General features: G+C 35.8%; 46 protein-coding genes (1 of these 46 running past the window's edge). 5 read left to right on the forward strand and 41 right to left on the reverse strand.

What is annotated here, in order from left to right; genetic code table 11:
- Nucleotides 1-239 precede the first annotated feature (239 nt).
- The 7 genes from NJT12_RS09525 to NJT12_RS09555 all read right to left on the reverse strand — a co-directional run bounded on the left by NJT12_RS09525 (nucleotide 240) and on the right by NJT12_RS09555 (nucleotide 4,789).
- Entirely contained in the window at nucleotides 240-539 is a 300-nt protein-coding gene (locus NJT12_RS09525) for a PX domain-containing protein (RefSeq protein ID WP_271335664.1), read from the reverse strand.
- A 174-nt stretch (nucleotides 540-713) separates the two neighbouring features.
- A complete protein-coding gene (locus tag NJT12_RS09530; RefSeq protein WP_271335665.1) occupies nucleotides 714-1,019 on the reverse strand; it encodes a hypothetical protein in 306 nt (101 codons plus the stop codon).
- 199 nt (nucleotides 1,020-1,218) lie between these two features.
- Entirely contained in the window at nucleotides 1,219-1,638 is a 420-nt protein-coding gene (locus NJT12_RS09535; RefSeq protein ID WP_271335666.1) for a GNAT family N-acetyltransferase, read from the reverse strand.
- Nucleotides 1,639-1,676: 38 nt separating this feature from the next.
- Nucleotides 1,677-2,579 (reverse strand): PhzF family isomerase, encoded by a 903-nt coding sequence (locus NJT12_RS09540; RefSeq protein WP_271335667.1) that lies wholly within the window; start codon nucleotides 2,577-2,579, stop codon nucleotides 1,677-1,679.
- A 238-nt stretch (nucleotides 2,580-2,817) separates the two neighbouring features.
- Nucleotides 2,818-3,564 (reverse strand): DUF2314 domain-containing protein, encoded by a 747-nt coding sequence (locus NJT12_RS09545; RefSeq protein ID WP_271335668.1) that lies wholly within the window; start codon nucleotides 3,562-3,564, stop codon nucleotides 2,818-2,820.
- Nucleotides 3,565-3,745: 181 nt separating this feature from the next.
- Complete coding sequence (locus NJT12_RS09550) at nucleotides 3,746-4,255, reverse strand: TPM domain-containing protein (RefSeq protein ID WP_271335669.1); 510 nt, start codon at nucleotides 4,253-4,255, stop codon at nucleotides 3,746-3,748.
- A 177-nt stretch (nucleotides 4,256-4,432) separates the two neighbouring features.
- Nucleotides 4,433-4,789 (reverse strand): winged helix-turn-helix transcriptional regulator, encoded by a 357-nt coding sequence (locus NJT12_RS09555; RefSeq protein WP_271335670.1) that lies wholly within the window; start codon nucleotides 4,787-4,789, stop codon nucleotides 4,433-4,435.
- Nucleotides 4,790-4,899: 110 nt separating this feature from the next.
- On the opposite strand from NJT12_RS09555, the gene NJT12_RS09560 reads away from it, so the two are divergent.
- Nucleotides 4,900-6,039 (forward strand): MFS transporter, encoded by a 1,140-nt coding sequence (locus NJT12_RS09560; protein WP_271335671.1) that lies wholly within the window; start codon nucleotides 4,900-4,902, stop codon nucleotides 6,037-6,039.
- A gap of 152 nt (nucleotides 6,040-6,191) precedes the next feature.
- On the opposite strand, the gene lpdA is transcribed toward NJT12_RS09560, so the two are convergent.
- The 4 genes from lpdA to truA all read right to left on the reverse strand — a co-directional run bounded on the left by lpdA (nucleotide 6,192) and on the right by truA (nucleotide 11,295).
- Nucleotides 6,192-7,580, reverse strand: coding sequence for a dihydrolipoyl dehydrogenase (gene lpdA, locus NJT12_RS09565; protein ID WP_271335672.1), 1,389 nt, complete (start codon nucleotides 7,578-7,580; stop codon nucleotides 6,192-6,194).
- Nucleotides 7,581-7,923: 343 nt separating this feature from the next.
- The gene (locus tag NJT12_RS09570) at nucleotides 7,924-8,508 is read right to left on the reverse strand and encodes an NUMOD4 domain-containing protein (RefSeq protein WP_271335673.1); all 585 of its coding nucleotides are present in this window, start codon (nucleotides 8,506-8,508) and stop codon (nucleotides 7,924-7,926) included.
- Between the two features lie 142 nt (nucleotides 8,509-8,650).
- Nucleotides 8,651-10,405, reverse strand: a complete 1,755-nt coding sequence (locus NJT12_RS09575) for an ABC transporter ATP-binding protein (RefSeq protein ID WP_271335674.1) — start codon at nucleotides 10,403-10,405, stop codon at nucleotides 8,651-8,653.
- A gap of 149 nt (nucleotides 10,406-10,554) precedes the next feature.
- Nucleotides 10,555-11,295 carry a tRNA pseudouridine(38-40) synthase TruA gene (gene truA / locus NJT12_RS09580; protein ID WP_271335675.1) on the reverse strand — a complete coding sequence of 247 codons (741 nt, stop codon included), beginning with the start codon at nucleotides 11,293-11,295 and terminating at the stop codon, nucleotides 10,555-10,557.
- A gap of 239 nt (nucleotides 11,296-11,534) precedes the next feature.
- On the opposite strand from truA, the gene NJT12_RS09585 reads away from it, so the two are divergent.
- Complete coding sequence (locus NJT12_RS09585) at nucleotides 11,535-12,029, forward strand: metallophosphoesterase family protein (protein WP_271335676.1); 495 nt, start codon at nucleotides 11,535-11,537, stop codon at nucleotides 12,027-12,029.
- A 6-nt stretch (nucleotides 12,030-12,035) separates the two neighbouring features.
- On the opposite strand, the gene NJT12_RS09590 is transcribed toward NJT12_RS09585, so the two are convergent.
- The 3 genes from NJT12_RS09590 to NJT12_RS09600 all read right to left on the reverse strand — a co-directional run bounded on the left by NJT12_RS09590 (nucleotide 12,036) and on the right by NJT12_RS09600 (nucleotide 14,243).
- Complete coding sequence (locus NJT12_RS09590; RefSeq protein ID WP_271335677.1) at nucleotides 12,036-12,962, reverse strand: sensor histidine kinase; 927 nt, start codon at nucleotides 12,960-12,962, stop codon at nucleotides 12,036-12,038.
- Between the two features lie 37 nt (nucleotides 12,963-12,999).
- Nucleotides 13,000-13,662, reverse strand: coding sequence for a response regulator (locus NJT12_RS09595; RefSeq protein WP_271335678.1), 663 nt, complete (start codon nucleotides 13,660-13,662; stop codon nucleotides 13,000-13,002).
- Between the two features lie 167 nt (nucleotides 13,663-13,829).
- Nucleotides 13,830-14,243, reverse strand: a complete 414-nt coding sequence (locus NJT12_RS09600) for a DUF4293 domain-containing protein (protein ID WP_271335679.1) — start codon at nucleotides 14,241-14,243, stop codon at nucleotides 13,830-13,832.
- Between the two features lie 183 nt (nucleotides 14,244-14,426).
- Between NJT12_RS09600 and rho the strand changes: the two genes are divergently transcribed.
- Entirely contained in the window at nucleotides 14,427-16,337 is a 1,911-nt protein-coding gene (rho, locus tag NJT12_RS09605; protein WP_271335680.1) for a transcription termination factor Rho, read from the forward strand.
- A gap of 233 nt (nucleotides 16,338-16,570) precedes the next feature.
- Here rho and NJT12_RS09610 read toward each other — a convergent pair whose 3' ends face one another.
- The 5 genes from NJT12_RS09610 to NJT12_RS09630 form a co-directional block, all read right to left on the reverse strand.
- Nucleotides 16,571-17,587, reverse strand: a complete 1,017-nt coding sequence (locus NJT12_RS09610) for a M28 family peptidase (protein ID WP_271335681.1) — start codon at nucleotides 17,585-17,587, stop codon at nucleotides 16,571-16,573.
- A 6-nt stretch (nucleotides 17,588-17,593) separates the two neighbouring features.
- The gene (locus NJT12_RS09615; protein WP_271335682.1) at nucleotides 17,594-18,658 is read right to left on the reverse strand and encodes a DUF3667 domain-containing protein; all 1,065 of its coding nucleotides are present in this window, start codon (nucleotides 18,656-18,658) and stop codon (nucleotides 17,594-17,596) included.
- 172 nt (nucleotides 18,659-18,830) lie between these two features.
- Entirely contained in the window at nucleotides 18,831-19,604 is a 774-nt protein-coding gene (locus tag NJT12_RS09620) for a dienelactone hydrolase family protein (RefSeq protein ID WP_271335683.1), read from the reverse strand.
- A gap of 99 nt (nucleotides 19,605-19,703) precedes the next feature.
- Nucleotides 19,704-21,905 (reverse strand): penicillin acylase family protein, encoded by a 2,202-nt coding sequence (locus NJT12_RS09625; RefSeq protein ID WP_271335684.1) that lies wholly within the window; start codon nucleotides 21,903-21,905, stop codon nucleotides 19,704-19,706.
- Between the two features lie 15 nt (nucleotides 21,906-21,920).
- Entirely contained in the window at nucleotides 21,921-22,373 is a 453-nt protein-coding gene (locus tag NJT12_RS09630) for an Lrp/AsnC family transcriptional regulator (RefSeq protein WP_271335685.1), read from the reverse strand.
- 326 nt (nucleotides 22,374-22,699) lie between these two features.
- Here NJT12_RS09630 and rocD point away from each other — a divergent pair, with 326 nt between their 5' ends.
- Both rocD and NJT12_RS09640 read left to right on the forward strand, forming a co-directional pair.
- Complete coding sequence (gene rocD / locus NJT12_RS09635) at nucleotides 22,700-23,953, forward strand: ornithine--oxo-acid transaminase (RefSeq protein ID WP_271335686.1); 1,254 nt, start codon at nucleotides 22,700-22,702, stop codon at nucleotides 23,951-23,953.
- Nucleotides 23,954-24,283: 330 nt separating this feature from the next.
- On the forward strand, nucleotides 24,284-24,745 hold the full coding sequence (locus tag NJT12_RS09640; protein ID WP_271335687.1) for a DUF1810 domain-containing protein: 462 nt from the start codon (nucleotides 24,284-24,286) through the stop codon (nucleotides 24,743-24,745).
- Nucleotides 24,746-25,243: 498 nt separating this feature from the next.
- Here the strand turns inward: NJT12_RS09640 and NJT12_RS09645 are convergent, their stop codons facing one another.
- The 22 genes from NJT12_RS09645 to NJT12_RS09750 all read right to left on the reverse strand — a co-directional run.
- Nucleotides 25,244-27,178 carry a family 2A encapsulin nanocompartment cargo protein cysteine desulfurase gene (locus NJT12_RS09645; RefSeq protein WP_271335688.1) on the reverse strand — a complete coding sequence of 645 codons (1,935 nt, stop codon included), beginning with the start codon at nucleotides 27,176-27,178 and terminating at the stop codon, nucleotides 25,244-25,246.
- Nucleotides 27,162-28,082: a family 2A encapsulin nanocompartment shell protein gene (locus NJT12_RS09650; RefSeq protein ID WP_072960213.1), complete on the reverse strand. Its 921-nt coding sequence runs from the start codon at nucleotides 28,080-28,082 to the stop codon at nucleotides 27,162-27,164. Before NJT12_RS09650 ends, NJT12_RS09645 begins: the two co-directional genes overlap by 17 nt.
- Nucleotides 28,083-28,249: 167 nt before the next feature.
- The gene (gene cysK / locus NJT12_RS09655; RefSeq protein ID WP_271335689.1) at nucleotides 28,250-29,170 is read right to left on the reverse strand and encodes a cysteine synthase A; all 921 of its coding nucleotides are present in this window, start codon (nucleotides 29,168-29,170) and stop codon (nucleotides 28,250-28,252) included.
- A 532-nt stretch (nucleotides 29,171-29,702) separates the two neighbouring features.
- Complete coding sequence (locus tag NJT12_RS09660) at nucleotides 29,703-30,527, reverse strand: serine O-acetyltransferase (protein WP_271335690.1); 825 nt, start codon at nucleotides 30,525-30,527, stop codon at nucleotides 29,703-29,705.
- A 262-nt stretch (nucleotides 30,528-30,789) separates the two neighbouring features.
- On the reverse strand, nucleotides 30,790-32,223 hold the full coding sequence (locus NJT12_RS09665; RefSeq protein ID WP_271335691.1) for an APC family permease: 1,434 nt from the start codon (nucleotides 32,221-32,223) through the stop codon (nucleotides 30,790-30,792).
- A gap of 21 nt (nucleotides 32,224-32,244) precedes the next feature.
- Nucleotides 32,245-33,411, reverse strand: coding sequence for an LLM class flavin-dependent oxidoreductase (locus tag NJT12_RS09670; RefSeq protein ID WP_271335693.1), 1,167 nt, complete (start codon nucleotides 33,409-33,411; stop codon nucleotides 32,245-32,247).
- On the reverse strand, nucleotides 33,404-33,553 hold the full coding sequence (locus tag NJT12_RS09675; RefSeq protein WP_271335694.1) for a hypothetical protein: 150 nt from the start codon (nucleotides 33,551-33,553) through the stop codon (nucleotides 33,404-33,406). Before NJT12_RS09675 ends, NJT12_RS09670 begins: the two co-directional genes overlap by 8 nt.
- A 19-nt stretch (nucleotides 33,554-33,572) precedes the next feature.
- On the reverse strand, nucleotides 33,573-35,273 hold the full coding sequence (locus NJT12_RS09680; protein ID WP_271335695.1) for an amidohydrolase: 1,701 nt from the start codon (nucleotides 35,271-35,273) through the stop codon (nucleotides 33,573-33,575).
- A gap of 215 nt (nucleotides 35,274-35,488) precedes the next feature.
- Nucleotides 35,489-36,952, reverse strand: a complete 1,464-nt coding sequence (locus tag NJT12_RS09685) for a RagB/SusD family nutrient uptake outer membrane protein (protein ID WP_271335696.1) — start codon at nucleotides 36,950-36,952, stop codon at nucleotides 35,489-35,491.
- Nucleotides 36,953-36,982: 30 nt separating this feature from the next.
- Nucleotides 36,983-40,168: a SusC/RagA family TonB-linked outer membrane protein gene (locus NJT12_RS09690; protein WP_271335697.1), complete on the reverse strand. Its 3,186-nt coding sequence runs from the start codon at nucleotides 40,166-40,168 to the stop codon at nucleotides 36,983-36,985.
- A gap of 840 nt (nucleotides 40,169-41,008) precedes the next feature.
- The gene (locus tag NJT12_RS09695) at nucleotides 41,009-42,655 is read right to left on the reverse strand and encodes an arylsulfatase (RefSeq protein WP_271335698.1); all 1,647 of its coding nucleotides are present in this window, start codon (nucleotides 42,653-42,655) and stop codon (nucleotides 41,009-41,011) included.
- A 207-nt stretch (nucleotides 42,656-42,862) separates the two neighbouring features.
- On the reverse strand, nucleotides 42,863-44,125 hold the full coding sequence (locus tag NJT12_RS09700; RefSeq protein WP_271335699.1) for a YeiH family protein: 1,263 nt from the start codon (nucleotides 44,123-44,125) through the stop codon (nucleotides 42,863-42,865).
- 233 nt (nucleotides 44,126-44,358) lie between these two features.
- Nucleotides 44,359-45,975, reverse strand: a complete 1,617-nt coding sequence (locus NJT12_RS09705; protein ID WP_271335700.1) for a sulfatase-like hydrolase/transferase — start codon at nucleotides 45,973-45,975, stop codon at nucleotides 44,359-44,361.
- Nucleotides 45,976-46,160: 185 nt separating this feature from the next.
- Nucleotides 46,161-46,877, reverse strand: coding sequence for a thioredoxin domain-containing protein (locus NJT12_RS09710; protein ID WP_271335701.1), 717 nt, complete (start codon nucleotides 46,875-46,877; stop codon nucleotides 46,161-46,163).
- Nucleotides 46,878-46,888: 11 nt separating this feature from the next.
- Nucleotides 46,889-48,841: an alkyl/aryl-sulfatase gene (locus NJT12_RS09715; RefSeq protein WP_271335702.1), complete on the reverse strand. Its 1,953-nt coding sequence runs from the start codon at nucleotides 48,839-48,841 to the stop codon at nucleotides 46,889-46,891.
- Between the two features lie 7 nt (nucleotides 48,842-48,848).
- A complete protein-coding gene (locus NJT12_RS09720) occupies nucleotides 48,849-49,910 on the reverse strand; it encodes a sterol desaturase family protein (RefSeq protein WP_271335704.1) in 1,062 nt (353 codons plus the stop codon).
- A gap of 273 nt (nucleotides 49,911-50,183) precedes the next feature.
- Complete coding sequence (locus tag NJT12_RS09725; RefSeq protein ID WP_271335705.1) at nucleotides 50,184-50,780, reverse strand: DUF1214 domain-containing protein; 597 nt, start codon at nucleotides 50,778-50,780, stop codon at nucleotides 50,184-50,186.
- Nucleotides 50,781-51,089: 309 nt separating this feature from the next.
- Nucleotides 51,090-51,641 carry a DUF1254 domain-containing protein gene (locus NJT12_RS09730; protein WP_271335706.1) on the reverse strand — a complete coding sequence of 184 codons (552 nt, stop codon included), beginning with the start codon at nucleotides 51,639-51,641 and terminating at the stop codon, nucleotides 51,090-51,092.
- A gap of 69 nt (nucleotides 51,642-51,710) precedes the next feature.
- Complete coding sequence (locus tag NJT12_RS09735; protein ID WP_271335707.1) at nucleotides 51,711-53,636, reverse strand: arylsulfatase; 1,926 nt, start codon at nucleotides 53,634-53,636, stop codon at nucleotides 51,711-51,713.
- A 61-nt stretch (nucleotides 53,637-53,697) separates the two neighbouring features.
- Nucleotides 53,698-55,266 (reverse strand): arylsulfatase, encoded by a 1,569-nt coding sequence (locus tag NJT12_RS09740; protein WP_271335708.1) that lies wholly within the window; start codon nucleotides 55,264-55,266, stop codon nucleotides 53,698-53,700.
- Nucleotides 55,267-55,293: 27 nt separating this feature from the next.
- Nucleotides 55,294-56,766 (reverse strand): RagB/SusD family nutrient uptake outer membrane protein, encoded by a 1,473-nt coding sequence (locus NJT12_RS09745; RefSeq protein ID WP_271335709.1) that lies wholly within the window; start codon nucleotides 56,764-56,766, stop codon nucleotides 55,294-55,296.
- Nucleotides 56,767-56,782: 16 nt separating this feature from the next.
- Nucleotides 56,783-57,671: the 3' portion of a SusC/RagA family TonB-linked outer membrane protein gene (locus NJT12_RS09750; protein ID WP_271335710.1), read on the reverse strand. The gene runs 2,243 nt beyond the window's last position; only the last 889 of its 3,132 coding nucleotides appear in the window; the start codon falls outside the window, past its right edge; the stop codon is at nucleotides 56,783-56,785.

A 57,671-nucleotide genomic window follows, 5' to 3' on the forward strand; every position in this document is an offset into this window, starting at 1 on the left:
GGGTTTAAAAATAGAAAAAAAGTTATTTCCGAAAAACATTTTGAGCTTTTAAATTTGCTCAAATATTTTTCAGAATAACTTTTCAACTTACACAGTTAGTGAGACACTACCTATAAAATATGTATCATGAACATTAATGTCTAATGTTTCGTCAGGATTAAATGTTCCGATCAATAAAACAATTATGGAAACAAACCAGAAAAGATGATAAACTTTTATTTTTTTTAAATTCATGTTTATTACTCAATTCTCTTCACAACATTATTTAAGTCCTTAACAACTGGTTTGAAAATAATTTTATTATCAGGAAAGTCTTTTTGCATATTTTTTCTTAGCTCGACAAAAGAACTGTAAGCAACTGGATCATATGAAATTGACTCATTGCAGGATATAGATATTTCGTAACTGTTATCGATTTTCTCTAAGTAGATGTATTTTGTAATAGAGTCATCAAAAAAAGTTTCTTTCGTAAAGGCCTTGGCAATTTTATTGACTTCGTTTTCATTGATATTAGTTTGGTAAACAATTTCGTGATTCATTGCTCCATACGTTTTTGTTGACTCCGAAATTCTTTCGTTTGCCGCTTCACTAAAAAAGGCAATGCCAAATATTACGCCTAAAGTTACGAGACACCCAATAAGAGATATACCTACTGTTCGCCACCAATTAAACTCTTGACCGCCATTTTGAATGTGTTGGACAATATTTTTCTCCTAATATGTTTTCGTCAGATAAGCTGCTATCCCCATATAAATAAATGGAAATACAATGTTAGGAATTTTAACGTCTTCAGGAATCATAAAAATCAAGCTGAAGATGACTATTGTCGAAAGAATTGTTATAATCCATGTATTTCTTACTTTATTATAATCGCCAAAAACTTTAAAGTTTTCAGCCATAAAATAACCCGCAACCAGCGGTCCTCCTAAAAAGGTCCCAACCCGAATTGCTTTTTCAGAATAAATTTTTTCTGTTGGTATTTCTTCGAATACTGATTTTTCAATTACTAATTCTTCCATGATTTATTACTAGTTTATTTACTGACGTTTTTTGGTCAGCAAAAGCATAAAATAAAGTAAGATATTTCGTTGAATTGGTACTTTTGCCAAGCCTAATTACATGGCTTAATTTTTCTATTGTTGGTGGTTTTAATTCTAGAGTATAATAAAGCGAATATTTCGTCTGGTTCGTTGTTCATTTATTTTATTAATGTAAAATTCATAGCAACTCAAACAAAATATAATCTCCATGTTCAGATGGACCTCTTTCTTTTTCTATGAATCCTTTTTGTTTATAAAAGGCAACGGCTTTGGTATTATTCTCAAGACATTTTAAAGTAATAGGAAAATTGGCTTTTTCAATTGCCGCTTTAAGTAATTGGGTTCCGATGCCTTTATCATGATATTTTTGATCGACATATAAATGATGAATAAAATTTTCGGGCAGCCAGACAGAGATAAAACCAACTACAACATTATCAAGAATAGCGACTAAAACTTCTTCGTCTTTAATTTCTGAATCAAAATCTTTCAAATGAAAACTAGAAGAATCAATCCACAAAAAAGTGGTTTGTCTTTCCTTTAAGAATAAGATTCTCAAAGCAGGAAGGTCGTTTTTTCTGATTTTAATTATTTCCATTATAGTTACTTGGTCTTGTAAAATGAATAAGTGCTTGTTTAGATTTCTATTTCGGCTCTAAAAACAACTACGGCATCACCTTTTATCTGAATCAATGCTGGTTTGTTGTCTTCTATACTAACTTTAACTTTTATAATTCCCAAACGGTCTATTTTTTCGCCTTGTCTTCCGTTGAACTCGAATTCATTATTTTTAAAATCAGCGATTTTGTTTTGTACCAAATAACCTCCTAAAGGTCCGTTTGCATTTCCGGTAACAGGATCTTCATTAATGCCAATTGCCGGGGCAAACATTCTGCCGTAGGTTAATATATCCTTATCGTTAGAATCGAAAGTAAAAACAAAATAACCATTACAGTTAATCTCTTTACTTAAATGTGCTAAGTCAGCATAATTGGGAGATAAGGAATTTAGTTTTGTTCTGCTTTTGATTCCTATCATTACTTTAGAATGTCCTGTTGAAGCAATCTGAATGGGACATTTTTCGTCGATATCTGATTTTTCAAGACCTAATGCTGTGATCATTTTTTGTGTTACATCAGCATCAAATGGTGGACTAAGTTCAAAACTTCCCTGAGTCATTATAATTTGATAGTCTTCGTTTTTCTTAATTATTTCAAACGGAAGAATACCCACTTTGGTTTTGAATCGTAGAATGCAGGAATCTAATTTTTCTTCGATTGCTTTTGCATACATGGCTGCAATTGTAGCATGTCCGCAAATTGGAACTTCGGTATTTGGGGTAAAGTATCGAATTACTCCATCGCAATCTGTACTGTCAGGAGGGAAAAGAAATGCAGTTTCGGAATTGTTTAATTCGCGCGCAATTTGTTGCATTTGATAATCATTCAGTCCATCTGCATTTACAACAACTCCGGCGGGATTTCCTTTGAATTTTTCTTTTGTGAAAGAATCAATTTGGTAGGTTATTAGTTTTTTCATTATGATTTTAAGCGGTATAAATAGTAATAAGATTTTTATTGATGTAATAACTGAATCATCAGCTTTTAGCCAAACGAAAATACAAATTATTATACGAAGTTTAGGTTTGGATATTATTGTTAATTGGTTCTTTTATCGTTATTGTTTTTTGCGTAATTGGGGCGATATCCTTTTGTGGCCCGGGAATACGCAAAAAAAATCCGACTTACTTTCATAAATCGGATTTTAAATAATGTCTTTATAATAATGGAACTAAATGATCCCATTTGAGTTCTTGAGCAAAATCTAAAGGTGTTTTATTGTTGTGCGTTTTCGCATTTTTATCAGCACCGGATTCTAATAGTACTTCGACAATTGTACTATTTCCTGCGATGGCTTCACGGTGCAAAAAAGTATATCCAAATTCATCCTGAGCAGTTAATTCATTAGGATTAGCTTTTATAAATTCAAGAAGACTTTCCTTCATATTCTTGCTCATAGGGTGTTCTGTAAGGTTTTCTGGCTTTTCTTTTTGTTCATAAGCAACCAGAATATCATCAAAATCCCCAAAATTTAATCCCCACGCTGCGTCATGGTCTTGTCTTTCGGTTTCGCTCATTTCTGAACGCATTGACTGTATCGTAAAACCTCCATAAGTTTTGTCTTGGGTTACAAATAACCAATCGCTAATTTGGTTTGCCGGAATCTCGACATATTCACCATTAGTAACATTAGTTAATTCGTCCGGATCATTTACCAGGATACCTTTGATTTTCTCGCCGTCAAAATTGATATCATTGATCCACATATGTTCTACCACTGTATTGCCATTTATTTCTTGTGTAAATGCCAGTTTTACGCAGGCAACGTCAAGTGCCGGAACGATTCTACGGTATTCCCAAGATAGTTCTCTCCAGAAATATTTAAAAGTTTCCTGTGCTTTTCTGAATGCGTCAATGATTTTTGGACTTTCTCCGTCGGCAAAGAATATTGGTGTATTTTCCATCACTTATATTTTTAGAATAATTATTTCTTTTTACGTAAATATAAATTTTTTGTCAGATAGTAAAAAGTGGACTTGTTGATTTTATGAATGTTTTAAGGAGTTGAGGTTTTATTTACAGCGTAAAAACAAAAAAATCCGATTTACAAAAGCAAATCGGATTCTATAAAGTAGTATTTTAATTCTATTCCAGTTTTTTTATGATCTGCGTTACTGCATTTTCTAAACCTTTATAATAATCGCCTTTTTTAAATTCGGGAATTGCAAAACTATTTATAATGCTTTTCGTTTCTTCCTCGGTTAGTTTATTGCGTGCCTCGTAGCTGCTCTGAATCTGGATTTGTCTTAACTCCTTGCTTAATACAATTAGAAATGTGGGATTCAATTTCAAATTATCGGATAGATAGTTTTTCAAATTAGAAGCATACTCCGGAACAGTTGTATAAGGTTGTATGGAAGAAATCGTGACTACAATAATTTTAGTTCCTGATTTTTTTTCAGAAGATTTTAGCGTTGTATTTAAAGTGGTAATTTGGGATGAGGTTAAGATTTTCTCGAAATCATTGAGATAATTATATGATTTTGAAAAAGTATTTTCTGTTACTGAATTTTGAAAAGTGCTTTTGTTTGACTGACCAAAAAAGGTACTTGGTAAAAGAAAAGAAATTGTAATAATGAAGAGTAGGTTTTTCATCTTAAAATAATTTTGGGTGCTGCAAAAATATCATTTTAATATTATAATCTTCTTTTGTTTTAGATCAAAAGAGGAATAATTTATTTGTCTTTTTATTGGTAATACAAATAAGTTAAATCTGATGTTTTATTAGTTTGTAAAAATGTATATTATTGTAAAAATATTCCCCAAAAGTATTTATTCTAAAGGCGGATATTCAATTCCTGCCTCTTTAATAAGTTTATATCCGTATTTCATAATTGTTTCAATTACAGGTATTGCTTTTTGTCCTTTTTCTGTTAATTTGTATTCTACTTTTGGAGGTACAGTGGGATAAACTTTTCTAGTAATTAGTCCTTTACTTTCAAGTTCTCTTAATTGGCTCGTAAGCATTTTGTCTGTAATATGCGGAATATCTTTTTTTAATTCGCTGAAACGTAAAATAGTGTTTTGTAATCTCCACAATATTGGCATTTTCCAAGTTCCGCCTATATGCGCTAAAGCAAATTCGATTGGAGTGTAATAGAGTTTTCTATCATAAAAAAAATCAGGCATTGTATAACTGTTTAAAAATCAGTTAACTTTCTTAAAAGTAAGTGTAGTACATAAAAGTAAGTAAAGTGTAAATGATTTATTACTTCTGCAAATTTGCAAAAAATAAATTTATGAAACGCACACTTTACATTTTAGCTTTAGGTACTTTCGGGATTGGAACCACAGAATTTGGAGTTATTGGAATTTTACCACAAATTGCTTCGGCTTTCTCTGTCACAATTGATAAAGCAGGATGGCTTTTAAGTTCATTTGCATTGACAGTGGCTATATTTGGCCCATTTGTAATGCTTCTGTTATCCTCAATTAATAAAAAGAAATTAATGTTGTTTGTATTGGGAATTTTTGCTATTTCAAACATTATGTCTGTATTTGCTAATAGCTTTTCGTTTTTATTAATAGCAAGAATATTGCCGGCATTTTTGCATCCGGTATTTTGGTCTATTGCTCTTGCCTTGGCAGCAAATACTTTACCTGATAATCAATCTTCAAAAGGAGTTGCCATTGTTTTTGGTGGATTTACTCTTGCCTGTGTTTTTGGGATTCCTCTGGCAACATTTATGGCAACATTATTTAATTGGCAATCGTCTTTTATACTATGTGCTATTATTAATGTTTTATCTTTTATTGGGGTATTACTTTTTTTACCATCAACTCTAATTGTTGAAAAACAAACGATTGGATCGCAAAGTAAAATTCTTAAAAAGCCTGTATTCTGGATAAATTTTATTTTATCATTTTTAATGATAGCCGCAATGTATTCTATATACGGCTATATGGCAGATTTTTTGGGTAAAATTACCGGAATGAATGGAATGCAGATTAGTTATACATTATTAATTTTTGGGATAAGCGGAGTTGGAGGTAATTGGCTGGCAGGAAGATTTTTGAGTAAAAATGTTTTGACGACTATTTTAGTCTTTATAATAGCGCTATTAATTGTTCATGTTTTGTTGTTTTTTTATGGATTTTACTATATTCCTATGTTATTGCTGGTAATGGTATGGGGTTTTGTACATACATCAGGATTTTTAATAAGCAATGTAAACCTGACTTCATCGGCGCCGGAATCTGCGGAATTTATTAATAGCATTTTTACCACATGCGGAAATTCTGCTGTAACGTTTGGTACGTTGTTAGGAGGATATTTTATATATCATTTTGAGATAAAGTATATTATTTGGTCAAGTGTTATTCTACTTGTAACTGCTTTAATTTTTTGGTTTTTAAAAAGGTTTAGTAGTTTTAAATAAAATCTTTTATAACGATCATTTGTGTTTATTAAGCGAAATAAAATTGGAAAAATGATTTGCAAACGCCTTTATAAACATAAAAAAATCCGACTTGCTTTCGCAAATCGGATTTTTAAATTGAAAATTATATATAACCGTAAAACGGTATGTTTTTACAAGTGAATTACTTCGCCGTAAGCATCAGCAACAGCCTCCATAACAGCCTCGCTCATTGTTGGGTGAGGGTGAATAGATTTAAGGATTTCATGACCTGTAGTTTCTAGTTTACGGGCTACAACTGCTTCAGCAATCATATCTGTAACACCAGCACCAATCATGTGGCATCCTAACCATTCTCCGTATTTTGCATCAAAGATTACTTTTACGAATCCGTCAGCAGCACCGGCAGCTTTTGCTTTTCCAGAAGCTGAGAATGGGAATTTACCAATTTTTAATTCGTATCCTTTTTCTTTAGCTTGTTTCTCTGTTAAACCTACAGAAGCGATTTCTGGAGTTGCATAAGTACAACCAGGAACGTTTCCGTAATCGATTGGGTCTACGTGTAAACCAGCAATTTTTTCAACACAGTTAATTCCTTCCGCCGAAGCTACGTGAGCTAAAGCTTGACCCGGAGTAACATCTCCAATTGCGTAGTATCCAGGAATATTAGTTTGGTTATAAGCGTTTACTAAGATTTTATCTCTGTCAACAGCGATTCCAACTTCTTCTAAACCTATGTTTTCAATGTTAGTTTTGATTCCAACTGCAGAAAGTACGATATCAGCTTCAAGGATTTCTTCTCCTTTAGCCGTTTTTACAGTTGCTTTTACTCCAGTTCCGGTAGTATCAATTTTCTCAACAGATGAGTTGGTCATGATTTTTACACCTGCTTTTTTCATAGAACGCTCCATTTGTTTAGAGATATCCTCGTCTTCAACAGGAACGATATTTGGCATAAATTCTACAATAGTAACATCAGTTCCCATAGAGTTGTAGAAATGTGCAAATTCAACTCCAATAGCTCCAGAACCTACAATGATCATAGATTTTGGTTGTGTTGGTAATGTCATTGCCTGACGGTAACCAATTACTTTTACACCATCTTGTGGTAAGTTTGGTAACTCACGAGAGCGAGCTCCGGTTGCGATGATAATGTGATCAGCGCTATATTCAGTAACTTTATTGTCTTTATCAGTAACGTCAAGTTTTTTTCCTGGTTTTAGTTTTCCAAAACCTTCGATAACGTCAATTTTATTCTTTTTCATTAAGAATTGAACCCCCTTGCTCATTCCGTCAGCAACGTCACGGCTGCGTTGCACTACTGCAGGGAAATCTTTATCAAATTCAGAAACCTTCAATCCGTAGTCAGAAGCGTGTTTTAAGTAATCAAAAACCTGAGCTGATTTTAGTAATGCTTTTGTTGGGATACAACCCCAGTTTAAACATACACCACCTAAGTTCTCTTTTTCAACTACAGCTACTTTAAAGCCTAATTGTGAAGCTCTAATAGCTGTTACATATCCGCCAGGACCACTTCCTAAAACAATAATGTCGTATTTCATTTTTTTGGTTTTTAGTATTTATTACCGAAAAATGAAGTTTATTCCGAAACTCATTTTTCGATTTATTCTTTTGTTATTTGTGATTGCGAATTTAAGGAATTATTTTAAAAAACACTTGAAATTTTATTTTTACCCACACTGATTTTGATCTTTTCACAGAGATAGGTCAGAATGTTAATTGTAAATTGTGAATTCTGAACTGAAAAAACAGATTTAGAAACGAAGTCTCAAATTAAATTGTTTGTCAAAATAAACAAAGTCGAAGTCTTTTCGTGTTGAAAAACTTCGACTTTGTTAAGTGTGATAGTAAGAGAATTAATAATTCACAATTTATAACTTATAATTAAACTTTAATATGTCCCCAGTTTTCACCACTGGCAATTCGTCTTATTTGCATTTCGCTCACGCCAAATTGTTTGGCGATCATTTTAAGACGTGTTTTTTGTTCAGGTCTGGCCAGGATTTTCTTGATTAACATTACTTTGGTAGTTGTTAATTTTCTTCCGTCGGCTTTTAAGTTGTGCTCGATCAGATTCTTTTTTGCCTGAATAACGCGCGGGCTTTTACGACTGTGCGCCATCATTTCGGCTTTTGTAGCCCAACGTAAATTATTTACATCATCATTACTTCGGTTGTAATCTAAATGAAGTACATAAGTTTGTTCTTCTGAAGCTTTTGGAATGAAATAATGGGCAACTAATTTGTATAAAAAAAGATATTTATTGACAATTTTGTCGTCATTTTTAACCTTAAATCTAAAGGTTGGATATCCATCACTTAGACCGCCTTTTAAAAGACGTCCGTTTTGAATTTCATCCGTAAAGCTTATAAGTCGGCCTTTGTTTGAAATTGCATATCTAAGTTGTAATGAGGCGTTTATTTCTATTTCTTTGAATTCTTCGTTTGGATAAAATCTATTTTGTGGCATTTTCTTTTGCATTTGAATTTTGTCTCTCAAAGATAAATAATTCAAAAACTATAACAATTACATAATTTCGCTCAGATATTACATTTATGATTCCTATAACGCTTATTTAACTTTTTTAAGAATTTTTTTAGCATTTCAAAATCTAATTAGCGACTGAAAATTGGGAGTCGTAGAGATTTTTGTAGTAACCATCGACTTTATTCAGTAATTCCTGATGTGTTCCTTGTTCTACAATTAAACCTTTATCCATTACTACAATTTTATCGGCGTTTACAATTGTTGCCAATCGATGTGCGATAATAATAGAAGTTCTTCCTTTAGTAATTGTCTCGGTCGCACGCTGAATCAATTCTTCAGAATATGTATCGATAGAGGAGGTTGCTTCATCTAAAATCAAAATACTCGGATTGCTTACATACGATCTCAAAAAGGCAATTAACTGGCGTTGTCCTGATGAAAGCATTACGCCACGCTCTTTTACATCAAAATCATAATTATCAGGCAAACTCATAATGAAATCGTGAACGCCAATTTTTTTGGCAGCATTAAGAACATGTTCACGGGTAATTTCCGGATTATGCAAAGTGATATTATTATATATGGTATCAGCAAACAAAAACACATCCTGCAAAACGACCGCGATTTGTTTTCTTAGCGAAGCCAAAGTATAGTTTTCGATATTATGACCGTCGATAAAAATAGTTCCGCTGTTGATTTCGTAAAAGCGATTCAGTAAATTAATGATGGTTGATTTTCCGGCACCTGTAGAACCTACAATTGCAATGGTTTGTCCGGCATCAACCGATAGGTCAATACCTTTTATCACTTCTTCTTCCGGAATATAACTAAAACGGACGTCTTTGAATTCAATACTTCCATTAAAAACAGGTGCTTCAAGCGTTCCTGTATCTTGTATATGATCTTGTGTATCTATAATATCAAATACACGATTGGCAGCAATCATTCCTAATTGCATCTCGTTGAACTTATCCGCAATCTGACGCAATGGGTTAAACAGCATCCCGATAAACATAGTGTAAGAGAATAGATCACCAAAAGTCGTAAAATGATCTCCGTTCAAAATTTTGAATCCCCCATACACCACAACTAATCCCAAAGTAATCGACGAAATAATATCAGCAATCGGGAAAAATATTGAGTTGTATAAAATCGTTTTTATCCAGGCAACCCTGTGTTTGTTGTTGATTTCCTTAAAATTATCAGCTTCGATTTTCTCACGGTTAAAAAGCTGAACAATCTTCATTCCCGTAACGCGCTCCTGTACAAACGAGTTCATATTGGCAATTTGCGTACGAACTTCCTCAAAAGCAACCTGCATTTTACGCTGGAATATTCGGGTAATGTAAACCAGAATTGGCATCGCAACGACCACAATCCAGGTCAGTTTCCAGTTCATGTAAAACATAAAAATCAGTACGACCAGCATCTTCATCAAGTCACTAATAATCATAAACAGACCCTGACTAAAAATACGAGCGATCGACTCAATGTCTGACACAGATCTGGTTACCAGTTGTCCTACCGGAACCAAATCAAAATACTTCATTCTAAAACTCAAAATATGCTTGAAAAGTTTTGTCCTGATATCTTTTACAATATCCTGTCCCAGCCAGTTGGCCCAATACACGAAGTAAAACTGTGAAAAAACTTCAAACAAAAGAACTACTCCCATTAAAACAATATACATCAGCAAACCTTCTTTGTCGTGCGTCTTGATATAGCCGTCCACCGTTTGTTTTAATAAATAGGGGCGAAGTGCAGCAAAAATCGATAATGAGACTGCAAAAATGATGACACCATAATAGCGCCATTTATAAGGTTTAGTATATTTTAAGATTCGTTTGAATAATCCGGTATCAAATGCTTTTGCTTTCATTATATTTTTTAGGAGCTATTCCTGCTTTCCGTTACAAGTTTTTCTCAAAAATATGTTTTTGTACTGTTTTTATAAAGCTTCCGCTGGTCGCTCCATAAAAACACAAAAACAATATTTTTTTTCAAAAAAGCTTTTGACTTCAATCAGGGCTATTTTATGATGTAATCGTAATCAATTTCGGTTAAATATAATCCGTGTGCCGGAACCGAAAAACCAGCTTTTTCTCTGCTTTTGCTGGCAATAATGTTTTCAAAATCGATGAGAGAAATTTTATGTAAACCAATGTTTACCAAAGTGCCTACAATGGCACGAACCATATTTCGTAAAAACCGATTGGCGGATATGGTAAAAACCAATTTGTTGTTTTCGCTTTTCCAATGGGCCTCAAAAATCGTGCAATCAAAAGTATTTACATCCGTATTTACTTTCGAGAAACATTGAAAATCCGTATGATTCAGCAAGATTTTCGCGGCTTCATTCATCAAAGCTACGTCTAATTTTTGATTAAAATACCAACTCAATTCCTCCGTAAACGGATTTTTAACAGTATTGATATGGTATTCATACGTTCTTTTTGTAGCGTCAAATCTGCAATGAGCCTCATCATGAACCGGGATAATATCAAAAACCGCAATGTCTTTTGGCAAATACGAATTTAGTTTATGCACTAAAGTTGGAACATCAAATAGAGTTTCATAATCAAAATGGCCATACATTTCCTGTGCATGAACACCGGTATCAGTTCTTCCGGCGCCCATTATATTAATCGGCGAATTTAATAAAACCGAAAAAGCTTTGTTTAAAGTTTCCTGAACAGAAGATGCGTTGGGCTGAAATTGCCAACCATGATAATGTGTTCCGTTATAAGCGAATTGAATAAAATATCTCAAAGTGAAGGTTCAAAGGTTCTGAATTGCAAAGGTACAAAGATTTTCTTTAAAGGTTCAAAGTAGCAAAGCAACAAAGGCTCTGAGGTTTTAATATTGTGCTTTGACATTATAATCGAATGTGTTTAAATTATAGGTCACATAAGAAAAACTTAGAATCTTAGCAACTCAGGCCCTTAACAACTATAAAGAAAAACCTTTGTACCTTTGCGCCTCTTAAACCTTTGTTTGCTTCAAAAAGAATGAAAAAAATACTTCTCCTCTCAGATACTCACAGTCATATTGATGATACTATTTTAAAATATGTAAATCAGGCAGATGAAGTTTGGCATGCAGGAGATATTGGAGATTTGAATGTTACGGATACGATAAAGAAGCTAAAACCTTTACGATGCGTTTACGGAAACATTGATGATGCACAAGCGAGATTAGAATTTCCGTTGCATAATAGGTTTTTATGCGAAAATGTTTCAGTTTGGATCACTCATATCGGTGGTTATCCCGGAAAATACAATCCGGCGATTAGAGAAGAAATGGCTCTGAATCCGCCTAAATTATTCATTTGCGGACATTCGCACATTTTAAAGGTAATGTTTGATAAGAAACATAATCTCTTGCACATGAATTCCGGTGCAGCCGGAAAAAGCGGTTTTCACCAAGTGCGTACTATGTTGCGATTTGTTATCGACGACGATAAAATTAAAGATTTAGAGATCATCGAGATCGGAAAGAAATAGTCTTGCTTAATGCGGTAACGGTATTCTGATTTTAATCGAAGTTCCTTCATTTTCTTTTGAGACAATTGCAAAACTTCCCTTATATTTTTTGATTCGTGCCCTGATTCGGTTCAGGCCAAAGCCTTCGACCTCATTTAATTTTTCGGGTTTAAAACCTTTTCCGTCATCATGAATGATAATGGTAAATTGACTATTACTTTCCTGCAATGAAATTTGAGCTTTTTTTGCGTCACTATGTTTTATAATGTTGCTGAATAATTCAGACACAATAAAATAAACCTTCATTTCAAACTTTTCCGTATACCTTTTATCAGTTGGGATTGCACTTGAAAATTCGAAATTAATACTCGAATTAGAGTTCCTTTCGCATAAGTCTTCCAATGCATAAATTAGTCCAAAACGAACCAAAAGGGTAGGGATCAGGTCATGAGACATATCACGCAAGAGATCGTGTGCTTCTTGAAGTATATTTTTTGCTTTCTGAATTTCGTCAGATTTTATATTGTTTTGTGCCGTAAAAGTATTCAGGTGCAAACCTACAGAAGACAATAATGAATTAATGTTGTCATGTAAAAAAGAAGCAATTTTTTTACTTTCGATTTCATGACTGTCAATTCCTGCGTTAATAATATTAAGGAGTATTTTTTGTTTGGTATCTTTCCGTTTAATTTTCTGTTTTAATTTATTATTCTGATAAAAGAAATAAAATAAAAAGAACAATATTATGACAAGAACAATAGATAAACTAACAATTTTTTTGTTTCTCAGTTTTTCAAATTTCCTTGCTTCGGGAAAAATATTTTTTTTAACGATTTCCTGACTTATACTATCGGATTGTGTTGGAGGTAGAGTTGACTTTTGCTGACTAAACAAAATAGTCCCACTTGTAGAAGTGAAAAAAAGCAATAGTATAAAAACTCTCAGTAACCCCATAAATAATTACGTAATAGATTTTGACTTTAAAATAAGACTAAGGATTTATTAAGTTGTTTTTTAGCGCATACTTTACAAGCCCGATAGTGTTTTTGGTTTGTAACTTTTTCATGATGTTTTTTCGATGGGTTTCTACCGTATTCACGCTAATAAAAAGTTGTTCGCTTATTTCTTTTCCACTATATTCAAGTGAGATCAACGTAATAATTTCGATTTCGCGAGCACTTAATATAGGATTCTCAATATAAAGCGGTTTGTTTAATTTTGGATTGTTATTTGCAAAACTATTAAAGATTTTCTCTCTTACAGCATCACAAAAGTATTCTTGTCCCTGATAAACACTTTGGATGGCTTCTATGATATTTTCACCGGCACATTTTTTTGTGAGATAACCTTTGGCGCCTAATTTCATTACTTCTTTTATGATTTTTAAGTCATCATAACTGGAGAGGATAATCACTTTGCATGGAAATCCTTTTTGGCTGAATTCTTTTAATACTTCGATCCCATCTTTTTTAGGCATACTAATATCTAAAACTAAAATATCGGCTTTGTTATTAATGACATCATCATAAACAGTAGTTCCGTCTAATGAATTACCTACAACTTCAAAGTTATTTACGGTTTGCAGCAAATTGGTAAGGCCATCAATAAGTACTTGATGATCATCGGCAAGATGTATCCTTATTTTGTATATCATGATTGTTTTTGGAACTAAAACGCAAATTTATGAAAAAAATATCTTACAAAGCTGTTTTCGGTCTTTGTTTAAGATGATATTGGGAGTGATTATAAAATTTAAGGCACAAAAAAACCCGAATTATAAAATTCGGGTTCTCTTCGCACAAAAAACTTAAGTTTATAGGTTTACCTCAAACGGTCTACAGATTTTACAAGATCTTCATCCTTCTTGATGGCCTTATTAGCTAAAACTAATAATACGATAGCAACAATTGGTAGAAACATCCCAATACCTTTCTCTGAAACAGCAACTGTTTCTCCAGATAGATTTAGAGAGCGATATACAAACAATCCTAATAAAATTAAATTTAATATTATGTTCAGTCTGCCCATGACAAACTGATTTTGTCTTTTTTTGTATGAAATGATACTGAAAACAGTTAAGACAGTACTTAAACCTAATAACACAGTATAAAACTGGTCCTGCATAAAGTAAAATGGTTTCCCATTATTTAATGTCCAAAGCGGAATAAAAAACAGTAATACACCTGTAATTATAAAGGTAAGAATTAAATATACGGTCTGAATTCGTTGTATCATGGTGTGAAATTGTTTTACAAAAATATATTTTCTTTTTTTAAAATACTATTGTATGATTAAATTTTATTCGTATTATTGCATCATAATACCGTAAGCACTTCATACTGCGGTCAATTGAAAACAATTATCTACCTATTCTTTTTACAGTATTTCCGTTAAAATAATTAAATTCATAGAACATTCATGTTTGATATTTCTGCATTAAAAGAAATGAAGCTTTCTGAGCTTCAAGAAATAGCTAAGTTAGCTAAAACTATAAAGTTTACCGGTGTCAAAAAAGAGACCTTAATTAGTCAGATTTTAGCACATCAGGAAATCACTGTAGCACCACCTGTTAGTGCTGTAACTGAAACGGAGAATATTGATGATAAGCCTAAAAGAGCAAGAATTGTTCCTGTAAAAAAAGCAGCCATCAGTAAAAATGCTCCAGTTTTAGAATTTGATAAAATAGAGGAAACTCCAGAAAAAATAGAAACTCCTGTAGTTGTAAAACAAACTCCGGCAGCAAAAATAACTCCTAAAGCAAAAGCTCCAATAGTTAAAGCAGTTGCAGAAATAAAGGAAGTTGCAGAAGTTAATGAAACTCCCGAAACTCCCGAAGTTAATGAAGCTCCTGAAGTTAAAGAAGCTGCAGAGAATGAAGTAACGGAGAAAAAAGGACCAAAAATCGTAAAATTTAATAAATCAGCTTACGAGAAAAAGGTCGCTTTGCAAAAAGAAAAAGAAGCCACAAAAGAAGCAATTCCGGAAGGCGAAGCTGTAGCAGAAACTTCGACTGCTGAAAAAACAGAAGCACCGCTTTTAGTTAAAAAGGTCAATCCGAACCAGATTAAAAATCCAAACCAGAGTCCCAGCCAAAACACTGCAGCTCCACAGAATCCAAATCAAAATGGAAACACAAACGGAAATGTTAGTAACGGGAATCAAAATCCAAATCATAAAAACAAAAAGAATAATTTCAGGGATTCAGACTTTGAGTTTGATGGAATTATCGAAAGTGAAGGTGTTCTTGAAATGATGCCGGATGGTTATGGTTTTTTACGTTCATCAGATTATAATTATTTAGCCTCTCCGGATGATATTTATTTATCAACTTCACAAATCAGATTATTTGGTCTTAAAACCGGAGATACTGTAAAAGGAGTGGTTCGTCCTCCAAAAGAAGGCGAGAAGTTTTTTCCATTAGTTCGTGTACTTAAAATCAATGGTCACGACCCGCAAGTTGTTCGCGACAGAGTTTCTTTTGAGCACCTTACGCCAGTTTTTCCTTCTGAAAAATTTAAATTAGCCGAAAAAGGCAGTTCAGTTTCAACCCGTATTATCGATTTATTTTCTCCTATCGGGAAAGGACAGCGTGGTATGATTGTAGCTCAGCCTAAAACGGGTAAAACAATGTTGCTAAAAGACATTGCAAACGCAATTGCAGCAAATCACCCAGAAGTGTATCTTATCGTTCTTTTGATTGATGAGCGTCCTGAAGAGGTTACAGATATGCAACGTAGTGTTCGTGGAGAAGTTATTGCTTCTACCTTTGACAGAGAACCACAAGAACACGTGAAAATTGCTAATATCGTCCTTGAAAAAGCAAAACGTTTAGTAGAATGTGGCCACGATGTAGTGATTCTTTTAGATTCGATTACACGTTTGGCAAGAGCTTATAATACAGTTCAGCCAGCGTCCGGAAAAGTATTAAGTGGTGGTGTTGATGCAAACGCATTACAAAAACCAAAACGTTTCTTTGGGGCGGCAAGAAATGTAGAAAATGGTGGTTCATTAAGTATCATCGCAACTGCATTGACTGAAACGGGTTCTAAAATGGATGAGGTGATCTTTGAGGAATTTAAAGGTACTGGTAACATGGAACTTCAATTGGATCGTAAAATCGCAAACAAACGTATTTTCCCCGCAATTGATCTTACTTCGTCAAGTACACGTCGTGATGATTTATTATTAGACGAAAAAACATTACAAAGAATGTGGATTATGCGTAAATATCTATCAGATATGAACCCAGTAGAATCGATGGATTTTGTAAACGAACGTTTCAAGAAAACAAGAAATAACGAAGAGTTTTTGATCTCTATGAATGACTAGTGGAAAGGCTCTAAGTTGCTGAGGTACTAAGTTCCTAAGGTTTTCTTAGAATATATAAATATAAAAAAGGGATGAGTTTTTTTAACTCATCCCTTTTTCTTGTCCAAACTTTATGTTTGTTATTTGTTTTGGATTCTGTTTTTTCTAAACCTGAAGATTCGCGACTTTTAACAAGACGTTCTGCTGCGCGTCTTTACTTTAAAAACTTAGAACCTTACTTAGTGCCTTAGAGGCTACTTTTTATCAACTACCGGTCTGTTTTCTCTATTGGCTAAATCCCAGGCGATAACGAATGCTAACTTCGTTCTTTTTGTTAAGGCGTCGTATTCGATTTTTTCTGGTTCGTCACCTTTTCCGTGATAGTCTTCATGAACTCCGTTGAAGAAGAAAACTGCAGGAATACCTAATTTTGCAAAGTTATAGTGATCAGAACGCTCGTAGAAATGATTAGGGTCTTTAGGATCATTAAACTTAAAGTCTAAATCTACTTTGGTGTATTTCTCATTTTGAGCCACGACAATATTATGTAGATCTGTTGATAATCTGTCAGCGCCAATTACATAAACATAGTTATTAGTTTTGGCATGTTCTACATCGCGACGTCCAATCATATCAATATTAATGTCGGCAATGGTATTGGCAATAGGGAATAAAGGATTTTCAGAGTAATAACGAGAACCGTGTAAACCATGTTCTTCTCCGGTTACGTGCAAGAAAAGGATAGAACGTTTTGGTCCGTGCCCGTTTTTCTTCGCTTTAGCAAATGCTTTTGCCATTTCTATTAATGCAACAGTTCCTGAACCATCATCGTCAGCACCATTATATACATCACCATTTTTTATGCCTACGTGATCATAATGAGCAGAGATTACTAAGACTTCATCCGGTTTTTCAGAACCTTCAATATATGCCCAGATGTTTTCAGAATCCGGTAAGTTTTCATTTCGTCTTGCATTCAAAAAAGCGGCAGGAATGTGCTGGTAAAAATCCGTGGCTCCTTTAGGAAACGAAACGCCGTTTTTCTTGTATTGTTCGATCATATAAACACCGGCTTTTTTCTGTCCTTTAGAGCCGGTTTCTCGACCTTCCATTTCGTCAGAAGCAATAACATACAGCATTTCTTTTAAGTCTTTCTCCTTGATGGCTTTTATGTATTTGCTTGGATCTGAATTGTCTTTTGATGCAGCCGACTGCATATTCTTGCATGAAAAGGCAGAACCAATTAATAATAGGAGTATGATTTTTTTCATTTGGTATTAGTGTAAATTGATAAATGTATAAAAGGCAAAGACAATGAGTAAAAATAAGATAAAAAATGAATTTATGATAAATAATACCATACTTTTAGTGAAAGACACAATTCTTGATTCGCCATAAAATCTATGATGAGCAGGAAAGAAATAATAAAATGCCCATGCTATTCCAATAAATGTAATGCAATTAATTATAAAATTTACAAAAGAAAGGTTTATCAAGGCGCCTAATTTTTCAATAGAAAAGAGCATTAAAAATATGAGTAATAAAAATGAAAAATAATGTAGTGTGAAAATTCCGTGGTCAAAATAGTACCAACGCTTTTTATTATGAAAAAGCCATAAAAAGAAAGCGAAAAAAGGCATGATAATAAATAAAACTTTAGGCAAATTATGTATAAAAGATTCTATGAATTTATCGAGAACTTCCCGACCACTATTTTTGTCTTTTATGAGCTGCACTTTTCTATTGATCCAATAACCAAAGTCAGAAAGCTTTTCAGATTTTGAACCGTATTTTTGAATGGAATCGATTTGCTCAACAGATTTATATCCTAAATTGATTAATTTGTCATCACTTTTTTTGGGGTTATCCAACAGATCCTGAATTGCTTTTTTGTTTTCTTCAGATATTGATTTAGAGTTTAGTAAAGTTTGTACATCCTTATCTTCATTTAATGAATTAGTAGGAGACGAAACTTTTTCTTTAACTTTTTCTAATTTAGAAGATTCATGGACAGTATCATTTACATGAACTGGAAACAGAGCAATTAAAAGAAAAGTAATAAAACTGATGAAGATATATAGACGCACAGGAGCTAAATACGACAATCGTTTTCCTGAAAGATATTCTTTAGTTAAAGAAGAAGGTTTAAATAAAAGGTTTTTAATGGTACGCCAAAAAGCATTTTCGTAATGCGTCAGATCTTCAAAGAAGTGAATAAATAAATGGTGAAATGTTTTTCGGGAATCGGTATTTTCCTGCCCGCAATTTGGACAAAATTTCTGCTCAACAACGTGCCTGCAATTCAAACAGGTTTTGTCTTTTCTAATCGGACTATGTGACATTTGATGTAAATTGGTTTGGTTTTGGTTGTTATTTTTTACCCACAGATTAGGCCGGTTTAAACGGGTTTAAGCTGGTTTCTTTTCGCCACAAATTTCACAAATTAGCACGAATTAATTTTTATAAAATCTGTGTAAACCCGTTTAATCTGCACCATCTGTGGGCTATAAAGTGCTATTTTTTGAATACTTCATTCAGGAAAAGCTGTAAATGCTCAAATGATCTCTTTGCAGCAACAGGATTGTATGCTGCACCTTTTGAGTTGTCACTTCCAGCTTCAGGATTGGTGAAAGAATGTACTGCGTTTGCATAATAAATCATTTGCCAATCGGCTTTTGAGTCGCGCATTTCTTGCTGAAAAGCAGTGATTTCTTCTTTTGATTCAAACGGATCATCAGCACCATGGCAAACTAGTACTTTAGTTGTTATTGGTTCAACTGGACGGCTTGCATCTTTGCCTAAACCTCCGTGAAATGAAGCAACGCCTTTTAAATTCAAATTTCCGCGGGCAGCTTCAAGAACTCCTGTTCCGCCAAAACAATATCCTATAGCAACTATATTATCTGCGTTTGCTCCTGATTTTACTAATTCTTTTAGGGCTGCATCAATACGTTTTTGATAGACTTCGTAATTTTTTTTGTAGTAACCGGCTTGTTTTCCAGCTTCGGCAGTATTTGTTGGGTAGTTTCCTTCGCCATATATGTCTGCGATGAAAACATTGTAACCTAATTTAGATAAATTTTCTGCGATATCTTTAGACGCTTTATCAATTCCAAGCCACGCCGGTAAAAGTAAAATACCTGGATTTTGAGTGCTTTTCTTTACAGATTTTACAAATAATCCATTTAACGCCTGAGAACCGTCTGTATATTTTACAGCTTTTAATTGTGCATTTATAGTGTTAGAAAACAAAATAGAAGCAAACAGAAGAAGAGACAGATTTTTCATAGTTTTGCAATTTTTAACAAATATCTGAAATATTATGTTACAAAAAAACCTCGAAAGGTATTTCTTCCGAGGTTTCTAAGTTAATTTTTAAGCTAAAAATCATTCGCCGGGATGATATGTTTTTTTAGCATTTTTAAGTACATCTTCTTTATAAAATAAAACATCTTTAAATTGTCCTTTTTGATACATTTCTGCCTGATCATCAAAATGTCTTGAATTGGGATCACTGCTGTTTCCTCCCGCCAATAATGATTTTGCCTTTATTTTTGGTCCAAATTCAACAGCACATACAAAACTGTTTCCGTTGTATCCGTAACGTTTCTTTGAGCTATTTTGATAACTGCTTTTAAAAGAGGGCAGACTTCCCCAGGAACCGGGACCAAAAGCAATTGGTAAACTTGGTCTCGAGTCGTCGTATTTTAAATCTATATCGCCGCTGGAACGCTGAAAACGGTTTATTTCACCCCAGGCAACTTGCCAGGTTCCCCATTTTGATTTTAAATCTTTTAGAACTTCTTGTAATTGAGGCAGGAGTTGTTTGACAGTCGCATTCTTTGCAAAATTTTTAGTATTCTCCACCTGATCTAATTCTCCTTCGTCAATGTATGCTTTTAAGATAATCGGATCCAATTTATACGCCCATTCGACCGCTAATGTTGTGGCTATTGAATTTTCTTTGGCATAATAATCCCAGTTCTTTAAAATGGTAATAGGTTCGATTAGTTCAGCATACTCCGGATCTGTAGGTTTAATATTTTTTTCGAAAACAGAAATCAAACTTGGAACCAGAATTTCAAAAATTGATAATTTAGTATCATATCCGTCCGAGATTACTTTGTCTAAAGTATAATGATCGCCTTTGGTGAAAATACGAACGGCATTTATTCCTCTAAAATTTTCTCCGTCCGGTGCCATATAAGGAAGGTAGTTTTCTTTTTTAGGGCTATTTTCTCCGGCAACAGAATAGGGTGTTGAATTACAATTTTGCAGCCACCCGTTTACCGGATTATAAATATGCACGGTTTCGTCTACTTCATGCAAACCCTTCCATTGTGTAGATGAAATAGATCCGTCAACGACTTTTGCCCAATTGAGATTTTTATCCCGTATTGGGATAAAGTTACCGTGCCAATAAGCAATATTTCCTTTACTGTCTGCATAAACGGTGTTGTTGGATGTATTGGCTTTCAAATTCATTGCCTTTTTGTACTCTTCGAAATTGGTCGATTTTGTTCTGACCCAACTCTGAATCAAACTTGTCATCGAACGATTGTTCGATTTTAAGCTAATCCATTTCCCGTCACGTTTTGCCATAACTGGACCATTGTTGGTAAAATAGGTTTTGAATTTTTTTGGGATTAGTTTACCGTTTTCACTATAATTGATTGTAATTTCTTTTTCGATAACAGGCAATAGTTTTTTATCGAATTCATAAAATAATTTACCGTTTTTATTGGTGATTTTCTCGGCATACATATCTGCAACATCTACGTTTGATGAAGTGTGCATCCAGCCGCAATTGTCATTAAAACCCTGATAGATAAAAAATTGTCCCCAGGTTACAGCTCCGTAAACATTTAAACCTTCTTCGCTTGTAATCTGAACCTCAGGTCTAAAGTAAAATGTAGTATGCGGATTAATGTACAAAATAGCATTTCCATCAACAGTTTTCGATGGCGAAAAAGCAAATCCATTGGAGCCGGTTTGCACATTTTTTTTTCTCTCAACATAAGCGACTTTATCATTGTTGCCGGAATAAAAGGCTTTTAGTTCTCCTGTCGAAAGATCAGCGGTACTAATGGCGCCAATACTTCCGTCTGTCCATAGCAAAGGAAACCACGGTTCAAAATGTGTTAAAAGAGCTGGTTTTATTTCAGGATGTTTGTATAAATAAAAGTTGATGGCATCAGCATAGCTGTTCAAAATTTTTTTAAGCCAAAGCGGTGCTTTTTTATAATCTGATTTTGCTTCTTCGGTATCAATCAAAAGACGGATTTCTAAATCATTGTATAAAACCGATTGGCCTTTTATCTCAGAAAGCCGACCCAGTTTTTCGATATAATTCATTTCGATACGTTTAAAATCATCTTCGCATTGCGCATATAATAACCCAAAAACCGCATCAGCATCTGTTCTTCCATAAACATGCGGAATTCCCCATTTGTCTCTGATGATAGAAACCTGTTGCGCTAATTTTTCCAGACGAATGACTTCTTTTGTATTATTTTTTTGTGCAGTAATCTGAAAATTGATGCAACAAAAAACAAAAAATAGTTTTAATATTTTTGGGTAATTGAACATGATTATTTACTATTGTTATAATGTAATATTTCGTTTAAAGGCGCAACCTAATTCTATAATAGAGTCAGTTTTGGCAATACCCGGAATATTGTCGATTTTTTCATAAAGAATTTTTCGCATATGCTCGTGATCCTTTGCAACGATTTTGATATAAAGCGTGAAAGAACCGGTTACATAATAACATTCTGTAATTTCGGGAATATCTTTTAATGCTTCAATAATGCGATCAGAATCAGAATCTTTATTTAAGGTGATTCCCGTAAACGAAGCCCAGTCATAACCAATTTTCTTTTCCTGAATAATAGGTTTTATTCCACCAATAACACCTTGCTCTATCATTCGATTAATGCGTTGGTGCACCATAGTGTTTGATATTTTCAAATTAGCAGCAATTGCAGAAAAAGCCATTCTTCCATCTTTTTCTAATTCTTTTATGATGCTAATGTCAAATTCGTCTAATATATCCATTCTTTAAATTGTAATGTAATTATCTACTGTTTTATTGTTGTGGTAAATATGTAGTTCCTACGGAACATTTTTACTGGTTTGTGATCTTCTTTTTCTACCAATATTTTATTCCTAACGGAATATATGCTGATTGTTCAGATTCATAAAAGTAATTGTTTTTTTTAATAAAAAGGAATAAAAGACTTTCATTAAATAAATAAAATTGATTTTTTATCGCCTTAAAAATGTTATTTTTGACTTAAATAATGAATTTTAAAAGTCAAAATAATGTTTATGCCTTGGTAATGAATAAATTTTAATACTTTTGTGCTTTAAATAAATAAATCATGATTCATACTGAAAAATCCCTTTCTTCAAAATCTGAGGTTTTGATTGAAAAAGAAAATAAATACGGAGCTCATAATTATCATCCACTTCCAGTTGTTTTAGAACGAGGAGAAGGTGTATATGTTTGGGATGTCGACGGTAAAAAATACTATGATTTTTTATCTGCTTATTCTGCGGTAAACCAAGGGCATTGCCATCCTAAAATTGTAAAAGCAATGGTAGATCAGGCACAGAAACTTACCTTGACTTCACGTGCTTTTTATAATGACAAATTAGGTGATTATGAAGAGTTTGTGACAAAATATTTTGGTTTTGATAAGGTTCTGCCAATGAATACTGGGGCAGAAGCTGTAGAAACAGCCCTTAAAGTATGTAGAAAATGGGCGTATGAAGTAAAAGGTATTCCGGAAAATCAGGCGCAGGTTATTGTTTGTGAAAACAATTTTCACGGAAGAACTACTACGATCATTTCATTTTCTAATGATGAAGGTGCCCGTAAAAACTTTGGACCCTTTACAGAAGGATTTATAAAAATTGAATACGATAATCTTGAAGCTCTTGAAAAAGTTCTGGAATCATCAAAAAATATAGCGGGATTTTTGGTTGAACCCATTCAGGGAGAAGCTGGAGTGTATGTACCTTCTGAAGGGTATTTATCGAAAGCTAAAGCATTGTGCGAGAAATATAATGTGTTGTTTATTGCAGATGAGGTTCAGACCGGAATTGCACGTACCGGAAAATTATTAGCGGTACATCATGAAAATGTGCAGCCTGATATTTTGATTTTAGGTAAAGCTATTTCTGGCGGAGTTTATCCTGTTTCGGCTGTTTTGTGTAATAACGAAATCATGAATGTAATTAAACCAGGTCAGCATGGATCTACTTTTGGAGGAAATCCTGTTGCAGCAGCAGTAGCAATCGCGGCACTTGAAGTAATTAAAGACGAAAATCTGGCTGAAAATGCAGAACGTTTAGGAATTATTCTAAGAAAAGGTTTAAACGAAATTGCAGAAAGAAATAACCTAATTACGCTTGTTCGTGGAAAAGGTTTGTTGAATGCTATCGTAATTAATTGTGGCGAAGATTCAGATCTTGCCTGGGAAATTTGCCTTAAATTTAGAGACAACGGATTATTGGCAAAACCAACTCACGGTAACAAAATTAGATTGGCACCACCATTAGTAATGACCGAAGCTCAGATTCACGAATGTCTTGAAATTATCGAGAAATCATTAAATGATTTTAGAGATTAAATATCTTTTAAATAATACAAACTAAAAAAGCTGTTCAGAGATGAGCAGCTTTTTTAGTTTAGTTTTTAGTCTCAGTCTCAGTCTGAGTTTTCAGTCTCGGTTAGAAACTGAAAACTGGAACTGAAAACTATTTTCCCACATTCTATAAATTATATAACAAAGGACATGAATTGTATAATCTTTTTTAGCGAGTTGAGAAGTAGTTTTGAATGTCTTTGAAACGGAATTAAAAACGAATCTCTAAAAAGGTTTTTGTTTAATTCTTAATAGAAAGAAAAAGGAAAGAACCAAAATGGTTTTACAAAAATTTATAAATACAATTCTATAATAATGGCTTACTCAAATAATGATATAACACGTTTTTTAGATGCGCAGAATAAACTTTATCTTACTGCTCTTTCCGAAATAAAAAAAGGAAAGAAAGAGACCCATTGGATGTGGTTTATTTTTCCGCAAATACAAGGACTAGGCACCAGTAATATATCAAAGTTTTATGCTATCACTGATCTTAAAGAAGCTAAAGAGTTTCTGGATCATCCTGTTTTAGCCAAACATCTTATAGAGATTTCAGAACTTTTGTTAACCTTTAAAAGAAAATCAGCCGAAGGTATCTTAGGAGATTTAGGTGCTCGTAAATTATTTTCGTCGATGACCTTGTTTTCTCAGGTAGAAGGTGCTCATCCTGTATTTCAGGAAATATTAGATACTTTTTTCTTAGGGTATTCAGATCAACTAACTTTATCAATAATTGATTCACAAGTAGTGTCGCCAGCTGTTGAAGCATTAATATAAATTACGCTCAAACGTAAAAAAAGAAAACCATTCCACTTAACGCGGGATGGTTTTTTGTTTTTAATCTGCTGTATCTGGTGTAGTTTTTTTTCGCCACGAATTCCAAGAATTTCTCGAATTATTTTTTGCCACTCTAAATGCCCATCGTGATGAAATGATTCTCAAAGCTTTGCGAACTTCATCTGAAAATTTTGAGCTTAGCTTAAAACTTCGCGAACTTTGCGTAAACCTTTGTGCTCTCTGCGGTTAAATTTTTTGCCACTCTAAATGCCCATCGGGATAAAATGATTCTCAAAGCTTTGCGAGCTTCGTCAGAAAATTTTCAGATCAGCTTAAAACTTCGAGAACTTTGCGGTTAAATTTTTTTCCACTCCAAATGCCATTCTAAATAAAAAAGCGACTGTTCAAGGAACAATCGCTTTTAGTTATAATTACTTAAAATATCAAAAAAAGTAATTATTTCATTAAGAAAATGCACAAGACACTTCTTTATATTATTTAAAATCTAACTTTTTTAAGTTCCCATAATGTTTTGATAAAAGTATCAACATCCTGAGTAGTATTATAAAAAGCCAATGATGGACGAACGGTAGTTTCAACACCCATTCTTCGCAAAATAGGCTGAGCACAATGATGTCCGGTTCGTACTGCAACACCTTCTTTATTCAAAGCTTGACCCACCTGATCGTTGGTATAACCTTGTAAATTAAAAGAAAGAACACTCGCCCTATTTTTCGCCGTCCCGATCAATCGAACACCCGGAATTTCTTTTAGCAGCTTTGTCGCATATTCCAGTAACTGATGTTCGTAGTGACCAATAGCGTCGATACCTAGTTTAGTAACATAATCTATTGCAGCGCCTAGACCAATGGCATCGGCGATATTTCCGGTTCCGGCTTCGAAACGATTCGGTGCTTTGTGGTATTTTATTTCCTCAAAAGTTACATCCTGAATCATGTTTCCGCCAGCTTGATACGGTTCCATTTCGTTTAGCAAATCTTCTTTTCCGTATAAAGCGCCAATTCCCGTTGGACCAAAAAGTTTATGACCGGAAAAAACCAGCCAATCCGGATTTAAATCCTGAACATCGACTTTCATGTGCGAGACCGATTGTGCGCCATCAATTAAAACTTTTGCACCAATGGCGTGTGCCATTTTTACAATTTCTTTAGCCGGAGTTACAGTTCCTAAAGCATTTGAAACTTGCGTAAAAGCAACCAAACGCGTTTTAGAATTCAGTAGTTTTGAATATTCATCCAATAAAATTTGTCCGTCGTCATCAACAGGAATTACACGAAGTTTTAGACCTTTTTTATCCGCCAGACGTTTCCACGGAACAATATTCGCATGATGTTCCAGATTACTCACAATGATTTCGTCTCCGGCAACCAGATTATGATCGCCCCAACTTTGAGCCACCAGATTAATTCCTTCTGTGGCACCGCGAACAAATACAATTTCGTTTACAGAATTTGCATTTAGAAATGTTTTTACTTTTTCACGGGCGGATTCATAAGCATCTGAGGCACGAGCCGCAAGTTCATGTGCTGCACGATGAATGTTTGAATTTTCATGCTCGTAGAAATAAGCAATACGATCAATAACCGATTGTGGTTTTTGGGTCGTAGCAGCATTATCAAACCAAACCAGAGGTTTTCCGTTTACAGTTTCTCTCAAAATGGGAAAATCTTTTTTAATGAGATTAGCATCAAAATGAGAGTCTGAGATAGTACCAAAATCTGGTTTTTCAAAAGTATTTCCAACAACCAAATTCGAATTTCTCTGATCAAAAGCAAACGGATTCTGATCTAAAAAATAATACGAATTGGGTATTTCATTTCCGTTTAACGGAAAATCAAGACGTTTTGTAAATTGTGTATCAACAAATGACAATGCCACTTTTAATTCCGTTTCAAAAGAAGAACTGTCGGTTTGAAAAGGCAGATAATCATGGTTCAAAAGCAATTTCGAAAAAGACAATTCTTCATTTGATTGCGCCGTTCCGCTATTCTTGAAATTAGCATCCTGAAAACCCGTTTGCGGATTGTTGACATTTACATTATTTCCGTGTGGAATCCCCGATGGAGAAACGCCACTTTGAGGATCAAATCCGGCTCCGGCGTTTGGATACAAAGCCGAAGCTCCTGAACCATAATTGGCAACAGTTGGCGAAACTCCAAAACCACTAAATGCAGGCGCACCAGAAGGTGGCGTTGCTACATCTTGTAATGGAAGAGTTGCATTATTACCGCGTAAGTTCCCTGAATTCAACAAAGTCTCTGCAATTTTTGTAGCACGAGGATGTTCACTACGATCAGGGCTCAACGAAATTTCCTTAGGAAACTCATTAGGCAATGACTTGAACAATTCGTTCGCTAAAAGCTGCAAATCCTCAATGTTGGGTAAACCGTCGTGGTTAGTATTTATACTCATGATACTTACCTATTTCTACATCTTCAAGAACTGCGATTGCATCGTCTACCAAAATTGCCAATGAGCAATAAAGAGATACCAAATACGAAGCAATTGCTTTTTCATTGATTCCCATAAAGCGAACCGATAATCCAGGTGATTGCTCGCCTTGTAATCCAGGTTGAATCAATCCGATAACGCCCTGACGGCTTTCGCCTGTACGCAATAAAATGATTTTAGATTTTCCGTTTACGATAGGTAATTTATCTGATGGAATAAGCGGAATGCCTCTCCATGTTAAAAATTGAGATCCAAACAAAGATGTAGTAGGAGGCGGAACACCACGACGAGTACATTCACGGCCAAAAGCAGCAATTGCTAAAGGGTGCAACAAGAAAAATCCCGGTTCTTTCCATACTTTTGTCAATAATTCGTCTAAATCGTCCGGAGTTGGTGCGCCGGTTCTGGTTTTGATAATTTGCGATTTTGCAACATTGCTTAACAAACCATAATCTTTGTTGTTGATTAATTCGCTTTCCTGACGTTCTTTGATCGTTTCAATTGCCAAACGAAGCTGCTCAGAAATTTGATTGTATGGTTTGCTGTACAAGTCAGAAACTCTTGTGTGCACATCTACAATCGTTTGTACTGCCGCTAGATTGTATTCTCTTGGATTATCGATATAATCGACAAAAGTGTTAGGTAAAACTCTTTCGTCACGTGCAGAACAATCGACTTCGATATGACTTCCGTCTTTTACTTTATTCAAACGAAAAACGCCTGATTCTACTGGTGTCCAATGCAAAAGATGCGTTAACCAGCGTGGCGAAATTGTCCCAATTTGGGGAACCGTACGTGTTGCAATTGCTAATTGTCTTGCTGCAACATCTCCTAATGCCGTCTGTTGTTGTTTTTGTTCAGCCATGGTGTAATGGTTTAAAGATTAATTTTATTTTTAATGTTTTTGTGAAATCTTCGCATAGAAAAACACATTTTTGTTCTATCAGTAAATTTATGTTAAAAACAGTAGCCTTTGATTTTATTACTGTTTAATTTACGGTATAATAACATGTAATTTGTTGTATCACAGAATTATGAAAGCGGGTCGAATAACTCGTCAACTGAAAGATATCGTTCTCCCGTATCATAATTAAAAGTCAGTACAACCGCATCTTTCGGGATTTTATTTATTTGTTTTGAAATTGCCGCCAAAGAAGCTCCCGTCGATATTCCGGCAAAAATTCCTTCTTCTTTTGGTAATTTTTTAGCAAAATAAAAAGCATCTTCTTTTTCTACCGGAATAATCAAATCGACATAATCCCGATTAAAAACTTCCGGAATAAATCCTGGTCCAATTCCCTGAATAGGATGTGGGGCAGGAGAACCACCGCTTAAAACCGGTGATAAGGCAGGTTCTACAGCATAAGTTTTAAGATTAGGAAAATGTTGTTTCAAAATTTTAGAAACTCCCGTAATATGTCCGCCCGTTCCAACTCCCGTGATGAGGTAATCAATTCCATCAGGGAAATCTTGTAGAATTTCCTGTGCCGTAGTTTTCTCATGAATTTCGACATTTGCAGGATTTGTAAACTGAAAAGGCAAAAACGAATTGGGAGTTGATAATGCTAGTTCCTTAGCTTTTTCTACCGCGCCCGAAGTTCCTTTTTCTCGTGGAGTCAGAACAAATTCCGCACCATAAGCATTCATGATTTTACGCCTTTCGATACTCATTGATTCCGGCATCACCAGAATAACGTTGTATCCTTTTACCGCAGCCACCAGCGAAAGCCCTATTCCGGTATTTCCTGAAGTGGGTTCTATAATGATCGAATCAGGATTTAAAAGCCCTTTTTCCTCTGCATCTTCAATCATTGCCAATGCAATCCTGTCTTTGATACTCGCACCCGGATTCGACTTTTCAATCTTAATCCAGACCTGATGCTCTGGAAAAATCTTGTTGAGTTTTACGTGAGGCGTGTTTCCTATGGTTTCTAGTATATTTTGATATTTCATGATGTTTTGTTTTTAAACCATATAAGTGATTATAAGTTCATTTTAGTTTAAATGCGTTGCGTTTTTTATTGACAACTTTTTCAAAGATTTATGCTCAATATTATTATGTTCATTTTTGTCATCCCAATTTCTAGGATAAAACCAAATCTTTTTTTCAGGAGCTAATCCCGCTATCCGTTTCAATCTTTTGTGGCGAACCCCGCCACAAAAGGATTTCCACTTCTATCGGGGCTATGGCGGTCATTTTCATAAGAATGTTTTCGTTTAGTATTTCATTTCTTACGCTCATTTTTTGTTCATTCCGAGGAACGAGGAATCTCCGCAAGAAACTCCGCATGCAAAATTGTCAATCTTTGTCGAGCTACTAACGGAGATTCCTCGTTCCTCGGGATGACAAGATTGCGGTTAGAGATTGTGTGGCTAAACACTTTGTCAAAGTTTCGAACTTTGACAAAGTTTGCAAGACCTTTTTTATATGCTCTTATATTCCTTATATGGTTCAAATATTACTTACATGGTTCAAAAAAACATTTTAAATCGAATAAAAAATAGGCTCCGGAAACGGATTATTGTCCTTCACTTTAATCTCATTTTTATGATACACAACTGAATTTGACGGAACCGTATACGTCAGCCAGACATTTCCTCCAATGATCGAATCTCTTCCTACCACGGTTTGTCCGCCCAGAATCGTACTATTCGAATAAATAATGACATTGTTCTCAATCGTGGGATGTCTTTTTATAAAGGCTTCCTCTTTTTTTACACTCAAAGCGCCTAACGTAACACCTTGATATATTTGTACATTATCGCCAATAATAGTCGTTTCGCCTATTACAATTCCGGTGCCGTGATCGATGGCAAAATCATTGCCGATTTGAGCGCCAGGATGAATTTCGATACTGGTTTTGATGTGTGCATATTCTGAAAAAGTTCTGGCTAAAAGCTTTAAATCCTGTTCCCAGATTTGATGCGAAAACCGATAAACGGCTATGGCGAAAAAACCGGGATAAGCGTATAAAACTTCTTCTATAGATTTAGCTGCAGGATCTTTCCTGAAAATGGTATCGGCATCATTTAGTGTTTTCTTGTACAGATGAGGCAATGCTTCAAAAAATATCTTAGTTTGCTCGAAACTGTCGTCTTTTTTGGATGCATAATCAATTACGATTTCATTAAATTGCTTTTCTAGAACTTCAAATTTGTTTTTGATAATGGATAAATCTCCAAAACGCTTTGAAGTATTCGAAAATAAAACAGAGAATAAATCCTCAATAAATTGATGGATTACCTTTTTTTGAGGAAGGATCAATAAACTCTGATGGTTGTTGGCTATTTCTTGATAAAATGAATTCATAATAAATTGTTTTTTGGTTCGTACTAACATCTTTATGCGAAATCAACTAGTCTAACGAGGTATTCTAAAGCAACTTTTTGGATTCATAAATATTATTAAACCCATAGAAACATAGATTTTATGTTTCGAAAAGGAGACAAAAAGAAATACATTTCTCTCACATAGTCCAGAAGCTTCGGGATGATTTATTCTAAAGTGAAACCCCTTTTTTTAAGCAACCAATAAGCTATGTTTCTATGTGTTAAAGAATTACCCCAACCGCTTAAATGTCTTCGGTTTTGGGTTTTGAAAACTTCTCCCTGATATAAAAAACAGGTATTCCTATTCCTGCGATGATTAATCCCGGCCAGGTATAGGTGGGTTTGTAAATGATTAATAATATACAGAACGCTGATCCCATAATGATATAAATGGCAGGTAAAAATGGATATCCAAAGGCTTTATAAGGTCTTTCATGTTCCGGTTTTTTACTTCTCAAAACAAAAATTCCAGTAATAGTGATAACGTAAAACAGAACAACTACAAATGAAATCATGTCTAATAAATTCCCGTAACGACCGCTTAAACTCAAAACAACCGCCATAAAAAATTGAATCCAAAGTGCATTTGCCGGAACCGAATGTTTGTTTAAAATCGCTGTCTTTTTGAAAAATAAACCATCTTTTGCCATACTCTGATACACTCTCGCGCCTGATAGAATCATTCCGTTGGCACAACCAAAAGAAGCAATCAAAATCATTAACGCGATAATCGAAGTTCCGCTTGAGCCAAAAATCGCTTGTGCAGCGGCAATTCCAACTCGGTCTTTTTCAGGTGTTCCAATGGCTTCAACGGGTAAAACGGCAGTAAACATGATGTTTAAAGAAACGTATATAATCGTTACCACGGCAGTTCCTAAAAGCAGACTCAAACCGATATTTCGTTTTGGATTTTTTATTTCATCCGAAACAAACGTCACATTATTCCAGGCATCATAACTAATAACTGTTCCCACCAAAGCAGAAGCGATTGCGCCCCAAAAAGCAGGCGTATTCGTGTATTGCAAAAACGAACCATCCGGATTTAGTTTTTGCAAATGAAACGGATTCGTCCAGTTTGCCTGCCATACTTCGGGTTTAAAAAATATAAACCCGAAGACAATAAGAACTAGTAAGCTTATCAGTTTGGTTCCGGTGAAAAACTTCTGAATTATTTTTCCGAGTTTTACGCCTTTGGTATTGATATAGGTTAAGATGAATAACAAGACAATAGAGGAGAGCTGTGCCGGCGAAATGGTAAAGGATTCTCCGATTCTAAAAGCAACCAAATCTTCACTAAATAAAGGAAAAAAGTACGCCAGAAATTTAAAGAACGATACACAAACCGCAGCAATTGTTCCCGTTTGAATTACGGTAAACAAACTCCATCCATACACAAATGCCACAAGCGGATTATAAGCTTCTTTAAGATAAACATACTGACCTCCTGATTTTGGGAACATTCCGCTTAATTCTCCGTAACTCACAGCTGCAATCAACGTCATGAATCCGCCAATTAACCAAACCAAAATTAGCCAGCCTGCTGATCCTACATTACGGGTAACATCGGCACTCACAATAAAAATTCCCGAACCAATCATTCCGCTGGCAACCAATAAAGCTGCATCGGCAAGACCGAGTTCTCTTTTATATTCTTGTTTTTTTTCTATTTCTGACATTCTGATTTTTTGTTTTTATAACTAAACCAATTCGGCATTGGTCAAAGGTGTTGTAGGTGTTTCTTTTGGAATTCTTCCTTGCAGATGCGGTAACGATGCATTTGGCAAACGTGGCAGCACCAATTTGGCAAAATAGTTCGCTTCTTCAATCAAAGGGAAACCGGAGAAAATAAAAGAGCGGAAACCCATATCCATATAGCGATTCAGTTTTTCTATAATTTGATCGGCACTTCCTACCAAACCACTTCCGCAGCCAGAGAAAACTTTACCAATATCGGTCCATAAGATATCTTCTACATAACCATCCTCATCCGAAGTTTCTCTTAATTCATCTTGTTTTAAAACTCCTAACGAACGCGAATCTTCGCCACGGCTTCTGATTTCCAAACCTCTTTTCTCATCAAACTTCGAGATTAGCTTTTTCGCGTAAGCTCTGGCTTCTTCCTGTGTTTCACGAACAATGACATGAATTCTTAACCCGAAATCTATCGTTCTTCCTTCTGCAGCAGCACGTTCGCTCATTTCTTTCAGAGTCGCATACATCGATTCTTCAGATTCCGGCCAGGTCAAAAACACGTCGCAATGTTTCGCACAAACGGCTCTGGAACCAGGGGAAGTTCCTCCAAAATACAATAATGGACCGCCGTTTTGCTGATAGGATTTTACCGGATCAGATGGCAAATCAAACTGATAAATTTGTCCTTTATGCGAGATTCTGTCTTGTGTCCAGCCTTGCTGCAAAATCTGAATCACCTCAGAACATCGTTGGTATCTTAGATTAGGATCTTCACGGGTTCCCGGTAAATCTGAGTTGATGATGTTTAAAATCAATCTTCCTTTCAAGATGTGATCTAATGAAGAAATCGCTCTTGCCAACATGGGCGGATGTACTTCTCCGGTACGGATCGCCAACAAAAATGTAATGTTATTCGTTTCCGGCGCAACACTTGCCGCAAAAGCCAGTCCGTCTTGTCCTACGGTATAGGCAGATGGATATAAGATGTTGCTAAAACCTAGTTTTTCTGCTTCTAATGTTATTTCACGACAATGTTCGTAACTGCTTCGGCGATCATTATCTAATACGCCTAAATATGCTGTATCTCCACCAATAATGTCATTGAACCAGGAAATTTCTGCTACTCTTTCCGGGGTTCTAATGGCTACTGTTTCAATTTTACCTTCAATCATTTTCTTTCTTCTTTTTTAAGCTCTTTTTCAATTTTTTATTTTTATCCTGCGCATTTTTTCCAGCTTCACTCAACCAGGAAATTTCAGTATTTTTAATTCTCATTGATACAACAGGTGCGGGATTTAGGTTGGTCTGATTCATATTTTTTGAGTTTTAGTTATTATTTTTTAAAGACTGTTTTTCCTTCTTTAATGGTTTCCAGAACAGTAATGTCTTTTATTTTAGAAGGATCTATTTTGGTTAAATCGTCTGAAAGTACCACTAGATCCGCCAGTTTTCCGGTTTCGATAGAACCTTTGCTATTTTCTTCAAAATATTCGTAAGCGCCGTTTATCGTGATGGCACGAAGTCCTTCGATAGGCGTTAATCTTTCATCCGGACCAATAACCTGACCTGAACGTGATTTTCTTTCTACAGAGGTCCACAATAAAAACAATTGGTTTAATGGTGTAACCGGATAATCTGTATGGTTCGTGGCGACAACACCTTTTTTGATGGCTGTTTTTAATGGGCTTAAAAAATTAGCTCTTTCCGGACCTAAGTTGCGAAGGTGTACATCGCCCCAAAAGAAGGCGTGATTACTAAAGAAAGCGGCAATGATGCCCAGTTTTTTATAAGTATCCAACTGATCAGGTCTTACAAACTGAGAGTGAATCGTTACCGGTCTGCGATCGTTACTATTGGTATTTAATGTTTTATTGGCATTTTCTATCGCTTTCAGGTACATATCGATCGTGGCATCTCCGTTGCAATGCACAAATGGGCGAACATTATTTTGGAAAGCCTTAATAACTAAATCATTAAACTGATCTTGGGTAATGTTGGCGAAACCGGTACATTCGTCGTGGTTACAACCCGGAACTTCTACCAAATATGATTTACTGAAAAAAGCCGTTTTACCTTGTGGAGAACCATCGGCAATCATTTTTGTTCCGGCCAGTTTTAAGTGGTTTCTTAGTACACCAAATTTAAAATCAGGATTTTGCAATACTTTTTCTAAAGTTGGATATCCCGGCAAAGCTTCAATATCAATAAACAATTCATTTCTTTCTGCGGCTTTGTGCAATAATTCAACAGATTCATAACTTGAATATCCGTCCTGAGCCGTTGTAATACCATTACTGGCATAAAATAATTGCTGCTCTTTTAAATCTTTTATCTGCTGGTCTAAAGTTGGAGCAGGTTTCGCAGGTCTTTTCAATAATCGGCTTGCATTTTCTTGTAATAATCCTGTTGGTTCGTTAGTTCCTTTTTTTCTTTCGATGGCACCACCGGGAGGATTTGCTGTATTGGCATCAATTCCTGAGAGTTTTAAAGCATACGAATTAGAAACCGACATATGCCCGTTGATGTTCGTAATCGTTACTGGATTGTTGGGAAAAGCAGCATCAAGATCTTCTTTGCTTGGATGTCTTTTTTCTTCAAGTTGATCCTGATCATATCCAAAAGCATCGATCCATTCGCCTGGAGCGACATTGTTTTTCTTTTGAAAATCCTGAATACGGCTTACCAAATCGGCAATGTTTTTAACATCTCCCATTGGCGGAGATCCCACATTTACTGTTGTAGATCTCGATAAACCCATAAAATGGCTGTGACCGTCAATAAATCCGGGAACTACCGTTTTTCCTTTTAAGTCGACAACAATCGTGTTTTTGTCTTTTAGTTTTTCGATTTTGCTATTCGTTCCCACAGCCAGAATTTTACCGTTACTTACGGCAACAGCTTGCGCTGTACTGTTTTTGGCATCAACGGTAATAATATTTCCGTTGATAAAAATTTTCTCAGCTGTATTTTTTTGCTGTGCATGGATAACCGTCGCAGCGAAGAGTATAGCCAGGCATTTTAAATTAGTTCTCATTTTGTTGTTTTTTTGTTTATATAATTATTTTTAAACACATAGAAACATACATTTACTTTATGAAAAGAGGCTTTTCACTTAGAATAAATCACATAGCTATATGAGCTATGTTAAAGAAATTTATTTCTTTTTGTTCCCTTATCTAAAATCTAGAACCTATGTTTCTATGTGTTAAATATTTTTTTTTCCACTTGCATCTAATGGGTTGTAGTATTCTATCTCGGAGCCAGTTTGTTATAAGCTAATTCATTACTTGGGATTGCCCAAACATAATTCGCCGCTGTTGGCAAGACTTCAGGTGCAGCACCAGCATTTCCTGTTTTGGCAGGAAGCGCCTGAACTCTTCTCAATAAATCCGGCGTACGAAATCCTTCGCCCACCAATTCTATTCTTCTTTCGTTTAGAATTGTATTGACCAATTCGTCTTTTGTCGCAACTCCTGTTGTAAAAACATAAGCAGCATCAGAACGATTGCGAACTGCCGATAATAGCGTTCTGGCCAAAGGCAAATTGTCGCTTTGTGCCGCAGCTTCGGTATAATTCAAAAGGACTTCTGCGTATCGAATTACAGGAACATAATCAGTAAAAGGGGCACCATTTTTCTTGAATTTGTTCAGTAATTTTTGTCCGGTGGCATTAGTGATCACCAAACCTTTTCTGGCATCTGCAGAAGTTGGAGAAGCATAAACAGGATCTGCAATAATTCCTGCGGTATTAAAATAAATAACCGGAGTTAAGTAGTTTGCGCCAAGTGCACTTTGCAAGGCTGGAGCTTCTGCCGCAGTAGTAAACGGAATTGAAAATATAGCTTCGTTACCTACATACGAACCTCCAAAAACGTTAGCAACATTAGGTTCTAAACGATGTGTCAAACTTCCTGAAACGTATTGAAAAGGAGCTGTTGCAGGAACCAGTTTACTAGCTTCGGAAATTACTTTTGCATAATCGCCTTTGCTTAAATAAACTCTGGTTTTTAAAGCTATTGCTGATGCTTTATGCGCTCTTGAAACTGTAAGGATTCCTGTTGCATAACTTTCTGGTAAATCGACCTCGGCTTCGTCAAGATCTTTTAAAATTTGACTATAAACATCTGCAACGCTGCTAAAGGCTAAGTCGTTAAGTCCGCCCGATGTATTTCCTTTTAAGCGTAACGGAAGCGCCAGTGCAGCACTATTTTGCGCATAAGGTTTTGCATAGGTTTGCACTAAACTTAGATACGAAATCGCTCTTACAAACTTAGCTTCGGCGATATAATTCTTGCGTAAATCCTCTGTTACAACAGTAGATGTTGCCAGATTATCGATCAGAATATTCGAAAAGTTAATAGTCGTGTAAGCAACGCTCCAAACTGAGTTTACAAAATCTCCTGATGAAGTTATCGTCTGATTCCAAACATTGGCTCCGGTTGAATTGTTACCATCATTCTGACTGAATTCGTTTCCTCTTTGTTCATTAAAAATAATGAAGCGGCCACCGTAAAAAGACGGATTGCTAAACTGACCGTATAGTCCGTTTACCTGACCTAAAATTTTGGCTGGTGTGCTGAAAGCCGTTTCTGTAGAAATGCTCGTTTCAGGAACAGTATCTAAAGCATTATCGCTACATCCGGCCAATAATAAAGCTAGAAATGGTGTGATAATAAAGGCTTTTTGTATGCTTTTTTTATAATTGAAAATCATGATGTTTTTATTTTTAATTAAGATGAATGCCTAGAAACCTACATTAAGTCCTAAAGTGAATACTACTGAATTGGCCGGCACGTTTTGATCTTTTCCGGAATTGATGGAGTTCCCGTTGATTGAAATCTCAGGATCTGAACCGCGGTATTTTGTCCAGGTGTATAAATTAGAGCCCTGAGCATATACTTTTGCTGTTGAAATGTATTTGTTGACCAACTCGTTTTTTACCGGAATTCTATAGCTTAAAATGATGTTTTTTACTTTCAGGTAAGATCCGTCTTCTACATAAGCAGAGTTGCTTGACGAGAAACCTCCTGAAAAACTGTCTCCGTAAATTAACTTAGGAACATCTGTAACCTGACCCGGAGTTGTCCAGCGATCTTTGATGAAAGTTCCGTTGTTGAAGAAACGCTGATCAGATAAAGTAGATCTTGTACCGTTGTACAATTTGTTTCCTCCGGAGAAAGTCAGACCAATCGACAAATCGAAATTTTTATACGATAAATTGTTGTTCAAACCTCCGTAATAAGTGGGTAACGAGGGTCCCTGAATACGACCGTCACGATAGTTGTCGATTGCCGGAGCAGTACCACCATTGAGATAGGTAAAAGCTTTTGTAAGTGCATTGTATTGTACTTCTTCGTTATTGGCGTTGACATAAACACGGTTTCCGTTTTCAGGATTTACTCCCGTTGTTGGTACGGCAAAAATAGATCCTACAGAATAACCTTCTCTGGTAATATTCTGTATTCCGAAAGTGCTTAGAACCGTTGGATAAATATCTCCGTAACCGCCTAATGAAGTTACTTTGTTTTTAATTGTTGATAAATTAAAACTTGCATTCCACTGAAAATCATTGCCATTTATAATGTTTGCATTAATCGAAAGTTCAAATCCTTTGTTGTATAAAGATCCAACGTTTGCTGCAATAGAATTGTTTGGGATTCCTTGTGATAAGGATTGAGGCGCATTCAAAATCAAATCGTTGATGTTATTTTTGTAATAATCTGCTTCAACTGTAATGCGGTTGTCAAACAATCCAAAATTGATCCCGAAGTCAAACTTTTTGCTTGTTTCCCATTTTAAATCCGGATTGCCTGATTGCCCAAAACTAAGCGTTGGAACTCCTGCATAAGTACCTGCGTTATATTGCGATAAAGCGGCATAATCGTTTAATTCGCTGTTGCCCACAATTCCGTAACTTGCTCTTACTTTAAAAGCATTTAAGACATTTTTTATAGAAGAACTTTTAAAGAAATCTTCTTCAGATACATTCCATCCTACAGAAGCCCCGCCAAAATTTCCCCATTTATTTCCAGATGCCAATGCTGATAATCCGTCTCTTCTGAAGTTAAGATTCAGCAGGTATTTTTTGTCATAATCATAAGCAATACTGCTAAAATATGAAAGCAAAACATTTTCTGTCTGAACCGAAGGACCAGGGGCAATGCTTGTAAATCCGCCTTGGTAACTCGTGAAGAAAGGATCAGTCAAACCGGTTTTTATTGCTCCCCAACCATCAATTTCGCGAACATTTTTCTCTTGTCCTAAAAGTACTTTCAAACTATGTTTTTGATCAAATACAGTCGAGTAGGTAAGGGTATTGGTCCAGTTTGATCTGGAATATTTGGTATTAGAGTTTGTTGCAGCTCCTTTAGTAGAGAAACCATCTCCACTAAACGGATTTCTAAATTCTTTGTTTTCTACTACAAAATTATTGATACCGTAAACCGTTTTGAATTTCAGGTTTTTGATGATTTCAAGTTCGGCATAAATACTTCCAATAAAAGTGTTGTTTTCAGAAGTGTTTTTATCCAGATCTAAAATCGTCTGTAAGTTATAAGCATTAAAAACTCCTAGTGAAGGACTGTTTGCTCCGTAGCCAATATTTCCGTTACTCGGATTAATGTTGTAAGATCCATCAGGATTATAAACCGAAACGTTTGACGGTAAAATATAAGTAAGTCGGCCCAAAGGTTGTAAACCAATATATTGTGTGTTCACTGCATTTCCAGCCGAAGATCCAATCGAGTTAGGCGTTGATGATCCTGAGTTTGGTCCTGAATTTAGTGAATTGTTATACGAGAAATTAGTTCCTAAAGTTAGCGAGTTGTTCAATTTATGTTCGAAATTCAATCGGATTCCTTTTCTAACAAATTCATTCGTTCTTAGAATTCCTTCCTGATTAGAATAATTGGTAGAAATAAAATAACTAGTAGAATTTGTTGCGCCGGAGAAACTTAAATTATGATTTTGCGAAACCCCTGTGTGATATGCTACATCATACCAATTGGTTCCTATTGTCGATCCGTCAGCATTTTGTCCTAATGCAAAACCAGGTGTAAGTCCCGCATTGGTTCTCGCTTCATTTTTGATGCTTACATAATCTTCGGCATTCAAAAGTTTTGGTAAATTCGTTGCTTTATTCCAGCTTACCCAAACATCATAATTAACGTTTACTTTTCCTTTTTTTCCTTTTTTGGTCGTAATCACAATCACACCATTTGCTGCACGAGAGCCGTAAACTGCTGCCGCCGAAGCATCTTTTAAAACGTCGATCGATTCAATATCATTTGGGTTAATGTCTGATAACGGGTTGTTGCCAATTGCTCCTCCGGCAGTTCCGGTAAAAACGGTAACACCATCGACAATTACTAAAGGATAAAGCGAACTTGTGATAGAGTTGATTCCTCGAATTCTAATAACAGGCGTACTGTTTAAAGATCCGCTGGGCTGAACAATGTTTAATCCTGCTGCCTGACCGCCTAACAATTGATCAAAACTTTGTGCCGGACGATTGGCAATTTGTTTCGCATCAATTTTTGAGGTTGCTCCTGTAAAGGTTTTCTTGGCCGATGTTCCGTAACCTACAACCACGATTTCGTCTAGTTTTTCAACCTGTTCCGTTAGTTTGATGACCACCGGACTTCCGTCAACTATAACTTCTTTAGAATTGTACCCTATGTAACTAATGACTAAAGTGTAAGGGAATTTTTGTCCCGTTTGAAAGTAAAATTTCCCATCAATATCAGTTTCAACGCCATGTGTAGTTCCTTTGATATTTACCGAAGCGCCAATAATAGGCTGATTCGATATTTGATCTACTATTGTTCCGTTAAGTTTCGATTGAATATTTGGTTCCGTATTTTGAGCATTTATTCCGATGGAGATGAACAAAATGCTAATCCATAAAATAAGTTTTGTATTTTTTTTCATTCTTGGTTATTGATTTTTTGTAATTAAAATGCCGGGAGATTGGATTTCTGGTGCATTCTTTATTGAGTGATAAATGTTCTTTAAGCCTTGCCATTTCTATTGCCGTAGAAATATTTAGGTTCGGTTTTGTAGTGGTATTTGTGTCATGTTTGTTCGTATTTAGTTGTTGTTTTTGGATGATTTATAGTTATGCGTGATACTTCTTCCTGATGAAAAAAAGCATCAAAATGATTGTATAATATTCAATAAGAAACCGTTGAGGTTTAAGAATTTTCGTTTTTTTAATTCTGATTCTTTGGATAAAAATCACTTATAAACGAAAAGGAGGTGAGGGAATTAACAACAGAAGCACATATAACAAAAAGTGTTATAAGTATATTTTTTGGGAAGAATGTAAAATGCTATGCTTTCGGTTGTTTTCAAAATGTAGTTCTTTTGGTTTTAAACTCTACTAATTCTATAGACAAAGTTAAATTTAATATAATAAAAACCAAATATTTTTTTTAACAAGTTGCAGGTTATTAGTGATTTAATTTAATGGTTTGGGTTTAATGTGTTGTATTATAGTGGTTTGTGTTTATTCTGTGTGAAATAAAAAAGACAGAAAAAAAAGTATAAGGTTTATTTTTATACTTATTTTTCTGTCTTTAAGTGTTTTAGGTAAATATTATTTAAAGCTCCGGAGGAGTGATATATTTATAGCAATTATATATTTCCCCGTATTAAAGCTCCGGAGGAGCGACATATATACCACCCCGCTGGGGTTCGGATTCTTCTTGTCAAATTAAATTTCTATAAATATATCGTCCCGCTGGGACTTGGTTTAGGATTAATTACAAATTACTTTTTCAAAGTTGCACCGCCAGGCATAACCTCTGTTTTCAGTTTGAACTTACTGTATTCAACCACTCCCGTTTTATCAGCCCAGTCAAAATAAGAAGCCGAAAGCTTGTTCACAATTCCTGGGTTTTGTTGTGCGACATTTGTAGTTTCGCCACGATCTGTTTCGATATTGTAAAGTTCCCATTCGTACGACGGATAGGTCGAAACCAATTTCCATTTGCCATCTCTCACGGCTCTGTTTCCGGCTCTTTCCCAAAATAATGGTGCGCCTCTATCGACCTGCGAAACATTATTAAATAAAACAGGCAACAAACTGCTTCCAACCAAAGGGTTTGTCGTCACACCATTATATTCTTTGGGATATTCAATTCCGGCCAATTCGTAAAAAGTAGGGGCAAGGTCAATAATATGTCCTGTTCCTTTGTCGATTCTGCCCGCTTTTATTTTTGATGGAAACCACGCAATAAACGGAGAACTGAATCCGCCTTCGTGCATATTATTTTTGTATTGTTGTAATGGAGTATTAGACAAATACGCCCAGTTTTGTTCCTGGTAATCAAACGATTCTGAAGTTCCAACGGGTCCGTCATTTCGAACCAAACCTCTTCCTAACGGATTATACGAATTGAAACCACCTTGTGCTCCATTATCTGAAATGAAAATAATCAGCGTATTTTTATCTTTCTTCAACGCTTTTAATTTCTCTAAAACTTTGCCCACGTTCTGATCCATATTATCGAGCATTGCGGCATAAACTTCCATTTTGGCTTTCCAGAATTGTTTCTCGTCATAGGTTAGTTTACTCCATTCCGGTACTTCCGGATCTCGTGGAGAAACGGTTTGATTCGCGGGTAAAATGCCGTTTGCTTTTAGTTTTTCGATTCTTTTTTCTCTGAGAACATCCCAGCCTTCATCAAATTTCCCTCTATATTTAGCAATGTCAATCGGTTTTGCCTGCAACGGCCAATGCGGAGCTGTAAATGCCAAATACAAAAAGAAGGGTTTGTTTTCTTTATTTTGTTCGTCTAAGAAAGTCATGGCATTATTCCCGATCTCATCTGTAAAATAATACGAATCATCTTTGGGATGCAGTTCTTCATTATTACGAATCAATTTTACAGGATAAGGCGTTTTTCCAAATGGCAAAGGTTTGGTATCAAAATAGTTTGATGCTCCTTTTAAGATCCCATAGAATTTATCAAATCCTCTTTGATTTGGCCATTGCGCCTGATCTTCAGAACCTACGTGCCATTTTCCGGATAATAAAGTGCTGTAACCGCCGGAACGGAAAACTTCTCCCAATGTCAAAGATTCTTTGTTTAGATATCCCTGATATGCCGGTAATCCCAAATTGACATCAAAAAATCCCATTCCGGCTTTGTGCTGATATTGTCCCGTTAGCAAAGAGCCGCGGGTTGGCGCACAAATTGAGTTATTGTAAAATTCGCGTAAGCGTAAACCTTCGCTGGCTAATTTATCTAAGTTGGGTGTTTTAATTTCGGAACCGTAATTTCCTAAATCAGAATAGCCCATATCATCGACCATGATTAAAATGATGTTGGGTTTTTCAGCAGTTGTTTTATTTTGTGCATTTAAAGCCACTACAGAGAGTAGAAGATTTAGGGAAAGAATTGTTTTTTTCATTATAGTTGATATTTTAATTTTTTGGAAATTGGAGGAGTTTCACTTTGTCAAAGTTTAAAACGTGAAAAACAGGAGAGACATAGCCCGAGGTTTCAACCTTGGGAATACGGATTTTGTCAATTTATTGCGCTCCAACGGTTAAAACCGTTGGCTATGTTTATAAAATGTTTTCTGTATGAAACAATATTTTTTTAAGTTTGAAGTAGTTTATTTACCAAACAACAAAAAAGCAATAATCAGCGTAATAATCACATTGAATAACTGCGCGATTAAAAAAGCATACAAAGGTTTTCGGCTATTATTACTCAGTAAATCTTTAAAGTTCGTTTCTAAACCAATACTCGTGAAAGCCAATGCAAACCAAATGCCTTGTAAGTTCTTCAAACTATCTTTTACGCCCTCTCTGGTTTCAGCAGTAAGCAGGAAAGAGAAGAGTAGGGAAGCGGCAATAAAACCGATAACAAATTTTGGAAAACGTTCCCAAATGACACCCAAAGTAGGTTTTGATTCAACAGCTTCGGCTGAATTGTTGTGTGTGTAGGTCCAATAAAAGGAGATCGCAAAAGCAGCGATTCCTAATAATACATTTTGGGAGAATTTTACGATCGTGCTAATTTTCAAAGCGGTTTCGCCTACCAAAGAACCAGAAGCGACAACAGCGCCGGATGTGTCGATACTTCCGCCTAACCAGGCTCCGGTAACTTCTTCGGGAAAATTGAAATATTTGGCAATTATAGGCATGAAAATCATCATTGGGATTGCGGTTACTAATACAATCGAAATTACATAAGACAGTTTTTTGGAATCTCCTTTGATGGCTCCGGATGTGGCAATAGCGGCAGAAACGCCACAAATAGAAACGGCACTTGAAATCATCATGGTCAATTCGTCATCGACTTTTAATTTTTTACACAACCAAAAAGCAAAATACCAAACGGATAAAACTACCACCAAAGCCTGAATTAATCCTAAAGAACCAGCTTTTAGAATGTCTGAGAAAATAACACTGGTTCCCAATAATACCAATCCTATTTTGACAAATACTTCTGTCGAAAGTGCTGACCGAAACCAATCCGGAAGTTGGAAGAAATTGCCAATTGCTAAACCAATTGCCAAACTGAAAATGACAGCTTCAAGATTCAGTCCTTTTACGGCTGTATTTCCTGCAATAATTAGCGCAATAACAGTCAGGATATAAACAACCGGGAAACCCAATAAAAAGTATTTTACCGATTTGCCAATTAAAAAAGCGCCTAAAGTTCCGATAGAAATGAGATATAAAAATTGTAATCCGATTATTTTTAGGTTTCCGAAATCAAATACATCGTGGAATAAATCTGATCCGGTAGACCATTTGAAAACAGGAACTTCGGGAAGAAAAATAAAAAGGGAAATTCCGATGATTATAAATCCGAGAATTACGACGGTCCAGTCTTCGTGAATGGTAAATGTTTTGGTTGGGGTTGACATTTTAAATTTATTGTTGGTTATCCTAACAGGTTTTTAAAACCTGTTAGGTATTATTATTTATGGTTGAGTTTTTTTAAAGTTTTCTTGAATAGCCTCCTGCTTTAGCTGGAGGTTATTATTATGAGGTTGACATTGGCTTTAGCCGAATATTTGTATTGTTTATTTTTAAAATTAAATACCTAACAGGTTTTGAAAACCTGTTAGGATAGATAAATGTTGGTTTTGTGTATAGATTACAAATCGACAAAGTATTTTTGTTTGCCAAAATCAAATTCATAATGAGTTAAATTTGGCCATAAAGGTTTTACTAAACCCTTTTCCCAATTTTTCAATGCAAGATGTAATTCTTTTACTTTTGCCGGATTTTTTTGAGCAAGATCTGTAGTTTCAGATTTGTCTGAAGCTAAGTTATAAAGCCATTCTTCATGGGTTTTTCCGCTTATGATTAATTTCCAGTCACCGCTTCTTATGGCTTTTGCATCGCCGGAACGCCAGTACAAAGTTTTGTGTGCTTCTTTATTTTCGTTGACTGTACTTACAAGATCAACACCATCATAAACTCGGTCTTTTGGTAAATCAGAATGAATAGCAGCAGCAATTGTAGCAAAAATATCCAATGTACTTACCGGAGTTTTATAGATTGTATGAGGTTTGATTTTTCCTTTCCACGAAAGTGCAAACGGAACATTTACGCCACCTTCAAAATGAGAAAACTTTCCTGCTTTCAGAGGTGCGTTTGTCGTAGCAAAAGTATAATCGGCACCACCGTTGTCGCTGGCAAAAATGATTAAGGTGTTATCTTCCAGACCTTCTTTTTTGACTTTTGCCCTGATTCTTCCCACGGCATCGTCTAAGGCGCTGATCATGGCAAAATAGACACGTTTGTTCTCGTCTTTTACATTCGGGAAACGATCGTAGTATTTTTTGCGAACCTGAAAAGGTGTATGTGGCGCATTAAACGGCACGTACAATAAGAAAGGTTTGTTTTTATTTCGATCAATAAAAGCTTCTGCTTCATCAGCAAATGTTTCGGTTAGATAGGCTTTATTGTGTATAATGGTGGTATCACGACGAATTTGTCCGATTCCAACGCGTCCATTTCCCCAAATCATTTTATCTGTAAAATCTTTGTGATGATGGTTGATAATATCCGGATTATCATCTTCAGGAGTATAAAGCGAAAACGCCTGATAAAACCCATAATGATAATCGAAACCTCTGTCTAAAGGAAAAAAGCCTTTGTTGTGTCCCAAATGCCATTTTCCGATAATTCCTGTGCTGTAACCTTCTCTTTTGGCCAAATCGGCAAACGTAATTTCAGATTGTGGCAAACCTTGTGTGGCTATCGAAGCTTCGTTTGGATAATTGATTTTATCATTCAATCTCCAATTATTGGTATTGATCAGATACTTGAAACCATAATATTCAAGATTGTTTTTTGGATACCGATCCCCAGGCTGATATTCATGTCCAAAACGTTCCTGATAACGCCCGGTTAAAATTCCTGCACGAGAAGGTGAACAAATCGAAGCCGAAACATAACCATCCTGAAAAGTAACTCCTGACGCTGCCAGAGAATCTATTTGCGGAGTTGGGGTTGATTTTCCTCCGTATAACGAAATATCATATTTTCCTAAATCATCGGCAAGAAGAATAATGATATTTGGTTTTTTAAAAGAACTATCTACAGGAATTTTTTCAGCCAGAAATTCCTTTTTTCCTTCAAGTAATTTTGGGTCTGGTTTTATTAAGGTTCCATCTGTATTGATGGGCCAGAATAAAAATATAGCCAGAATAGCAATTATAATCAGGATTGGAAAAACAATCTTTTTTGTTTTTGATAATGCCATGTTTTTTTGTTTTAGAAATAATGGACTTAGTGATAATCTTTGTCAAAGTTTTTATGCGCATTTTTGTCATCCGGAGGAACGAGGGATCTCCGCTAGTAGCTCGACATGCTGCATAAACTTTGCGTTAGTTTCTTGCGGAGATCCCTCGTTCCTCGGGATGACAAAAATGGTGATTATGATTGCGTTTATTTTACAGCCAAAGCCACATCAACATCATTTTTCAAATCGCCTAAACCTTCTTTTTTGAACACAATTTTTCCATCTTTGTATAAAATCAACGTAGGGAAAACTTTTACGGTTTTTAAATCGGCAATTACTTGCGGGCTGTCTTCCAGATCAATTTCTACGATTTTTAAATTAGAACCGTATTGTGCTTTTATGGTTTCTAAAACCGGTTTTACTTTTTTGCAGGCGCCACAATAGATTGAGCCAATATCTACTAATACATCTTTGTTTTCAGCGATAATTTTTTTGTATTCGGCTAGTGTTAATTTGCTTTTTGAGCTCGCATAAAAAGGTTTTCCGTTTCCAATCCAGTTGGCGATTCCACCTTCAAGACTATACGCTTCTTTGAAACCTTTTTTTAATAAATCATCAGCGAGCCAAACACTTCTTCCTGCACCAATCGAATAGGTAAATACAGGTTTTGATTTGTCTAAAGCGGCAATGCGTTTCTCATAATCTTTTGATTCCAGATTAAAATTCTGTGCGCCATTGATATGGTTGAGTGCAAATTCTTCAGCTCCCCTGGCGTCAATTATTTGTGGATTTTTTTGGCTTTGAATTTTTGAATAAAAGACCTCTAATGAAACTGTATTTGAACTTTTATTTTGTGAAAAACCTACGACTGTAAAAAGTAAAATTGCGGTTGCAATACTCTTTTTGAATATTTTATTTTTCATGATTTTTTAGATTAGGGTGTAACAATATTCCAATACGGATTTGCGGGTTCGAATGTGCCTGCCAATTCTCTGAATTTAAACGGATCACCTTCAAAACTCACACCGTCAGAAGTTAGAATATTTCTTGCTTCTTCAGGATTGGATAGTAAGGCTACGAACTTGGCTTTTGGAATGGTTAATGTAAATTCGGCTTTATCATTTGCTCGGGTTTGACTTTGATGTAAAACACCGTTTTTAAGATAAACGAGAATATTTTTATTGAGTTCAGGGAAAATGAAACGCAATTTTACGTCTTTTCCAGCCGCTTTATTTCCGTCAACAGTTACAGACAAATAATCGAAAATTGCTTCGGGAGTTAGTGTCGACAAAAATCCGGCAGCACGATTCACAGGGTTTTTAGGAACAATTACACCTTCGCGAAGTTCTTTGGCTCCTGATAAATATAAATCTCTCCAAATTCCGGATTCACTCTGATACGCAATTTGTTCAAAAGCATCAGCTTGTAAATTTTTGGCCGCAACATTCTCAGGATTCGCAAAGATCACATGTTTCAGTACTTCGGCAACCCAACGATATTCGCCTTTTTGGTAGCTTTCATTTGCTTTTTTCAAAGCTATTTCTTCGCCGCCAAACCATTCTACATATTTTTTAGCCGATTCTACTTGTGGCAGTTTATCATAATCAGCAGGATTTCCGTCCCACCAGCCCAGATAGAATTGGTATGTTGCTTTGGCATTGTGTTTTACTGTTCCGTAAAAATCACGATTGTACCATTCTTTGCCTAATTCGGCAGGAAGTTTTATTTCTTCGGCAATTTCATCTTTATTTAAACCTTTATTGGCCAGATGAACGGTTTGATCATGCACGTATTTGTATAAATCTCGTTGTTTTTCCAGAAAAGTAATTCCTTTATCATGTCCGTAAACCGGCCAGGTATGCGACGGAACGATGAATTCGGTTTTATCGCCAAACAAATCAATCGCTTCATCCAGATATCCTGCCCATGCTTTTGCATCTCTGGTTTTTGCACCACGAGGCGTAAGGACATTATGATACGTATGACTGGCAATTTCGGCAGAAAAGAAAACTTTTTGAGCAGGAGCAAAGACCGTTAATTCGGCTGGAGCTTCAGAATTTGGCGTAAGCTGAAAAACCAGATCTAAACCATCAATCGTGATTTTTTGTCCTGTTTTTTCGACTTCAAAATTGGGCTGTAAAAGGGAGGACGAACCTCTGCTTAAAAACGGTTTTCCTAATCCCACATCGACCTGACCAGTTGCATTTCTTTCTAAACCTAACCCAAATTGATATCCGGCTCTTCGACGCATTACATTTCCTAAAAGTACATTTTCGCTCACCGCTTCTTCGTAGAAACCTTTTGGCGTTATAAATTTTACTTTACCGGATTTGATATCTTCTGCAGAAACTAATCCTTCGATACCACCATAATGATCACCGTGACTGTGCGTGACAATTACGGCCAATATAGGTTTATTAGCAACGTGTTTTTTGACCAGTTCATAAGCAGCAGTCGACGCTTCGCCAATCGTCAAAGCATCAATAACTACATAGCCATTTTTGGTTTCTATAAACGAAATATTCGCAATATCAAGAGAACGAACCTGATAAACACCATCGGTAATTTTAAACAAGCCATTGATGTTGTTGAGTTGTGCCTGACGCCATAAAGCGGGATTTACTGTTGCCGGAGATTTGCCTTTTATAAAAGCAAAATCATTGAGGTTTACAGCAACATTTCCTGTTTTAGAAAGAATTTTACCGTCGGCAAGAGTGGCGATAAAACCTCTCTTGGCGTCGGTAAAATCGGCAGTATCATCAAAGTTTAACTTTGAATATACTGCCTCATTTGATTTTTGGGTATAAGTTGACGCCTGTTTTGGCGCTTGTGCATTTGCAGCAATGCTGAAACCGATTAACAGTGTCGTTATTTTATTTTTTTTCATGGTATTTTTAAGATTGAGCCTGCTCGTAATACACCGGACTCGGAGAAATAGTTTCTGCTTTTGCTTTTATAGGAACTGATAAAACGCCTTCTGCCAAAGCACTTCCTTCTTTTTTAGATTTGAATATTGGCCATAAAAATTGTGCGTACCATTCTTCTTGTTTGTAGGACTTCATTCCGTAAGACGTTGGGTATTTACGGGTGATCAAAGCGGTTCCGAAAATCATGTCCCAGATAAAAAACATATTCCCAAAGTTTCCTTTAAAATGCCCAACACCATCTCCGCTTGTATCGGCGTGATGTGCGTGATGCGTTGCAGGAGTCGAAATTAAGCGTTCAAGAACCCATGCAATTGGGTGTAATATTCTGTATTTATAAAAAGGTTTGTCCCATTTGATGCTTGAATGTGCGCCAAGAGTGATGAAACTTTTAATCACCAAAACAAACAATGCAGGCAATCCTAAACCTAAAAAAGTTAAGGTTGCTGTCAAGTAAATTTGAGAAAAGAAAACCGTATAGATAAAGTTTTGTCTCGATGCCATCGCCATGCCCATATACGGAGCTGAATGGTGCGTTCTATGAAATCTCCATAAAAACGGAACTTGGTGGTGCAAACGGTGGTACCAGTATTGCGTTAAATCATCAGCAATTGCGATTAGAAAAAATCCTCCCCAAAACGGAACCCATGAAAGCGAGTTGGCCAAATTTGGGATTAAATAAGGTAATGCTGTTAAGCTAAAAAATGCGATTACCGGAGGTAAAAGTAATTTTGGCGCCAAGAAACAAATGATATCGACTTTGCGTTCTTCGCCCGTCCATTCGTCATCGTATAAACCTGCGGTGAATTCTATAACTCCCAAAACCAGCATGAAAACGATTAATCCCCAGGTACGAATGTTTTCGAAAGCGGGTTTTGTAAATTCTAAAAACGAGGGTAAAGTAAGGTGTGATTCTGTTATAACTCCGTTTGTGAGTTTAAAATAAAGGAAAATTGCCAGTACAGGCAAACTGTATATTAAAAGACTGATGCTTAAATCTCTTGTTAGTTTTTCTTTTTGAACTATTGCCATGATTTCTTATTTTAAAAAATTACTAATTAATGCTAAACCTCCCGCCAAAACAGCTAGCGGAACTAAAAAAACGATCGCTCCCACGACAATTTTTTTTCCTATAATTTCAAAGTCTACTCTTTTCATGATTTCTAATTTTTTATGTTTTATAACTATATTGAAAATCAGTACGTTTTAGATAATGTAAAAATAAATAAAATATTATTCTAATTCTATGGATTTAGTAGAGTTTTATTTACTATTTTTTTCAAAATTTGTTATAATATGTATTGATTATTGTTTTACTTTTTGAATCGTTGGAAGCGTTTCAAGCGTTAAATTGTCTCTTAGTTTTTCAGAAGGCAAATACAAACGAATGATCAAACTCGCTTTTTTAACGTCATTGATAGGCAGCCAGTTTTCTTTTTTCTCCGTTCCCGAAAGATTAATTTTATACGAAGTACTATCCGCTTCATATTTTACATCCTCGAGATTGTAGCTGTATTTGTTGATTGCGTTTTTAATTAGAAAACCGTTTTCATCATACGCCGTGATACTCCAGTATTTAGCGTCTAGTTTTTTTCCGCTAATTACGTAATCAGCTTTTGGGTCTAATGCGTTTCCTTCGCTATCTGTGCTTGTACTTAAGTAGATAACTTCTTTTTTGGTCAAAGCATAAGGCCCATAAACTGCCACTTGAGCAATGGTCAGCAAATCAGCCGAATTGAGGTCTTTGTCTTTATCGACCGTTTGCCAATTGCCAATAATGCGTTGCGAATCGCTTTTGCCTGATTTGATGTTATAAACACCAACGGCACTCCCGAATACAATAGCCAAAATGATCAATGCTACTGCAAGTCCTATCTTTTTAATTTTTTGATTTAAAGCCATTTTTACTTTTTTTTTAGTTGAATGTTGTGTTTTTTTAGGAGCTAATCCCGCTATCCGTTCCAATCTTTTGTGTCGCTAAAGAAGCGCCACAAAAGGATTTCCACTTCTATCGGGGCTAGGTAAGACTTTGGCGAGTTACATTGTGTGCTCTGTGATAAAGTTATTAGGCACATTTTTGTCATTTCGACCGAAGGGAGAAATCACACTCGAAACTCCGCAAACAATGTCGACAATCTTTGACGATAAAAGAGTGTGATTCCTCGTTCCTCGGAATGACAAAGACTGGGGTTACTTTGACAAAGATTACGCTTACTTCCCTAACTTTTCTACCGTAACACCATGTTGCAATTCCGCTAATGTTTTTACCGGATATGCTTTTGAAACTAAATAGCGAAACAAAATCAATCCTTTAGTTGTAGGACTGTAAATGATTTTCTCTTTCGGAATATTTTTCAATGCTTCAGCGGTACTTCCTTCAGGCGCTAAATAATATTCGAATTTAGCTTTTACTTTTTCTTCGTTTTCTACAAAAAAGTTAGTGGTGTTTTCCTGATAAGCCGAGATTGACCAATACGTCGAATCAGGAACAATCCCTGAAATTTTCAACACATTTTCTTTCAAATCATAACTGATGGTTGAATACAAAAAGTCAGGATTTGGTAATGGAATTACCCTGCTGTTGTCAGCATTGGGCTGATCTCCAAATCGGGGAGTGTTGACAATGCCCAGACTTTTTTCTGCAAACTTTTTTTGCACGTAATATGGAGTGACCCAGATCGTGAGGTAGTAAAAACTTACTGCAATTACTACAAGAATCAAGGCGAAGATGCCTTTTTTCAAAATTGGTTTTGTTGCTGACATAATTTACTTGTTTTAATATCAGTACTATTAATCATTCTTTGCAGGATGATTAATAGTACCGAGGGGTTTTTATTTATTTTTCTTGTGAACGCGTTGTTTCAAAACATCCTGCCAATCGATAAAAGGGTAGATGTTGTTTTTCTTCGCCTGATCGTCAAAAGCAGCCTGAAGTTCTTTTAATTTTTTAGGATTTTTTTTGGCTAAATCGACTCTTTCGTTAAAGTCAGTATTTAGATTGTATAATTCCCAAACATCATTGTCGTAGGTACTTGGTCCTGTATTTTTAGCCAAAGCGCCATTATCAACGATATCAATAAAATCAGGATGATGAGGTGCTGCAGCTTTCCATCCGTCTTTGTACAAAGCTCTTGATCCAAAAATATAATAGTATTGAATTTTATGTCTTGAAGGTGCTTTTGCATCAGAGTAAGAATACGCTAGTGAAGTTCCTTGAATCGAATCCTGAGCAATTCCGCGTATTTCTTTTGGGGTTGTAATACCAACAGTTTCCAGAGTGGTTGGTAAAATATCAATTACATGACCGTATTGATTACGAATTCCGGGAGTTTTTATTCCTTTTGGATAATACACAATCAACGGATTACGTGTTCCGCCTTCAGAATGTGCATCTTGTTTCAGATTTCTAAACGGTGTATTTGCCGCCAATGCCCATCCGTAAGGATAATTTCCTTCAACAGCTTCAGGAGTTCCCATAAGATCAATTTTCGCAAGATTTTCTTTTACAGCATCTTCTTTTGTACCATTTCCGAATAATTTTTTCAATAAAGGCTGATCGATAGTTCCAGATCCTGTTCCTTCTTTACTAGCTCCGTTATCTCCTAAAACAATGTAGAAAACAGTATTATCTAACTGATTTATTTCTTTCAGATGATTTACGATTCGGCTTACTTCGTAATCGGTATATTCAAGATATCCAGCGTAGATTTCCATAAAACGGGCATATAATTTCTTTTCATCCGGAGACAAAGTGTTCCATGCTTTTACGTATGAATCGCGCGTTGGCAATTTGGCATCAGCCGGAATTAAACCTAATTTCTTTTGGTTGGCAATTACTTTATCGCGGTAAACATCCCAGCCTTCATCAAATTTACCTTTGTATTTGTCGCTCCATTCTTTAGCCACCTGATGCGGAGAATGTGTTGCTCCCGGCGCATAGTACAAAAAGAAAGGTTTGTTTGGCGCTGCAGTTTTTTGGCGATCGATATAAGTAATGGCTTTATCAGTGATTAATTCACTTAAGTGTTTTCCTTTTAAATCAGCTGTAAATTGATTTTTAGATTTATCATTTCCTGCATTATTTAGTCTCGTATTTCCGTTAAGCCAAGTTTGATCTTCAACCAAATCGGGATTATACTGATCGGTTTCTGAACCTAAGAATCCGTAGAAATGGTCGAAACCTTTTCCGGTTGGCCATCTGTCAAACGGTCCGGCATCTGTAGCATCTTCGTCTGGCGTGACACCATATTTTCCAACGGCAAAAGTGTTGTATCCATTGTCGCGTAAAATCTCAGCAATTGTTCCTGCCGAAGACGGGATTCTACCATCGTATCCGGGAAATCCAGCCGACATAGCCGTATGCGAAAATCCACCTACGTGAACGGCGTGTGCATTACGACCTGTTAATAATCCTGCACGGGTTGGTGCACAAATTGCAGTGGTGTGAAAGTTGGTATAACGTAAACCATTATTGGCTAAATTCTCAAAAGTGGGCGTATTGATCAAACCTCCAAAAGCACTTGTAGCTCCGTAACCAACATCATCCAGTAAAATCCAGACAACGTTTGGCGCACCTTCGGGAGCTTTTACAGGATCTGGCCAATATTCTTTAGAATCTGCAAGGGTTTTGCCAATTACACCTTTGTAATTGGGATCTGGTTTTGATTGCCCAAAACTTAATTGGGCGACTATTAATGCCGTAATCAAAAGCCCTTTATTAGGACTTTTGATTGCAATATTATTTTTAAACTTTTTCATTTTATATATTTTTATGTTTATTACTATTCTTTAGAAAATTTCTGTTAGGCTACACTGATGATTATTTTATTTTATTCCAATCTTCGACACCTACTTTTACGGACCATTGCTGATGTAATTCAATCAGGGTTTGGAGTAATTTTGGTTCGGATTTTGCCAGGTTTTTGGTTTCTGTCCGGTCGGTGACAAGATTGTACAATTCCCAAGGCTGATTGTTTTCGGCTATAGCTTTCCAATCACCTTTTCGTACTGCTTTACTGCCTTCATGTTCCCAAAACAAAGCTTCATGAGCATCAGATTGTTGTCCTTCAAATTCTTTTTTTAAGCTAATACCTTCTAAAGCTGTCAGACTTTTTCCTTGAAAAGAATCGGGATATTGAATACCGGCATACTCCAAAAGAGTTGGAAAAATATCGATCAAATGACTTACTCTGTTGCTTTGTGTTCCAGCCTTAATGTGTTTTGGATAATAAGCAATAAAAGGTGTCGCAATTCCGCCTTCGTGGGTGTTCTTTTTGAATAATTGAAAAGGCGTATTGCTCACATTTCCCCACGGACTTTCGTAACTGTCAATCGAAGCAACTGATCCTGGTGTTCCATTTTTTTGTGTAACATAATTCCAGTTTTTCACATCATCGGCACTTCCGCCATTATCCGAAAGGAAGAGAACAAGCGTATTATCTTCTTCACCCAAAGATTTCACTTTCGCTAGGATTTCTCCAATTCCGGCATCCATTCGGTCGACCATAGCGGCGTAAATTGCCATTCGCGTATCCCATTTGTCTTTTTCTTCGGCACTTAGTTTTTCCCAATCGGGTACTTTTTCACAACGATTTGATAAGTCCCAGTTTTTATCAATGATTCCCAGTTCTTTTAATTTCTTAAAACGACTTGCTCTCAATTGATCCCAGCCTTCTAAATATTTGCCTTTGTATTTTGCAATATCTTCGGGCAATGCCTGAATGGGCCAATGTGGAGCATTATAAGCCACATATAGAAAAAAAGGCTGTTGCTGATTGCGCTGTTTTTCTAAAGAATTAAGCGCGAAATTGGTAATTTCCTGGGTGAGATAGGTAGAAGTATCGGTGCGGATAATTTCTTTATCTCCTTTCATAAAAGTGACTTTTCTTCCGTCGTTATACAAAGGCTGTGAGTTAAAATAACTACTTCCATTGTTTTGTAAAGTAAATGAATCATCAAACCCCCGATTCACCGCCCAGGCCGATGGTACAAGACCAACGTGCCATTTTCCAGAAACAATAGTATTGTATCCTGCCTGTTTTAGTGCTTGCCCAATTGTGATACAATGCTCGTTTAAATATCCCTGATAGGCAGGAAATCCTTTGTCCTGAACCATATCTCCAATACCTGCCTGATGCGGATACAATCCCGTGAGCAATGACGCACGGGAAGGACAGCAACGTCCGGCATTGTAAAACTGCTTGATAATAAGTCCGTTTTTAGCGAGCTTATTCAGGTTTGGAGTTTTAATTTCTGAGCCAAAAGCACCAATATCTGAGAAACCTAAATCATCTGCCAAAATGACGATGATGTTAGGTTGTTTCTTCTGTGCAAATAGCTGAAATTGTACAACAACCAATAGGGCGAGAATGAACAGTTTTTTAATCATTTTATTTATTGATAATTAGAGCTTTGATTAATATCCAGGGTTTTGTGGCAATCCTACGGGATCAAAACTTCTTTCGCTTTGCGGAATCGGATATAGGTTATTTCTTTCTGTAACAGAGTTTTTAGCCGTTACTTTTTTCACTTCGGTAACAAGGGTTCCCCAACGAACCAGGTCAAACCATCTTTGTCCTTCCTGAACAAATTCTTTTTTACGTTCTTCCTGAATGGCTGCCCTAAAAGTAACTTGTGTTAATCCCGCTAAATCGATAGTTGCGTCTGGGGTTGCAATTGGTTTTCCAAAAGCTCTTCGTCGTATCTGATTGATCAATTCATAAGCTTCGGGAGTTGGCGCACCTTGTTCGTTTATGGCTTCTGCCAGAGACAAAAGGATATCAGCATAGCGAATAATTGGAAAATTGATAGCGACATTTCCCGGTGTTGCCAAATTGCTAAAATCGATATATTTTTTGAAAATTGGTTTCGGGAAAGTATATGTATTTGCTGTACCGGTAATTGGTAATTGTTTCGCATAACTTTCATCTCTTCTTGTATCTCCCAGAGCATATATGTCATAAAACAAAGCTACATCTGAGACAATATCTGCCGGTTCTGTTGCTGTGTAACCAATGAATGATGTGGCTTGAAAATTATTTCCGCTTGATCCGTTTCCTGCCTGATTTGCTTCAAACTGAACAGAGAATATATGCTCTTTTCCGTTCTTTTTGGCTTTATTGAATATATCTGCAAAACTTTCGAATAGCCCATATCCGTAACCGCCATTAATTACTTCTCTGGCTTTTAAGATTGCGTTAGGATAATCTTTTCTTGTCAGGTATACTTTGGTCAAAATCGCTTTTGCAGCTCCTGATGTTGCGCGTCCTGCATCACTTGCAGGATAAGTTGCCGGTAAAGTTTCAGCGGCATTTAAGTCTGAAATAATTTGTGTGTATACTGCGTCTACAGTTTCTCTTCTTGACTTTAAACTTTCTAATTTTATAGAAGTTGGTTCGTGCAATACAATCGGAACTCCGCCCCAAAGACGAACTGCCTGAAAATACAACAAGGCTCTGATGAATTTTGCTTCATTGATTAATCTTGTTTTTACAGCTTCTGTACCCGCTACTTTAGGTATATTATCGATAGAAACATTCGCTCTGTTTATTCCGTTATAGATTTGTCGCCAGGCAACCTGAACACGATCATTTGTAGCATCATGAGTCAGATTACTCATCGCTCTTACCTGAGGATTCGTTGCAGAAACTCCCGCTGATGCATAATCAGATCCCATATCTGTTAAGAAATAAAGGTTTCGACCAAATAAGCTCTGTTCTCCCGGATCAAGACTTAACGAGGCATAGGCAGCAGTTACGCTGGCAATAGCATCATCTTGTGTTTTAAAGTAATTATCTTCGGTTACAAAAGAGGTTGGTGTTACCTCTAAATCTGTGCATGATGCAAATAAACCGGCACTTAATAGTATTGTTAGTATGATCTTTTTCATTATGTATATTTTTTACTTAGAAAGTTACGTTCAGGCCGGAAATGAATGTTTTAGAATTTGGATAAGAGCCAAAGTCAATTCCAGGATATAAGTTGTTTTGTTCGTATGAACTTACCTCCGGATCATAACCGGTATATTTTGTCCATGTAATTAAATTTTCGGCAGAGATATAGAATTTAATACTCTTTGTTCCTAATTTTTGAGAAAGGCTTTTAGGCAATGTGTACCCTAAAGTGATTAATTTTAATCTTAAAAAAGAAGCATCTTCTACATAACGTTCTGATACGATTCCCAGAGGAGAACTTGTTGCTCTTGGAATTTCATTGCTTGGATTCGTTGGAGTCCAGCGGTCATCTAGTGTAACATTAGCATTAGTTCCCAGTGTAGAAATTTCTAATTGTTGGTTTAATGCATTAAAGACCTTTCCGCCATAAGAACCCTGAAAAGAGAAATTAAGATCGAAATCGTGATAAGAAACCGTGTTACTGAAACTTCCGACAAATTTAGGCTGTGAGCTTCCAAGATTTCCTTTGTCAGCAGCTGTAATTACGCCATCGCCATTTGTATCTACATATTTTCTGTCACCTACTTTTGTGTTGGCTAAACTGTTAATCTTAGGCTGCGTATTTACTTCTTCCTGAGTCTGGAAAATTCCGTTGGTTTTATATCCCCAGAAAGTTCCTAAAGGCAATCCTACTTTTACAGTTACAGGTTGTTGTTGCAATAAAGAACCATTTGGCACTACAGGAAAAAACTGATCTACACCGTTTCCTATAGAAACTACTTTATTTTTGTTGGCAGAGAAGACAAAATTAGAATTCCAGGAGAAATTCTCTGTTTTGATGTTTTCTGTGATCAAACCAACTTCAACACCTTTATTTTCAACACCACCAATATTTTGAAGA

Origin of the sequence: Flavobacterium azizsancarii, assembly GCF_027980145.1 — a bacterium.
In the GTDB taxonomy this organism is placed as follows: domain Bacteria; phylum Bacteroidota; class Bacteroidia; order Flavobacteriales; family Flavobacteriaceae; genus Flavobacterium; species Flavobacterium azizsancarii.

What these genes read in the sequence shown, in the direction of transcription:
- NJT12_RS09525 (WP_271335664.1), bottom strand. Translation starts at nt 539, where the DNA reads ATGAATCACGAAATTGTTTACCAAACTAATATCAATGAAAACGAAGTC.
- NJT12_RS09530 (WP_271335665.1), bottom strand. Translation starts at nt 1,019, where the DNA reads ATGGAAGAATTAGTAATTGAAAAATCAGTATTCGAAGAAATACCAACA.
- NJT12_RS09535 (WP_271335666.1), bottom strand. Translation starts at nt 1,638, where the DNA reads ATGGAAATAATTAAAATCAGAAAAAACGACCTTCCTGCTTTGAGAATC.
- NJT12_RS09540 (WP_271335667.1), bottom strand. Translation starts at nt 2,579, where the DNA reads ATGAAAAAACTAATAACCTACCAAATTGATTCTTTCACAAAAGAAAAA.
- NJT12_RS09545 (WP_271335668.1), bottom strand. Translation starts at nt 3,564, where the DNA reads ATGGAAAATACACCAATATTCTTTGCCGACGGAGAAAGTCCAAAAATC.
- NJT12_RS09550 (WP_271335669.1), bottom strand. Translation starts at nt 4,255, where the DNA reads ATGAAAAACCTACTCTTCATTATTACAATTTCTTTTCTTTTACCAAGT.
- NJT12_RS09555 (WP_271335670.1), bottom strand. Translation starts at nt 4,789, where the DNA reads ATGCCTGATTTTTTTTATGATAGAAAACTCTATTACACTCCAATCGAA.
- NJT12_RS09560 (WP_271335671.1), top strand. Translation starts at nt 4,900, where the DNA reads ATGAAACGCACACTTTACATTTTAGCTTTAGGTACTTTCGGGATTGGA.
- lpdA (WP_271335672.1), bottom strand. Translation starts at nt 7,580, where the DNA reads ATGAAATACGACATTATTGTTTTAGGAAGTGGTCCTGGCGGATATGTA.
- NJT12_RS09570 (WP_271335673.1), bottom strand. Translation starts at nt 8,508, where the DNA reads ATGCCACAAAATAGATTTTATCCAAACGAAGAATTCAAAGAAATAGAA.
- NJT12_RS09575 (WP_271335674.1), bottom strand. Translation starts at nt 10,405, where the DNA reads ATGAAAGCAAAAGCATTTGATACCGGATTATTCAAACGAATCTTAAAA.
- NJT12_RS09585 (WP_271335676.1), top strand. Translation starts at nt 11,535, where the DNA reads ATGAAAAAAATACTTCTCCTCTCAGATACTCACAGTCATATTGATGAT.
- NJT12_RS09590 (WP_271335677.1), bottom strand. Translation starts at nt 12,962, where the DNA reads ATGGGGTTACTGAGAGTTTTTATACTATTGCTTTTTTTCACTTCTACA.
- NJT12_RS09595 (WP_271335678.1), bottom strand. Translation starts at nt 13,662, where the DNA reads ATGATATACAAAATAAGGATACATCTTGCCGATGATCATCAAGTACTT.
- NJT12_RS09600 (WP_271335679.1), bottom strand. Translation starts at nt 14,243, where the DNA reads ATGATACAACGAATTCAGACCGTATATTTAATTCTTACCTTTATAATT.
- rho (WP_271335680.1), top strand. Translation starts at nt 14,427, where the DNA reads ATGTTTGATATTTCTGCATTAAAAGAAATGAAGCTTTCTGAGCTTCAA.
- NJT12_RS09610 (WP_271335681.1), bottom strand. Translation starts at nt 17,587, where the DNA reads ATGAAAAAAATCATACTCCTATTATTAATTGGTTCTGCCTTTTCATGC.
- NJT12_RS09615 (WP_271335682.1), bottom strand. Translation starts at nt 18,658, where the DNA reads ATGTCACATAGTCCGATTAGAAAAGACAAAACCTGTTTGAATTGCAGG.
- NJT12_RS09620 (WP_271335683.1), bottom strand. Translation starts at nt 19,604, where the DNA reads ATGAAAAATCTGTCTCTTCTTCTGTTTGCTTCTATTTTGTTTTCTAAC.
- NJT12_RS09625 (WP_271335684.1), bottom strand. Translation starts at nt 21,905, where the DNA reads ATGTTCAATTACCCAAAAATATTAAAACTATTTTTTGTTTTTTGTTGC.
- NJT12_RS09630 (WP_271335685.1), bottom strand. Translation starts at nt 22,373, where the DNA reads ATGGATATATTAGACGAATTTGACATTAGCATCATAAAAGAATTAGAA.
- rocD (WP_271335686.1), top strand. Translation starts at nt 22,700, where the DNA reads ATGATTCATACTGAAAAATCCCTTTCTTCAAAATCTGAGGTTTTGATT.
- NJT12_RS09640 (WP_271335687.1), top strand. Translation starts at nt 24,284, where the DNA reads ATGGCTTACTCAAATAATGATATAACACGTTTTTTAGATGCGCAGAAT.
- NJT12_RS09645 (WP_271335688.1), bottom strand. Translation starts at nt 27,178, where the DNA reads ATGAGTATAAATACTAACCACGACGGTTTACCCAACATTGAGGATTTG.
- NJT12_RS09650 (WP_072960213.1), bottom strand. Translation starts at nt 28,082, where the DNA reads ATGGCTGAACAAAAACAACAACAGACGGCATTAGGAGATGTTGCAGCA.
- cysK (WP_271335689.1), bottom strand. Translation starts at nt 29,170, where the DNA reads ATGAAATATCAAAATATACTAGAAACCATAGGAAACACGCCTCACGTA.
- NJT12_RS09660 (WP_271335690.1), bottom strand. Translation starts at nt 30,527, where the DNA reads ATGAATTCATTTTATCAAGAAATAGCCAACAACCATCAGAGTTTATTG.
- NJT12_RS09665 (WP_271335691.1), bottom strand. Translation starts at nt 32,223, where the DNA reads ATGTCAGAAATAGAAAAAAAACAAGAATATAAAAGAGAACTCGGTCTT.
- NJT12_RS09670 (WP_271335693.1), bottom strand. Translation starts at nt 33,411, where the DNA reads ATGATTGAAGGTAAAATTGAAACAGTAGCCATTAGAACCCCGGAAAGA.
- NJT12_RS09675 (WP_271335694.1), bottom strand. Translation starts at nt 33,553, where the DNA reads ATGAATCAGACCAACCTAAATCCCGCACCTGTTGTATCAATGAGAATT.
- NJT12_RS09680 (WP_271335695.1), bottom strand. Translation starts at nt 35,273, where the DNA reads ATGAGAACTAATTTAAAATGCCTGGCTATACTCTTCGCTGCGACGGTT.
- NJT12_RS09685 (WP_271335696.1), bottom strand. Translation starts at nt 36,952, where the DNA reads ATGATTTTCAATTATAAAAAAAGCATACAAAAAGCCTTTATTATCACA.
- NJT12_RS09690 (WP_271335697.1), bottom strand. Translation starts at nt 40,168, where the DNA reads ATGAAAAAAAATACAAAACTTATTTTATGGATTAGCATTTTGTTCATC.
- NJT12_RS09695 (WP_271335698.1), bottom strand. Translation starts at nt 42,655, where the DNA reads ATGAAAAAAACAATTCTTTCCCTAAATCTTCTACTCTCTGTAGTGGCT.
- NJT12_RS09700 (WP_271335699.1), bottom strand. Translation starts at nt 44,125, where the DNA reads ATGTCAACCCCAACCAAAACATTTACCATTCACGAAGACTGGACCGTC.
- NJT12_RS09705 (WP_271335700.1), bottom strand. Translation starts at nt 45,975, where the DNA reads ATGGCATTATCAAAAACAAAAAAGATTGTTTTTCCAATCCTGATTATA.
- NJT12_RS09710 (WP_271335701.1), bottom strand. Translation starts at nt 46,877, where the DNA reads ATGAAAAATAAAATATTCAAAAAGAGTATTGCAACCGCAATTTTACTT.
- NJT12_RS09715 (WP_271335702.1), bottom strand. Translation starts at nt 48,841, where the DNA reads ATGAAAAAAAATAAAATAACGACACTGTTAATCGGTTTCAGCATTGCT.
- NJT12_RS09720 (WP_271335704.1), bottom strand. Translation starts at nt 49,910, where the DNA reads ATGGCAATAGTTCAAAAAGAAAAACTAACAAGAGATTTAAGCATCAGT.
- NJT12_RS09725 (WP_271335705.1), bottom strand. Translation starts at nt 50,780, where the DNA reads ATGGCTTTAAATCAAAAAATTAAAAAGATAGGACTTGCAGTAGCATTG.
- NJT12_RS09730 (WP_271335706.1), bottom strand. Translation starts at nt 51,641, where the DNA reads ATGTCAGCAACAAAACCAATTTTGAAAAAAGGCATCTTCGCCTTGATT.
- NJT12_RS09735 (WP_271335707.1), bottom strand. Translation starts at nt 53,636, where the DNA reads ATGAAAAAGTTTAAAAATAATATTGCAATCAAAAGTCCTAATAAAGGG.
- NJT12_RS09740 (WP_271335708.1), bottom strand. Translation starts at nt 55,266, where the DNA reads ATGATTAAAAAACTGTTCATTCTCGCCCTATTGGTTGTTGTACAATTT.
- NJT12_RS09745 (WP_271335709.1), bottom strand. Translation starts at nt 56,766, where the DNA reads ATGAAAAAGATCATACTAACAATACTATTAAGTGCCGGTTTATTTGCA.